We start from the raw sequence: 57,671 nt of genomic DNA, 5'->3' as shown, positions 1-57,671 counted from the left end.
GCTTGATGTCTCGAAAATTCTCCAAGGCAAGCTCAGTCTGAATATTCGTCCAGTCGATTTAGCTTTAACTGTGGAATCGGCGATCGAAACAGTCAATTTGGCTGCTGTTGCCAAATCCATTGACATTCGGACTGTGTTAGATGCTCAGATCGGACTGATTTTGGGGGATTCGGGCCGTTTGCAGCAGGTTGTCTGGAATCTTGTTTCCAATGCGGTCAAATTCACCTCAGCCGGAGGGCGCGTTGAGGTGAATTTGACTCGTGTAGGCAATCACGCTCAAATTAGGGTGGCGGATACAGGGATTGGCATCGCACGGGAGTTTTTACCCTACGTGTTTGACTACTTTCGGCAAGAAGATGGCGCTACAACCCGCAAGTTTGGCGGCTTGGGATTGGGGCTGGCGATCGTGCGGCATCTAGTGGAACTGCACGGCGGTACCGTTGCGGCAGATAGCCAGGGTGAAGGGTTAGGGGCAACCTTTACCGTAAGTCTGCCCCTATCACCGAAGGTAAAGGGACAAGAAAACTCTCTTGCAGGACTTTCGGAACGATCGACTGCGGATGAACCGTTATCCGGGATGCGGATACTGGTGGTAGATGATGAGCCGGATATGCGAGACTTGATTTCCTTTTTGCTAGAAGATGCAGGTGCAGAGGTAGTGACTCTTGCTGTCGCTCGAGAAGTCCTCACAGCGCTGGCTAGGTTCCAGCCAGATGTGCTGTTGAGCGACATTGGAATGCCGGGGATGGATGGCTATATGCTGTTGCGGCAAGTGCGAGCCCTGCCGCCTGAACGGGGTGGGCTGATTCCCGCGATCGCCCTGACTGCCTATGCGGGGGAGTTTAATCAAAAGCAAGCTTTGCAAGCTGGATTTCAGCGACATCTGGCAAAGCCGATCGACCCGGATCAATTAATTAAGACGATCGCTGCACTTCTTAGCCAGAACACTCATGACCCAGCAAGCGATAAAGATTGAGCCGAAGGATCTCCAACCGATCGAACATCACCAAGCTTTTAAGTTGCTGTGGTTAGGAGCGATATTTGTATTATCTTCTGTCCGGTCGATTCCCTCCGCTTCGCTTCCACCGAAATCAGGTAGGGGCGGGTTCAACAATATCTGCCAACAATCTCCAATCTCAAAAACCCGCCCGGCCGGGATATTATGGTCAATCGCTCGGACATGATATTACAGGAGAATCTATCAATAAATCCGGTTTCTAGTCTAACAGTGCGTAAGTCCTGATAATATAATCAATAATTTGGAGTATCAAAAAAAGACGATGGGAATTAACAAGCAGCAGCCTAGAATACATATAAAACCTTCAGTGATTAAAGCCATAGCTCTGTTCTTTCTGTGCTGCTTGTTAACTGCAAGTTGCGGACAGGGATCGCGTCGATCGGTGAATGCGAGCGGCGAAAATGCTAATAACCGCATTACTATTGGCACAACTTTGAAATTGCGGACGATCGACCCTGCGGACGCTTACGAAATTATCTCAGGGCAACTGCTGCAAAATTTGGGCGATACTCTCTACACTTACAAGTCGGGAACTACTGAGTTAATTCCCCACTTAGCGACAGCACTTCCAAAAGTTAGCCAAGACGGATTGACATATACAATCCCCTTGCGTCAAGGCGTTATTTTTCACGACGACACACCGTTTAACGCCGCAGCAATGGAGTTTTCCTTGCAGCGGTTTATCAAAAATGGCGGTCGTCCGGCTTTCTTGTTGAGCGATGCCGTAGAATCTGTGAAAGCGACGGGCGAATACGAATTAACTTTTCAACTCAAAAAGCCTTTTGCTGCTTTTCCTTCCCTGCTGACATTTGCCGGTAGTTGTGCAGTTTCTCCAAAAGCTTACGAGATTGGAGAGGGTAAATTTAAACCCGATACGTTTGTGGGAACGGGACGCTACAAGTTGGCGAAGTACGGCAGCGATTCTCTCAAGTTTGACGTGTTTGACAAGTATTGGGGAGAAAAACCAGTTAATCAAGGAATTGACCTTTTGCTGCTTTCTAGTCCCTCAAATTTGTTCAATAGTTTTCAGACTGGTGCAGTCGATGTTGCTTATTTGTCTATGGATGCAGACCAAGTTCAAAGCTTGGGCGAGGGAGCAAAACAAGGGAAATGGCAAGAAATCGCGGGGGAAAGCAGTACGGTTAGTTACATGACGCTGAATACTAAGTCTAAACCGCTGGACAAGTTAGAAGTGAGACAGGCGATCGCCGCAGCGATGGATCGCCCGCTGATTAACGATCGCGTACTGCGCGGACAAGCACAACCGCTTTACAGTCTGATTCCCACAACCTTCGACGTTCAAAAACCGATTTTTAAAGAACTGTACGGCGATGCCAACACTGTAAAGGCTAAGGAACTTTTAACGAAAGCGGGATTCTCAGCCGCAAATCCTTTTGTCCTGCAAATTTGGTATCCTTCAGCTTCTACAAAACGAGCTTTAGTCGCCAGTACGATCGAGGCGCAAGCTAAACTCAAAATGGACGGGATAATGCAGGTAGAAATTAACAGCGTTGAATCTCCGACTTTGTTTCAAAATATAGAGAAGGGGATTTATCCTGCGGTTTTAGTTGATTGGTATGCCGACTTTTTCGACGCCGACAATTATATTCAGCCGTTTTTGGATTGTGCCACGGGTTCGGCCGCCGGGGGCTGTGAAAAGGGCGCCAGTCAAGGTCAGGGTTCGTTTTATTATAGCGATCGGGTAAATCAACTGATCGACAAGCAACGAAAAGAAGCAAACCCTCAAACCCGCAAAGCCCTGTTTGCCGAAATTCAAGATATACTGGGTCAAGATGTACCTTTCGTCCCTCTTTGGCAGGATAAGGACTACACCTTTGCTCAGAAAAATATTACCGGCGTCCGTTTAGAACCGACGCAATCTTTTCCTTTTTGGTTCCTGAAAAAGCAATAATTCTTTACAATTATTTGCCGGAGTTGAAACGTCAATTATTATTGCATATTTTGTACGCAACAGGGTGATGATTGTCACAGTTTATCAAAGAGACCCATCACCCAACCCTCTCAAAAAATGTGGGATATTATTAAAGACAGATATTGCTGAGGGTAAGTATATGAAATTTGGCATTTTAACAACAACAACAGGCCTGCTGATTGCGCTCGGCTGTGCCTCGGGAGTAAACGCAGAAAACGTATCACAAGTCAAGCAACTATTAGAAACTAAAAAATGTAGCAAATGTGACTTGACAGGAGCGCAACTTGCTGGTATGAATCTGAGCGGAGTAGATTTGAGCGGTGCGAATCTGCGGGGTGCAAATTTGAACGGTGCAAATTTGAACGAAGCCAAATTGAACGAAGCAAATCTGAAACAAGCTAATTTGCAAGGTGCGAGTTTAATTGGGGCTAAATTGCACGGTGCCAATTTGGAGGGTGCTGATTTGAGCCGCGCTAATCTGAGTCTGGCGGGTTTAGTGATTGCCAGTTTGAAAAATACCAACCTCACCAGCGCTAATTTAATCGGCGCTAATTTAGAAAGTGCCGATTTGGGGGGTGCTAACCTGAGAAATGCTCGCCAGTCTGTAGCGAATTTAGCTAATGTCAGCCTCAGAGGTGGCATTCTGTCGGGAATAGACGTACAGGGAGTCAACTTGCGGGATGCAAATTTGACCGATGCTAATTTGAACGGTGCTAATTTGAACGGTTCGGACTTGACCGGTGCTAATTTAAAGAATGCCAATATGGCAAATGTAGATTTGAAAAACGCTTCTTTGCCGTAGGACGATCGCCAATTGTTATATCAAATTCTGGTGCTTAACAAGCTTAATATAATAGAATGTAGGGGCAATTCTGAAATTGCCCCTACAGTTTTATTTAATTGTAAGATTTATCTCGTTTTCGGTCGCTGTGTGGGTCAATCGATTTTAGATTTTAGATTTTAGATTTTAGATTTTAGGCGTTGCTTAATCAGGGTATGAAAAAAATCAATTGAAAATCCCAAAGTTTTGTGAATACTGGTTTCTATGACTTGCATATTTAGCCTTTCATACCCTAAATCAGCAACGCCAGATTTTAGAATTGACCCGACGGATAAATTCGGGGGGGAAAGTTTCATCGGATACAGGTTTTTGATTTCTGGACGGATGAATCCGGGGGCTTGTATCCTCGATGCTTGATTGTCATTGTTCGGTGTGTGAAGCTTTTCGCTGGCACCTGCGATTGCTTCATAATTATGATGTGATGTCGGATCAATCTTCCTCGCGAGCATCTTGGGCGAAGCGGATAATGTCATCATCGCCGAGGTATTCGCCATTTTGGATTTCAATCATCACCAGGGGAATAACGCCTGGATTTTCTACGCGGTGAGCAGTATTCATGGGAACGTAGGTTGACTGTTTCTGCATGAGAATCGTCTCTTTGTCGTCGCAGATAACTTTAGCAGTACCGGAGACGACAACCCAGTGCTCGCTGCGGTGATAGTGCATTTGGGTGCTGATGTGGTGCCCGGGTTTGACTTCAATGCGATTGATCTTGTAACGATCGCCCGCGTCTATAACTGTAACTTTACCCCAAAACCGGGTTTGCGTGCGATCGTCCATTTTTTCGATTGTGTCCACTGTTTCCACCATCCTGTTTATCTCGCCAACGGTGTCTGTAAAAATATCTGTATTTATAAAGTATATCAGAAGGTAAGTGCGATCGCATTAAACATTACTCAATTAGCCGCCATTCGCGAGCATCAATAAATTGGGATAAATGCCCCACATTTGTTGTAGCAATTATCACCTCATGCCCTTCATTTGCCTCCAAAATTGCTTGAGCCGCCAAAATCACATCCCCGTCAAGTGCATTGGGGTCTGCGGTTGGTCTTCCTCTCATTCTCGCGTCAGCCCACAACTGAGCCGCTAGAAGCATTACCTCTGTAGTCAAAGGACGGTATGTAAGGACATTCTTGAATAGGTCAAGTTTTCTGATACCTCTCTCTTTTCCCGCTCGAATCAATTCTCGCCGCACCTCATAGTCAGCAATTTCAGGCAGGATTACCATTTCGCCATTTTGTAGTAAGGAGTCTAGCCAAAGTTGGCATTCCAAATAAGGAGGTTTGGCTTGAGGGTTTGTTACCATTCCTAATGGGCCAGAATCCCAAAAAATTATTCTGCTCATTGAAACAAGGGTCGATTAGACATCGGATCTTCATCGATCACTTGTTCTAGATATTCCGCAGTTTCTTTTTGCTCTTGTTCGTCATCCTCTTCTCGCCACGATCGCAATAATTCAATTGCACCTTGATTTCTTTGTATCCGTTCCTCCAGCGACAGTTTAGTAATGTCTATTTTCTCAGATGTCTGGGGAGGCTCGGACAATACGGGCTTTACTGTCACCGTTTCCAGAAATAAGCGCATCATCTGAAGTAAATTCTGCCAATATTCTCTGGGAGTTTGCTGAATTACGCGGAGGAATTCCGCGATCGGCTGGCTTAACGGGCGATCGCTTTCTTGGTCTTCAACTATAGGAGTTTCAGGCGCGGATTTTACTGTCGCTCGGCTTTCACTGCTTAAAATTTGTTCGGACATAATTACTTGTTTTCTTTCTATCATTTACTCATATTATAAACAAAAGGCGGGCAATTGCCCGCCTTTTACTTACTTGCTCAACACACCATCGGGAATCCCCAAAATATCCTCAATTCGAGGCATATCTTCCAAAGCAATCACTCGCCCTTCATCCTCAAAACCAGCAATTAGATCGAAATTCAAATACCGATACAAATCAGCAGCGAAAGGATCGATTCTCTTCGACACAATGTCATTGTATTCTTGGAGTGTAGGAATGCGACCTAACAGCGAACAAACTGCCGCCAATTCCGCTGAACCGAGATAAACTTGAGCATCTTTGCCCATGCGGTTGTTAAAGTTGCGAGTGGAAGTTGAAAACACGGTTGTCGCATCTTTAACCCGCGCTTGATTGCCCATGCAAAGACTGCAACCTGGCATTTCTGTACGCGCTCCAGCGGCTCCAAAAATGCTGTAATAACCTTCTTCTTTGAGTTGCTGTTCGTCCATGCGAGTTGGCGGACAAATCCACAGGCGGGTTTTCACTTCCCCAGCACCTTCCAACACCTTGGCAGTGGCGCGGTAGTGACCGATATTTGTCATGCAGGAACCGACGAATACTTCGTCTACCCGATCGCCCGCAACCTCACTCAACAACTTAACATTATCCGGGTCGTTGGGAGCAGCCACAATCGGCTCTTTAATCTCGTTCAAATCGATTTCGATGATTTCAACGTACTCCGCATCAGCATCCGCCTCCAGCAACACCGGATTAGCCAGCCATTCCTCCATCTTCGCCACCCGGCGCATCATCGTCCGCGCATCTTGATAGCCCCGCGCCACCATGTTTTTCAGCAGCGCGACATTGGAACGAATGTACTCGGAAACAGTCTCCACGCTCAATTTAATCGTGCATCCGGCGCAAGAACGCTCGGCCGTCGCATCGGTCAATTCAAAAGCCTGCTCGACCTTCAAATTCGGCAAACCTTCAATCTCCATAATCCGCCCAGAAAAGATATTTTTCTTGTTCTGTTTCTCGACGGTTAGCAAACCTTTTTGAATCGCCACATAGGGAATTGCATTCACCACATCCCTGAGCGTTACTCCGGGCTGCAATTCACCTTTAAACCGCACTAATACCGATTCCGGCATATCCAAAGGCATGACGCCCAAAGCAGCAGCAAATGCCACCAATCCCGACCCCGCAGGAAAGGAAATTCCCAACGGAAAACGAGTGTGAGAATCGCCGCCGGTTCCCACTGTATCCGGCAATAACATTCTGTTGAGCCAAGAGTGAATAATGCCGTCTCCCGGACGCAAAGCTATGCCGCCCCGCTGTGACATGAAATCGGGCAATTCATGGTGAGTTTTGACATCAACTGGCTTCGGATAAGCGGCAGTGTGGCAGAAACTTTGAATTACCAAATCGGCGCTAAATCCCAAACAAGCAAGTTCTTTCAATTCGTCCCGAGTCATCGGCCCGGTGGTATCTTGCGATCCGACTGTTGTCATGGCTGGTTCGCAAGATGTACCGGGACGAACGCCGGACAAACCGCAAGCTTTGCCTACCATTTTTTGTGCTAAAGTGAAGCCTTTGCCCGTATCTACTGGGATTGTGGGACGGGTAAAAATAGTGCTGGGTTCTAGTCCTAAAGCTGCGCGAGTTTTGTCGGTTAAAGTGCGTCCAATTAATAGCGGAATTCGGCCGCCTGCGCGAACTTCGTCTAGAATTGTGTCGGGTTTGAGGGTGAAGGTGGAGATGATTTCTCCGGCTTCGTTGGTGATTTCGCCTTTGTAGGGATGGATGGTAATTACCATTCCTGTTGCCATTTTGGAGACATCGCATTCGATCGGCAAAGCGCCGGAATCTTCAGCGGTATTGAAGAAAATCGGGGCGATCGCACTTCCTAAAATATAACCGCCGCTGCGCTTGTTAGGCACAAACGGAATATCGTTGCCAATGTGCCACAGCACGGAATTAATCGCCGATTTCCGCGACGAACCGGTACCGACAACATCGCCGACGTAGGCTACGGGATGGCCTTTTTGCTTCAATTCTGCAACGGTTTGCAAAGCCCCAGGCATCTTACTTTCCAGCATCGCCAAAGCGTGCAGCGGAATGTCCGGCCGCGTGGTAGCGTGCGGCGCGGGCGACAAGTCGTCGGTATTGGTTTCTCCGGGAACTTTGAATACAGTAACGGTAATCGCTTCTGGCAACACAGGACGACCGGTAAACCATTCCGCATCGGCCCAAGAATCTACTACCTGTTTGGCATAGGGATTGGTATCAGACAACGCTAGAACGTCGTGGAAAGCGTCGAATACTAACAGGGTTTTGCTCAGTGCCCGGGCGGCGGTGGCGGGAATGGCGATTTCGGCAGTAGGATTGAGTAAATCGATTAGAGATTGGACGTTGTAGCCGCCCATCATTGTCCCCAGCAGGTAAACAGCCCATTTCGGGGTAATTAGGGGAGTGTGGATTTCGCCTTTGGCAACACCGGTTAAAAAACCTGCTTTGACGTAGGCTGCGCTGTCTACGCCTGGGGGAACGCGATCGCGCAATAATTCTACTAAGGTTTCCTCTTCTCCCGGTGGCGGATTTTTCAGCAGTTCGCAAAGTTCAGACGTTTGCTGAGCATCTAATGGCAGCGGTGGAATTCCCAAGGCCGCTCTTTCAGCAGCCTTTTGGCGGTAAGACTCAAGCATTTGTCGTCTCTCCTCGGATAGCGTTCGGTAATTGTTTGCAGATTAGTTTACCTTTCAGATTAGGGGCTTGCGCCGACATCTGGGACAGTAAGCAGCTCTAATCAAAACTTAACGCAACTTAAGAAACAGTAGATTTCCATACCAAAGATAGATGTGCTCGGACATCCAGACCTGTAAGGCTGGAGCCTCGCAGTTTAGGGTCGCTCTGTGGCATTCTTCTAGTTAAGATTGATCTTGTGCAGGGATTTAAGTGTCGATCGTCCTCTGCATCTGCAATCGCCAGCGATCACCGACCAATTCATACTTCTCCGCTGCGGAGTTACAGGAGTCCGATTCTGTGCAAAATAGATTATCGCAATGGATCAATCACAAATTTGACAATTTTATCCCTCAAGACTGTCATGGCTGTGGCTTCAAGACAGGAATGCAGGAAGCACTGCAACAAACTAAAGAAATATTTCTGACGATCGCCGACGCAATGCCGGTGCCACTGGTCATCAGCAGTTTGGCTGATGGCACCATTCTTTATTATAACGATTTATGCGGTATTGCCTTCGGACTGACAGCATCCGAGTCCCTCGAACGCAAAAAAGCCGAAACACTCTACAGCGATCCGGCAGAGCGCCAGGAATTGCTCGACATACTCGCTGTTGAAGGACACGTCCGCGAAGCCGAAGTCCGCCTCAAAACAACTGACGGCACGCTGTTTTGGGCAACTGTATCAATGCGGTATCTAACATTGCACTCGGAAAAAGTTGTTCTGTCGGTGTTCTGCGACATTAGCGAGCGCAAGAGAGTCGCAGCGCTAGAGCAGGAATTGCTCGGGTCAATCCACTTGCGGGCCCGTCAGCAAGCAGCCGTCGCTTACTTGGGGCATGAGGCGATCTCTGAAACAGATTTGTCGGCACTGATGGACAAAGCAGCAGTTTTAATTGCCCAAACCTTGGATGCCGATTTTTGTCAGTTGTTGGAACTGTTGCCATCAGGTCATGCTTTGGAGTTGCGAGCGGGTGTCGGCTGGGGGCCTGGCCTGGTAGGTAGCGCCACTGTCACCGCTTCGGCCCGCTCTCAAGCAGGTTATACATTGTTAGTTAACGAACCGGTGATCGTCAAAGATTTGCGGGTGGAAACGCGGTTTAGCGAGTTGCCGCTGCTGCACAACCACCTCGCCGTCAGCGGTGTCACCGTCATCATTCCTGGCAATAAGGAACAGGGGAAAAGGAACTGGGGACTAGCAGAATCAACGAACACTGCTCAATCTCCTGTCTGGGGGGTTTTGGGGGTTCACACCAAGGGCGAGCGAGTTTTTAACCAAGATGACGTTTATTTTATGGAGGCGATCGCCAACCTGTTAGCTGCGGCGATCGAGCGGATCGGAGCTTCGGAACGCTTGCAAACGATGGAAAGGGCGATCGAAAGCAGCAGCAACGGCATTGTAATTACCGATGCGACGCTTGCCGACAATCCGATTATTTATGTCAATCCCAGTTTTGAGCGGATCACGGGTTACAGAAGAGATGAATTAATCGGTAAAAATTGCCGATTTTTACAGGGCAGCGGCACGAACTCTGCCAGTGTAAAAAAGCTGCGAACTGCTATTGAAGAAGGGCGAGAAGCTCAAGTTATATTGCGAAATTTTCGGAAAGACCGCTCTCCTTTTTGGAACGAACTTTCTATTGCTCCTGTTTACAACTCGCGCCGACACTTAACTCACTTTATTGGCGTTCAAACCGACATTACCGACCGCCAGCGAGCGGAAGAAGAATTATTTTTAAAGTCTCAAGCTTTAGCAAATTTTAGTGCCAATCTCAAACACCTGCACCGGATTACAACTTATCACTATCAAAATTTTGAAGAACTGGTTGACGATTATCTAAAAGCTGGCTGTTTAATTTTTGGACTTTCTATTGGTCTCATCGCTCAACTTGAAGAGGAATGTCTGATTATTCGCTCCGTAAGAACAGATTTAGAAGATTTTACACGAGGATTAGAATTAAATCTTAGCGATACTTACTGCGGCTCAGTGATTAAATTAAAGAAAACAATCGCTTGTTCTCACATAGGAGGGACTTTAGATAACGGCGAACATCCAGCCTATAAAAAATGGCCGATAAAATCTTACATAGGAACACCGATATTTATTGACAATAAAATCTACGGAACCTTGAGTTTTTCGGCTCCAGAGGAAAGGAAAAAAGAGTTTGAATCTCAGGCAATAGAAATAATAGAATTGATGGCTCAAAGCATAGGTAGATTTCTCGCAGATCACCAAAGGGAAGTAGAACGACAGCAAGCCGAACAAGAGCGCTCTGAGTTGATAGTATCTCTTCAAGAAAGTGAAGAACGCTACCGCCGTTTGGTAGAGCTGTCTCCCGAAGCGATCGCCGTTCACAGTCAAGGGAAAATCGCATATATCAATGCTGCTGGTGCTAAACTTCTCGGCGCTAGCTCGCCGGCCGAGATAATCGGCTTTCCTGTCTTGAATTTTGTGCATCAAAACTATGTGGAAATAGCCAAAGAGCGAATCCGGCAAGTAGAGGAAGAAAATATGCCGATCGAGCTTGCCGAACAAAAACTGATGCGGATCGACGGACAAATAATAGACGTTGAAGTCGCCGGCATCCCCGCTACTTATCAAGGCTCGGTCGCCGCCCAGATTATTATCAGAGATGTCACCGAGCGCAAGCGAGTAGAACGGGAACTGCTGCACGGCGCTTTTCACGACGCGCTGACGGGTTTGCCCAACCGGGTTTTGTTCATCGACAGGCTAGGACAAGCTATCCGCCGATCCAAACAGTCCCCTAATTATAAATTTGGTTTACTTTTCCTAGATTTAGACCGCTTCAAAGTAGTTAACGATTCTTTAGGACACGTTTTAGGAGACAAACTGCTAGTCGCCCTCGCGCACCGACTGCTAAGCTGCGTGCGGGCTTCTGATACCGTGGCCAGGCTGGGGGGAGACGAATTCACCATCCTGCTAGACCACATTCAGAGCCTTAGCGACGCCACCCTAGCAGCTAACAAGATACAAAAAGAACTGACGAAGCCGTTTCATATCGAAGGGCACGAAGTATTTACTACCGCTAGCATTGGGATTGTGTTCAGTCGAGGCGAAGTCCCAGCAGCCGAAAGCGGCAAATCGAATCTGTACACTCACCCGGAAGAATTCCTACGCGATGCTGACATTGCTATGTACCGCGCTAAAGCTTTGGGCAAGGCGCGCCACGAGGTGTTTAATTTGGCGATGCACGACCAAACTATGTCGCTGTTGCAGTTAGAAACTGACTTGCGGTTGGCTATTTGTGGCAAGGAGGAATTAGGGAAGAGCAAAGATGAAGGTTCGCACTTTATGGTGCACTATCAACCGATTATTTCGATCGCCAGCGGTGCGATCGAGGGTTTTGAGGCTTTGGTGCGCTGGCAGCACCCGGTTCGGGGTCTAGTGCCGCCGTCTACTTTTATTCCTGTAGCTGAAGAAACAGGTTTGATCGTGCCTCTGGGAGCCTGGGTGCTGCGGCAAGCTTGCCGCCAATTGCGCTGTTGGCAAGAACTGTTAACGGATGTTAAAGGAAGTTCGGCAACGAGCAGTGTACGGGATTTAACTGATATCAGGCACCAGGAAGCAGGAAGTTCGGCAACCAGCAGTGTAGGGAGTTTAACTGATATCAGGAACCAGGAAGGAGAAACAAGTAAGAAAGAGGAAGTCAGAGACTTTTTAACTGACTCTAATTCCCAATTTTCGACGACAAATTACAAATTACAAATTACGGATGGCTCGTTACCAATTCCCAAGTTTCAATTACCAATTATCGCTCCTTCGGAATTAACAATGAGCGTCAATCTTTCGGCCAAACAGCTCGGTCAACAGAATTTTATCGAACAGATAGATGAAATTTTGGCAGAAACTGGCTGCGAGCCGAGTTGTTTAAAGTTGGAGATAACTGAAAGCGCGATCGTGGAAAATGTCAAGAAAGCCAATATTGTGCTAGCCCAATTAAAAGGTAGAAATATTCGGTTGTCGATCGACGATTTCGGTACTGGCTATTCGTCTTTGAGTTACTTGCACCGCTTTCCGCTGGATACGCTGAAGATCGATCGATCTTTTGTGAGCCGCTTGGGGGCTGTCGAAAACGGTGAAGGCGGGGGTCAGCCTTTGCAGATTGTGCGGGCGATCGTAACTTTGGCTCACAATTTGGGGTTGAATGCGATCGCCGAAGGTGTTGAGACCGCCGAACAGTTAGCACAGCTTCGAGAACTCGGCTGCGAATTAGCTCAGGGATATTGGTTTTCTAAACCTTTAGACAGTTTGGGGATCACTGAAATTCTGATAAATCTCGCTAATCTCAAGTCCGGTGAAATACCAGCAATCCCGTCCCGCTTGGCCTCGGGGGATGCTAGCTAGGGGGATGCGAGCTTTCCCAATTACCAATTAGTCATTACCCATTAGCTTTGAGTGGAATCTCGATCGCAAATTCTGCACCATGTCCCGGCGAAGAAGTGCATTTGAGCGAGCCGTTGTGTCTGTCTGTAACAATTTGATAACTAATTGACAAGCCCATCCCAGTGCCTTTTCCCACAGGTTTAGTGGTAAAAAATGGGTCAAAAAGTCGATTGCAGACAGTCTCTGTCATTCCCGGGCCGTTGTCAGCAATCCGAACCAGCACCCGATCGGGTTTTGGCATTTCAGTGCAGATACGAATCAGGCTGGGATTTTTCCGCAGTTGGTCGGCAGAAAGTCGCGCGTCTCTCTCTTCCAAAGCATCTAAAGCATTGCTCAAGATATTCATAAATACTTGATTTAGCTGTCCGGCATAACATTCTACTAACGGTAATTTGCCGTATTCTTTAATCACCTCAATTTCTGGATGATTTTGTTTGGCTTTGAGCCGGTGCTGCAAAATCATCAGGGTGCTATCTATGCCGTCGTGGATGTTGACTGCTTTCTTTTCCGCTTCGTCCATGCGGGAAAATGTGCGGAGAGAAGCAACAATTTGTTGAATTCTGTCTGCACCGACTTTCATTGAAGAAAGCAGTTTCGGCAAGTCATCCATCAGAAAGTCCAGTTCAATAGCTTCTACTTCCTCTACAATTTCCGGGACAGGATCGGGATAGTAGTTTTGGTAAAGTTCGATCAGGTGCAGCAAGTCTTGAGCATAGTCGTTGGCGTGGCTGAGATTGCCGTAAATAAAATTAACTGGATTGTTAATTTCGTGGGCGACTCCTGCCACGAGTTGACCGAGAGATGACATTTTTTCGTTTTGAATTAACTGCGATTGAGCGCTGGTTAATTGCTGCAAGGTTTGCTCTAATTCGCGAGCTTTATTGCGAGTTTGGGCGTAAAGATCGGCTTGGTTGAGGGCGATCGCCAATTGAACTGTAATCGCTTGCAACAATTCTACTTCGCTGTCACTCCAAGGCCGCACAGAACTGCAAGAGCAACAGCTAACTGCACTCATTACCCCGGAAAGTGCCTGCATTGGGATGATTAATATAGATTGGTAGCCGAGCGATCGAATGGTTTGTTTCCAAAGAGGATCTGCTACTGTTTCGACATCATCGACCCGCAGCATTTCCATGTGCAAGATTTCTTCTCCAAGAGAACCGAAGTTGGAAGCTGGATAGCGACCTGTTAAATCGGGAAGTTCGGGGAGGCGAGATTCTTTGATTGTCTCCCAGTAAGGTGCGTCTCCGTCGCAGCGATACCAGCTAAAGTTGCAGCGATCGATCTGCATGAAAGCGCGAATTTCCTTAACTGCGACTGTAACGATGCTGTCGAAGTCGAGGGAATTGCGAATTTGAGCGGTGAGAATATTGAGCAATTTTTCTCGATCTGCCTGCTGTCTGAGTCTGGCTTCCGATTGCCTCAAAGCAATTTCTCCCCGCTTGCGCTCAGTAATGTCTTCGGTAATTGCTAATAAATATTGGGCATTGCCTTCTCGATCTAGAATTGCGGTTTTCTTCGTATGAAATATGCGAGTATCGCCTTCTCTTGTTTGAATCAGTTCTTCGGGAATGTCTAAAATTTGCCCGCTGGCGAGGGCTTGCCGGTCTTTGGCGGTGAAAAAGTCGGCTTGTTCTCTGGGGAAAAAGTCGCAGTCCTTTTTGCCCATAACTTCTGCTGCACTGAAACCGAGCAACTGTTGGGCGACTGGGTTCCACAGTACAAATCGCAACTCTTGTGCTTCTTTGCAAAATACTCCTACGGGTATGGTTTTGAGCACTGATTCCATAAACTGTTGAGCCTGTTGCAGTTCTGCTTCTGCCTGTTTGCGATCGCTAATATCTCGGACGTTGGCAATGACGCTGAGATTGCCGTTGAGATGAATTCTCGACAGGGCAACTTCTGCATCAAAAGTTGAACCGTCGTTGGGACGCCTCGCTTTCCATTCCACGCGACCTGTTTCGCCGGCTAATACTTTTTCCCAAAGTTCTTCCAGGTTTTGAATGGGATTATCGCAGCTTGAATAGTCGTTTTTAATTGATAATTTTGTTGCTTGTTCGGGGCTGACTCCGTACATTTCTAACATTCGATTATTGACATCGAGAATGTTGCCTTCTAAATCGTGAATGAAGATAGCATCGTAGACATTGTTAAATATGGTTCGCAGGTTTTGTTCGGAAACTTGTAGCGCTGCTTCGGCTTCTTTTCGATCGGCGATTTCTCTTTCTAACTGGGCGACTGCTTCGGAGAGTTCGGCGGTGCGATCGCTCACTCTGTCTTCTAACTCGGCTGCTGCTTGCCGCAGGGCGGCTTCGGCGACTTTGCGATCGGTAATGTCGAGCGCCGTGCCGAACAATTTTAGCACTTTGCCACTAGCATCGGTTTCAGCGCGACCCAAGGCGTTGAGATGCCGCAGCGTGCCGTCGGGACGGCAAAGGCGGAGGTCAAAATCAAAGGGGATGCCCGTTTCGAGTCCCCGCTGTATTTGAGTCCGCCACAATTCCAAATCTTCGGGATGGATCAGAGCGACCTGTTCGGCTAGGTTGGGGGCAAAGGCGGCCGGTTCGAGTCCGAAGATGCGGAAGAGTTCCTCTGACCAAGTGATGGTTCCGGTGGCTGCGTCGAGTTCCCAATTGCCGACGTGGGCGAGTGCCTGGGCTTCTTGTAGCTGCCGCTGGCTGTTGCGGATGGCGGTTTCGGCAACTTTGCGATCGGTAATGTCGAACAATACGCCGCAAAATACGATTTCGCCGTTCTCGCTGCGGGTGGGCATAGAGTCGCCCTGCCACCAGCGAATTTCGCCGTCGGGCTTGACTATTCGCCCTTCGTAGTGCCAGGGAGAGAGATTTTCTACGGCTTCGTTGACGGAGGCGAGGTGGGCTTCCAAGTCTTCGGGGTGGATGCGAGAAATGAATGTATTTAAGTCTCCCATTATTTCTGCTGCTGTGACGCCGGTAATATCGAAGATGCGATCGCTCATGTACTCAACTCTCCACACTCCCTGGTTGCTGCAAAATTGGAACAGAGCTCCGGGGATGGTGGCTGCGATCGTCCGAAACCTGGTTTCGCTGACACTGAGGGCGGCAAAAGTCTCTCGCAGTTCTGCCGTGCGCGCTTCTACTCTGCGCTCTAGTTCGGCGTTTGCGTGTTGCAATGCGGCTTCTGCGCGCTTGCGATCGGTAATGTCGGTGGCTGTACCGGTGGTGCCGAGGAAGTTTCCGGTTTCGTCGTACAGGGCGATCGCGTTGAACATTAAATGTTTCATGCTACCGTCTTTGGCGATTTGGGCGGTTTCGTACTGGAAAATAGATTCTCCGGCAAACAGGCGGGCGAAAACTTCTAAATCTTTTTGGCTTTGTTCTGGTGTCACAAAGTCGGAGAACGGCCGACCGAGCATTTCTTCTGGTTCGTAACCGTAGATGTACTTAACTGCTGGGTTGACGAAGGTGTAGCGCCCGATCGCATCGACCGACCAAATCATGTCTTGGGAGGTTTCTACCAGCCTGCGGTATTTGGTTTCGCTGGCTTTGATGGCTTCTTCTGCTTGTTTGCGTTCCGTCATGTCCCGGCAGACAGCGATTGTCATTGTGATGCGATCGTCTTCGTTGCGGATGGGTGTTTTGACTGTACTGAACAGTCGCACTTCTCGATCGTGCCGCGCGATGGGTTCTTCTGAAATTTCTAGAGTCTGTCCGGTCTCAAATACGAAGGCGTCATCTTTAATGTACTCGAGAGTATGGTCGGGATTGCTCAAAGGTGCGTCTGTGATTCCTTGAAGTTCCTCTTGAGTCATGCCGTAATAATCGCGAAATGCTTTATTCGCCCACACGATTTTTGATTGAGGGCCTTTGACTAATACTAGATCGGCGATCGAATCGAGAATTTGGTGATATTTTTTCTCGCTGTCGCGGAGTTTCTGCTGCACGGCTTGGATTTCTGCTAATTGCCTCTGGGTTTGCAAGTGCAGTTCGGCTTGATAGATGGCAACTGCTAAATGGTCGCCTACTTGTCTGGCAAATTCGATTTCGTCTTCTTGCCAATTGCGGGGACTGCCGCACTGGTGAATGCACAGCAATCCCCACAAATTTTGCCCTTGCAGTAGGGGTACGACTAAGTTTGCTCGGATTTGAAATCGCTTGAGGATTTTGAGGTGGGACGGGTTCAACCGGGTTTTGTAGATGTCGCTGACAGCTTGAACGTATCCTTTGGCATAGTTGGCTGCAAATTGTTGGTCGAAGCAGTAGTCGCGAACTCTGATTCCCAAAGATGGGGTGTATAGGGGAAGTACCTCTTCGGAGACTACTTCGCCCTCGTTCGATTCGGATTCGGGAAGAAAGCGGTAGATGGCGACTCGATCGGCATTTAGGAGTTGCCGAACTTCGGTGGCTGTGATTTTAAATATTGTTTCTAAGTCTAGGGATTCGCGAATTTTGCCAATAACTCCCATCAGCGCTTGCAGCTTTTTGAACCAGGTTTGAGATTGCGTTTCTCTTTCTAGGTGAGCTAGTTTCTCGCGCAGGTTTGTTACTTCTTGATACAGGTATTTATGAAACATAATGCTCTTTCTTTCGTGATTTTGCGGTTTGGTATCGAGGTTGATGGCATCTCAATCGCGATCGACAAGTTGAGCCGGGTAAATCAAAAGGGCAAAGGACAAATTCTCCTCCTTCTGCTAGCACTTAGCAGCTACTCAAGCTGCATTTCCGTATTTTTTCTAGATTGGGAGGTCGATCGAGCCTGTTAACTTCCGTATATTTACTGAAAAAACTGGCGTAATTTGCTACTGCATAAATTGTCAATAATTGAGAATTATGTTAACAAAACTTACACGTAAACTGGGTTTCTTAACGTAATTAAGTCAGGGAAGCTCCGAAAGTGGAAACCAGAAACCGCGTTTCATGACGGGATGGCGGGAGCATTATCACTAATTTTGACATTTTTTTCGCTTGCCTTTGCTTTGGTGCCAACGATCACCTTTTTATTATTACCCCAAACTCTATCGAAGGTTTCCTTGGTTTTGCGCTTGAATATCCTGTTGCAATCCCTCTATTAATTTTTTTTGAAATAGAGGCGAGTTCCTTTTCTATAGTTGTCGCTAATTCTCGATTTCTCTGTCCTAAGTTCCTTTTAATACACCCTTTCGGGCAATCCGATCTTTGAGATATGTTTGGTTGCATTTTAATTGTTTTATGCTATCGGTTTGATTGTGCAAACTTATTAAAATCCACTGAAGCAAAGGTTAGTTTTAGGTTAAAAAGTTGAGGGAGCATCTCAATGAAAGCAGCCAAGCTAGAACTCTCAGTTTTGAGGCAGAACGGCCCGAGGCTGCGAGGCAGGAGGAAAGAGGAAGAAGGAAGGAGCCAGGAGAAGTGTTTTTACAAATAGGAGATGCTCCCAAAGTTGAGGTAGTTGCAGGTTAGGGTTAAATTAGCTCAACTCAAGGGCGATTCCCTACACTTTGCGAACGCACCCGCGTTCGGGGTAGCCTCGCTTGACGAACACTTTTTGCCCGATTTTTACATTTTTTGAGAAGTGTAGAAATTTTTAGATAATACCAAGGTTTACGGTATCACATTTTTGATTAAAGTCAAGGTATTTCAAGCTTGAGAAATAGAAATGGCGATCGCGATGATTAAATTTTGGGCAAAATAACGATCAATTCCGTATCAACTCGCCTTTTGCTTTCTACCTTTAAAGTGCCACCGTGTTGTTCGGCAATAATATCGCGAGTGAGAGATAAGCCAAAACCGACTGCTTCTGCTTTTGTTTAGTAGTAAAACAAGCAGGGAAGATTTTTGATTTAATTTATAGAGGAATTCTCATGCCGTTTTCGGGGAAACCAAGTTCAAATGCTTTTGCCAATTTTTGCATTTTTACCGAGTTTTTGAGAGTAAAATCTTCTGTTGACCGCTCGGTTCCTTTCTGCCAATTTTTATGTTTTTTAAATACACCATAACAAGCATTATTAATGATATTTATCAAAGCGCGATTGAGGTCTGAGAAGGGTACTTTCAAGAGAGCGATCGCACTGTCATACTCGTGTCATACTCAGTATAAATTATAATATTGAAGCGGCGAGCGATCGGCTGCTGCGATGGCGAACTGCTACAAGCTTAAGAAGCACTTTTCAGTATCGCCCTGGCTTCCTCAATATTTTGGGCAACCAATTTGCCCGATTCGATAAAGGCTGCTCTTTCGGTATCGCTGAGTTCGAGTTCCACTACCTGTTCGACTCCCTGATATCCCAAGCGGCAGGGAAGTCCCAAAAATATATCTTGCACGCCGTATTCGCCGTGCAAATAAACTGAGCAAGGCAAGAGTCGCGACTGATTGAGTAAAATTGATTCTACCATCAAGCAGGCAGAAGATGCCGGTGCAAAATAAGCACTGCCAGTCTTCATCAATCCGACTATTTCTGCGCCGCCGTGGCGAGTCCGCTGTACGAGTCGATCGATCGTCCCAGCATCCATAAGTTGACCGATGGGAATACCGTTGACAGTGGAATAGCGGGGCAAAGGAACCATCAAATCGCCGTGAGAACCGATGACTGTTGCATTGACTTCAGCAATTGAAACGCCCAATTCCATTGCAATAAAAGTTTGAAAGCGGGCGGAATCGACAATTCCCCCCATACCCATGACTCGGTGTTTTGGCAAATCCGCAGCTTCCCACGCTAAATAAGTCATGATATCTAGGGGATTTGTGACTGCGATTAAGATTGCTTCTGGAGAATGCTCGATCGCCTGTTTTGAGGCTTCGGTGACAATTCGAGCATTGATTTTAATTAAATCTTCCCGATTGATACCGGGTTTGCGCGGCACTCCGGCGGCAATTACTATGATATTTGAGTTGGCCGTATCTGTATAATCATTTGTACCGACAATTTGGCGATCGTGGCGTTCCACTCCCCTTGCTTCCATCAAATCCAAAGCAACGCCCTGCGGCCAACCCTCCACAATATCTAGCAATACTACATCTGCCAGATTTTTCTCGGCAATTCGCTGGGCTAAGGTGCTGCCAACTTTGCCGGCACCAATAATTGAGACGCGGGTTGATGGAGAATTCATTCGATTTTAGATTTTAGATTTTAGATTTTAGATTTTAGATTTTAGCAATCAGCTTAATTGAGGAAAGGTGCGCGGTGTGCACCCTTCGCTACATTAAGAACAGTGATGTTTAGTTTTGGTGAGTTACTTAAAATCTTCGAGTTGGTCTACCCGCAGCCAAATATTCGGGGTGGGAACTTTGCCAAATTTGACGAAGGCATAGTCGCCGCGAACATCCATCACTTCGCCCTTTGTTTCAAATATATACGAGGAAAAGCGCTGGTCGCTGGCTTTGGCTTCTAGACTGTTTTCCAATTTTTCGCGTACAGCGCGAACTATACTGCCTTTCTTGATTGCCATAACTTGCTTTGTTTAGTTTAAAAAACTATACAAATTTTAATCTAGATTTGCCTGGAAAGGACTTCTTCTTTCTTCTGGCATCTGGCACCATTCTCGCTTAACAGAATTTCCGACCTGTTCCACAATAGTTCAATATTCTTGTGGGCTGGGTACCCCCCGCCCCTGACAGCCTTATTGACAAGGGTACAAGATATCAGTTCTTCCTTCTTCCTTCTTCCTTCTTCCTTCTTCCTTCTTCCTTCTTCCTTCTTCCTTCTTCCTTCTGCTTATTGCTGACACGCGGGGCAAAAATGAGTCGATCGCCCTGCTAATTTTATACGTTCGATGGTTGCGGAGCAAGTGCGGCAGGGTTGACCGGCGCGATTGTACACCCAAGCGACGCCGCCGTAGTTGCCGTTGACACCTTGGACGTTGAGAAAATTGCTAAAAGTGGTGCCGCCGGATGCGATCGCCTTCTGTAAAACTTGAATAATAGCTGTATGAATGCGCCCAATTTGCGCTGCTGTCAAATCCGCACAGAGAGTTGTCGGCAGGACTCCCGACAAAAACAAAGTTTCGTCTGCGTAGATATTGCCCAAACCCGCTACCAGTGACTGGTCTAGCAAAGCTGTTTTAATAGGTCGCGCCCGCCGGTGGAGCTTGCGGGCCAAATATTCTGTTGTAAACTCGTCTGAAAACGGTTCCGGCCCTAAAAGTTTCAGACCGGTGACAGTGCTGGAAACCTCGGTTTCTGCAGGCACGTACCACATTTGCCCGAAGGTGCGCTGGTCTACAAACCGCAGTTCTTGGTTTCCTTCAAAAAACAGCCGCACTCGCGCGTGTTTTTGCAGGGGTTCGGATCTGTTCACCCACAGCAGTTGCCCGGTCATCCGCAGGTGAACGCCCAACCAGCCAGCTTTTGAAGGCAAAAGGGAGGGGTAGAAAGAAGGCGTTCGGGAAGAGATTGGAGTTTGGGCAAGAAATTCTCCCACTCTCCCACTCTCCCCCTCTCCCTCTCTCCCCCTCTCTCTTTCTCCTTCTGGCAATTGAGATAGTTCTGCCAGGAGGTATTTGCCGCGTCTGTACCAGCGTTCGATCGACTTTCCTTTGACTTTTGTCAAAAAATCGGTCGCAGAGATTGAGCGGGCGATTGAGCTGTTTAACAACACGTCCCCGCCCAACATTTCTCGATCGAGGGTTGCTTGATTCAAACCCCGGCAAATAGTTTCAACTTCTGGCAGTTCTGGCACAATTAGCGCTGTTCTGTTCCTTGATTTGGCGCACCTTCGACGCTGCCCGGAGTTTCGGCACCCGGTTTGCTGTCGGTTGAAGTTTTCGGCTGCTGGGGGGCTCCTCCGCTGCCGGTTTTCCGGGTTTTTTCCTCGATCGTGGTTTGCTTGCCGCCTGGAGCTGCGGTTGATTTTGCTTTCGCTTTGGGGGCGGATACTTCCACTAATTCGCTTTGGGCGAAGTTGTTGGTGTTGACGCCGGCATAATTTACTTTGTCAAAGCGAACAATAACTGGGTATTTAATGCCGCTTTGGTCTACCGTAGCAACGGTGCCCACTTCTTGATACCAGTAGGATTCTTTGCGGAGAATCCGGACTGTAGAACCGCGTTGAACCATGAGCTTTGTTTCCTTTGCGATGAATAAACGGATAAAGCCATTTTTTTTACTCTAGTCGATCGCGCGGCGCATTTAAAGTCTGCAAGGGAATTTTTGCTTCATGCGCCGTTTTTTGGTCGGATTTTTGTAAAGAAAAGTAAATACTTTGGTAAAGCGATCTCTCCTGACCAAAAATAAATAAACTCACATTATCCATCAAACAAAAGCAGTTCTATCGGATCTATAAAAAACTTTACAAATAGGATAGCGAGCCGGAGCACGATGTGCATTAAATAGGATAGTCCTGGACGCAAAAACCCGGTCTCTGCACGTAATTTGGTCATATAGGCTCGAAGGTGACAACGAGAAACCGGGTTTTTTGGTCGAGTGGGTTCAAGACTTTAGGATTTACGCACATAGTGCCAATCCCCCGCATGAAGCGTAGCTATCCCGCTACTGGAATCGCCCCGAACAAGAGCGTTTTCTAGGGGGAATCCCCCCGCGTGAAGCGTAGTTATTGCGCTCTTAGAATCGCCCCTCCCGGGCGCGAAGGTAGCGTCATTCCTCATTGAGTCAAGCTTCCACTATCTAGTCTGGCAATGTTTCAAGCCTCCATCTAATATCAGTTTCAAAAAAAAATGCAACTTGGTTGCCCGCGATCCAAACCCTTATACAGTCAGTCTCAATCTCAAATCTCAAATATCAAGTCTAAAATGGTATTAGTCACTCATCTCCAAATCTTTCAGTTTCCCCAGCTTTTTACCTAGTAGGATAGTTTCTCACAAATCATTTAGGATTGCTATATTATGGTTGGGATCGCTGGTCGAGAATTGCATTTTTTTTAATTGGTATTTTTTTTAATTAAAAACCCGGTTTCTTCAAGAAACCGGGTTTTTAATCCACAGTATTTATCTGGGTGTCTGTCAGATTAATGACTCAAAGCGAATTCAGGCAATTTCGGCTCAGATGAACCATCGGGCACCACCTTAACGTGACCGTTTTCATCCACATCAACGATCGCGCTTTGGCCTTCCGTCAGCTTCCCAGACAGCATTTCCTCAGCCAGTACATCTTCCAACAACCGCATGATTGCACGCCGCAAAGGTCGAGCACCGTAGCTGGGATTGTAGCCTTCTTTAACTAACAGTTCCTTGAACCGTTCCGTTACCGACAAAGTAATACCCTGTTCCGTTAAGCGACTGAAAACTTCCCGCAACATGATGTCGCCAATCTGCTTGACTTCTTCCTTATTCAACTGGCGGAAGACAATAATGTCATCCAAGCGGTTTAGAAATTCGGGACGGAAAAACTGTTTCAGTTCCTCGTTGACCAAATTGCGAACGCGGTTGTACTTAACGTCTGCAAAGTTTTCATTAAACTCGAAACCCAGACCGCCGCCGCCTTTTTCAATCACTCGCGAACCGATGTTTGAGGTCATAATCAGCAGTGTATTCTTAAAGTCAACTGTCCGACCTTTAGCATCAGTCAAGCGACCGTCTTCCAAGATTTGCAGCATCATGTTGAAGACATCCGGGTGAGCTTTTTCGATTTCATCGAACAGCACGATGGTATAAGGACGGCGGCGGACTGCTTCTGTTAGTTGGCCGCCTTCATCGTAGCCGACGTAACCCGGAGGCGAACCGATGAGTTTGGAAACAGTGTGGCGTTCCATGAATTCGGACATATCTAACCGAATCATGGCTTCTTCGGAACCGAAGAAATATGTTGCCAGGGCTTTTGTAAGTTCCGTTTTGCCGACGCCTGTGGGCCCGGAAAAGATGAAACTGGCGATCGGGCGATTGGGATTTTTCAAGCCTACCCGCGCGCGGCGGATGGCCCGAGAAACTGCGCTGACAGCTTCTTCTTGACCAATCAAGCGCTGGTGCAGCGTGTCTTCCATGTGCAGCAGCAATTCCGATTCGGATTCTGTCAGCTTGCTGACCGGTACTCCCGTCCAATTAGCCACGATGTTGGCGATGTCTTCTTCGGTGACGATGGGAGAGGTTTTGACTTGGCTTTTGTTGATCGTAGCTTCGGCGATTTCGGCTTCAATTTCTAATTCGCGATCGCGCAATTTTCCAGCTTTGTCGAAGTCTTGCTCGCGCACTGCTGCATCTTTTTCTTTTGTTACTGCCGGCAGTTGCTTTTTGAGTTCTTTAACTTCGGGCGGGGTTTGCGAGTTCATCACGCGGACGCGGGAACCTGCTTCGTCAATTAAGTCGATCGCCTTGTCTGGCAAAAACCGATCGTTAATGTACCTGTCTGACAGTGTGGCCGCTGCTTCTAAAGCTGCGTCGGAAATTGTCAGTCTGTGATGCTGTTCGTAAGCCGATCGCAACCCGTACAATATTTCTATTGTTTCAGCCACGCTCGGTTCCCCGATTTTTATCGGTTGGAAGCGGCGTTCTAACGCAGCGTCGCGCTCGATGTGCTTGCGGTATTCGTCTAAGGTAGTTGCGCCGACACACTGCAATTCGCCTCTGGCAAGGGCTGGTTTGAGCATATTGGAGGCGTCCATGCTGCCTTGAATTGCGCCTGCACCGACTAAGGTGTGAATTTCATCGATGACCAGAATGATGTTGCCGGCAGCGCGAATTTCCGCCATGATTTTCGTCAGCCGTTCTTCAAATTCGCCTCGGAATTTTGTACCAGCAATCAGCGAACCCATATCGAGGCTGATTACTTGTTTGTCTTCTAAAATTTCCGGGACGTTTCTGTTAACAATTCGCTGGGCGAGGCCTTCGGCGAGGGCTGTTTTGCCGACTCCCGGTTCGCCTACTAACACTGGATTGTTCTTTGTGCGGCGGCCGAGCACTTGGATCACGCGCTCGATTTCATTTTCGCGACCCACCACGGGATCGAGTTTGCCTGCTGCGGCTAACTTGGTCAGGTTTGTGCCAAATTCTTCTAAAGTCGGGATTTTGCGATCGCCGCTATCTCCCCTGCCTCCGGGTACCGCCGCGACTTCTCCCACGGCACGAATTACCTGCGTGCGGACTCTCTGGCGATCGATTCCCAAGTTTTGCAGCACCTTCGCCGCTACCCCTTCATCGTCCTGAATCAGCCCCAGCAGGATGTGCTCGGTGCCGATGTAATTGTGGCCTAACTGCCGCGCTTCGTTCAGCGCCGTCTCAAAAATGCGCTTGACGCGGGGCGTAAAAGGAATTTCCGGCGGGAGGAACCCGGAACCTCTACCGATGATATTTTCGATTTCATTGCGTGCCTCTTTTAAGTTGAGGCCCATATCCAGTAATACTTTTGCAGCGATGCCAGTGCCTTCGCCGACGAGTCCCAGAAGAATTTGCTCGGTGCCTACAAAATTGTGACCGAGGCGTCGCGCTTCCTCTTGGGCTAGCATGATTGCTTTAATGGCTTGTTCTGTAAAGCGTTCAAACATATTTTTTCTATCCTACTGTCTTGGCGAGGGCTGTATCGCTGCTGGTGAGGAGCGATTTGGAACACTACACAAATTATAGATGTAAATTTTTGTGTATTTCCTTCTCTAACAATGTATCTTGCTAAAGGGGTAGGGACAGTGGGGAGACCCGAATAGTAGGGGTGTGGTTGCCGTCCGCTGTCGATCGGATATTAATTCAGAATAATAGTAGCAAAATGGCTTGATTGCCTGAATACTATCATTTTATGTATAAATTATATTCTTGTACGAGTAAATAAAGCTTGATTTTTCTTTGCCTAAGTACATGGTTGAATTAAGCATATAACTGTTGCCCTGTCAAGACTTTTGACGGTTGATAGTGGTCGTGCCGTCAGCCAACAGCCCACAGTCAACAGCGAACAGCGACTAGAATCAGATATATTTTCAACTCTCAGCAGAACTCCATGCAATTTCTTTCGCAATACCAAATCCACTCCACTCTCCACGAAGGTATCGAAACAATTATTTATCGAGGAAAAATCCCCACCCAGCAGGAGACAACTGTACTCAAAATCCTGAAAGCTGAATATCCCACCCTCGATGCAATTACCCGGATCAAGCACGAGTATCGCATTCGCCAACATTTAGACCATCCAGGCCTAGTTAAAGTCCTTAGCCTAGAAACCTTTGACAACCGTCTCGGCTTGCTTTTAGAAGACTTTAATGGCGAATCTCTCGATCGCCTCATGTCCAGACAAAAGCTCGAAGTCATCACCTGTTTGAGGTTTGGTATCCAACTCATAAAAACCTTAGAATATCTGCACATTCAAAAAATTATTCATAAAGATATTAAGCCTAGCAATATCATCATCAACAGCCAAACAGGAATTATTAAACTGACAGATTTCGGGATTGCTTCGCGATTGTCCAAAGAAAATCCCCAAATTAATAATCCTAACTCGATTGTCGGCACTTTTGCTTATATGTCTCCCGAACAAACCGGGAGAATGAACCGCACCCTCGACTACCGCACCGACTTTTATTCCCTCGGAATTACCTTGTATGAAATGCTGACAGGTCAATTGCCATTTCCGAGTAACGACCCCTTAGAAATAGTTTACTGTCACATAGCTTCTCAAGCAATTTTGCCGCATAAAATTAATTCAGACGTTCCACCACCCATTTCACAACTTGTGATGAAATTGATGGCAAAAAATGCCGAAGATAGATATCAAAGCGCAGGCGGATTGTTGGCAGATTTAGAAAATTGTTTAAATCAGTTAGAAACTACAGGTCAAATAGTAGATTTTACACCAGGAAACTTAGATATATTGAGTCAGTTGCTGATTCCTCAAAAATTGTACGGTCGGGAAATACAAGTCAGGGAACTATTGGCTGCATTTGAACGTGTAGCTAATCCCTCCAAAGAAATTTCTTCCCATTCCCAAATTGAAATGATCCTAGTTTCTGGTTATGCAGGTATAGGCAAATCGGCAGTAGTCAGCGAAATTCAAAAACCTATCACCAGACAGCGGGGTTATTTTATTTCAGGTAAATTTGACCAATTCAAGCGGAATATACCTTACGCATCTTTAATTCAAGCTTTTCAATCTTTGATCCAACAGTTACTTGCGGAAAATATCAAAAAATTACAAGATTGGCAAGATAAACTTTTAGCCGCACTCGGTGATTCCGGGCAAGTAATTATTGACGTGATTCCCGAAGTAGAATTGGTAATTGGCAAACAGCCTGCCGTTGCGGAACTTGCCCCAACTGAAGCACAAAACCGCTTTAACAGGCTATTCAAAGAATTTATCCACGTATTCGCGCAAAAAGAGCATCCATTAGTCATATTTCTTGATGACTTGCAGTGGTCAGATTCAGCGACATTAAAATTAATGGAATTGCTGGCAACTGACCAAGACAGCAAATATTTACTATTAATTGGAGCCTATCGAGACCGTGAAGTTAGCTCTACACATCCTTTAATGCAAACAGTAGAGTACCTTGAACAAACGGGAACTATTATCAACGAATTAGTGCTGGAACCTCTTTCTTTAGCCCAGGTAACTGAGTTAATTTCTGAGACATTAAACGACTCAGAAAGAATTCACCCCTTAGCAGAGTTAATTTGGAATAAAACTGGTGGTAATCCTTTTTTTGTGACGCAATTGCTCAACACTCTTTATCAAGAACAACTTTTGAAATTCGACTTTACCCTGCTGCTGTCTCCCGGAATAAAAGGGCAGTGGCAGTGGAACATTGAGGAGATTCAAGCTATTGGCATCACAGATAAGAGTGTAGTTGAACTGGTAGCCAGTCGGATTCAACAATTGCCAGAGACTACACAACAAGTTTTGAAATTGGCGGCTTGTGTTGGGGACAATTTCACTCTAGATGTTCTCTCTACTGTCAACGCAAAATCTCCATCAGTCACGGCGACTGAACTCTGGGATGCTTTGCAAGCGGGGTTAATACTTCCTTTGAATGAGAGTTACCTCATTCCTTTATTTTTAGATCGAGAATCAGCAGTTAATTTAACTTTCAATTATTCGCGAGTCGGCTATAAATTTTTGCACGATCGCGTCCAGCAAGCTGCATATTCGCTGATTCCTGATGATGAAAAGAAAGCAACTCATCTTAGCATCGGTAAATTGCTACTTGAAAATACGCCCACCGATAAAGTAGAAGAGAAAATTTTTGAGATGATCAACCAGTTGAATGTAGGAATTGATTGTCTGATCCTGCAATCAGAAAAAGATGAGTTAGCAGGATTAAATTTAATCGCGGGACATAAGGCAAAAGCAGCTAATGCTTACGAACCCGCTGTTAAGTATTTGAATGCGGGAATGTCGTTATTAGCACCTGATAGCTGGGAACGCAACTATAGCATGACGTTGCGGTTGTATGTAGAGACGCTGGAAGCGGAATATTTAAACACCAACTTCCAGCAAGCAGAAAATTTGGCGGAAGTGGTTTTGCGATCTGCTAAAAACCAGCTTGACATAGTGAAAGTCTATCAGCTAAAAATCCTATCTTATCAGGCTCAAAGCCAGATGCTAAAAGCTGTTGAAACAGGTCTAAAAGTGCTGAAAATGCTGGGAGTAAACCTATTAGATAACGAAACCATTGCAGTGCCAAAATTGCCTCAGCTTGAGGAATTAGAAAACCTGCCAGTTATGACAGATCCTTATCAACTGGCAGCTATGGAAATCATGACAGCCCTCTATCCTCCTGCTTATATTGCCAAACCGGAAATTGTGTCCTCCCTCGTCTTGACGATGGTCAATCTTTGTATCGATCGCGGTCATTCAGCATTAGCCGCTTTTCCCTATACTCTTTATGGAATGATCCAGTGCGGGACAGAAGGCGATATCGAAGCTGGCTACTACGCTGGACTAATCGCTTTAAAGCTGCTAGAACAATTTAATGCTAGCCAACACAAAGCTAAGGTTTATGTAATGTTTAATGCTCATATCAGAATCTGGAAAGAGTCTACTAAAAATACACTTGCTTCCTTTCTAGAAGGAATGAAAGTTGGTGTCGAAACTGGCGATTTAGAATGGGCAATTTATAATTCTAAGCACTATATTACTAATTTATTTTTGGTGGGAGAACCGCTAGAATCTGTCGAAGATAAACAAACCGTTTATATGGATTTTTTGCTGAAAAATAAACACGAATTTGCCATAGGTTATGCTCAAATTTGGCAAGGAATTGCTTCAAGCTTAAGAAGCCAAACAGCAGAGCAACTACGGTTAGTTAGCGGCAGGTTGGATGAACCTGCTGCAATGTCGCGCTGGCAGAAAGAAAATAATCGAATGTCGCTGTTTGCAGCTTATGTTGCTAAATTGATGCTGCTTTATTTATTTAAAGATTATGGTGCGGCTGTTGCCATCGGTAAATTAGCGGCAGAATACGCAGATGGGGCGATCGGCTTAATCACTGTTGGGGTACACAATTTCTACTATTCGCTGGCCCTCCTCGCTCACTATCCTGACAGTGACAATCGAGAAGCATACCTAGCTATTGTTAACTCTAATCAGCAAATTCTGAAAAAGTGGGCCTACCATGCACCCATGAATTATCAGCACAAGTACGAGTTAGTGGAAGCTGAGAAAGCTCGAATTTTCTGCGATAAACTTGCAGCCATGGATTATTATGACTTAGCTATTAAAGGAGCTGCTGCTAACGGTTACACCCACGAAGAAGCATTAGCTTATGAATTAGCGGGAGAGTTTTATCAATCTTTGGATAAAGATATCAGTGCTCGCTCTTATGTGAAAAAAGCTTATTATGCTTACATCCGCTGGGGCTCTCTAGCCAAAGTTAAAGACTTAGAATCTCGTTATGATTATTTAGTCGATCGCCATCAAGAAGCAATATACAACAATGTTGTCACGACTACCAAAACTACTATCAACAATAGTTTGGTGCTGGATTTACCAACTGTTGTCAAAGCATCTCAAGCTGTTTCGAGTGAAATTATCCTCAGCCGTTTGCTAGAGAAACTCGTACAGCTTGTAAAGGAAAACGCAGGCGCTCAAAAAGTATTATTTCTTGCCAAGACAGGTAATCAATTATTTATAGAAGCTGCGCTGACAGGTCAGTTTAATGATGTAACCGTGTTACAATCTCTCCCGATTGCCGAATCCGATATCCTCCCGATTTCCTTAATTAACTATGTAGAAAGAACCCAAAAATACTTGGTTTTAGATGATGCTACCCGATCCGAGCAATTCCAATTTGACCCTTATATTGCGGCCAATCAACCCCTATCTATCCTGGTATTGCCAATTATCCATCAAGGAAACCTTACGGCAATTTTTTATTTAGAAAATAATTTAACAAAAGGTGCTTTTACTAGCGACAGGCTTGAAATTTTGGGAATCTTGTCTGCACAAGCAGCTATTTCTCTAGAAAATGCCCGTTTTTATACTATTCTGGAAACGCGAGTAGCGCAAAGAACTGAGAAATTGCAAACTGCACTGGAAGAACTTCGCCACACTCAATTGCAGCTAATTCAAAGTGAAAAAATGTCCAGTTTAGGGCAAGTGGTCGGCGGAATTGCTCACGAAATTAATAACCCGATTAACTTTATTTATGGAAATTTATATTACACCAATGAATACGCTGAAAACTTACTACATCTACTACGTCTATACCAAAAAAATTACCCAAATCCAGTGCAAGAAATAGTAAATGAAACAGAGCAAATAGATTTAGATTTTTTGATGAATGATTTCACTAAAATGATAGATTCAATGAGATTGGGCGCTGCGAGAGTTCGCGATATTGTGCTGTCCCTGCGAAACTTTTCTCGGCTAGATGAATCAGATAGAAAATGGGTTAATATCCACGAAGGTATCGACAGCACCTTGATGATTTTGGATCGCAAATTAATTGATATTCAAGTAATCAAGCAGTACGACAATTTGCCTTTATTGAACTGCTATCCGGGAGAAATTAATCAGGTATTTATGAATGTACTGACCAATGCGATTGATGCTTTTTGTCGGAAAAGAGGGAGTGAAGTTGACTCCACACATACTCCGACAATTCATATTTGCACTGAAATCGCGGAAGGCAATCAAGTAGCGATTCGCATTGTTGATAATGGTGTGGGTATGACTTCGGAGGTGCTGGGTAAAATATTCGATCCATTTTTTACTACTAAACCGATAGGTAAGGGGACGGGTTTGGGATTGTCTATCAGTTATCAAATTGTGGTAGAACAACATGGAGGAAAGCTAATTTGCAAGTCGGAACCTGGAGAGGGCAGCGAGTTTACTATACTGCTGCCGTATTGATTAATTAAAGCCATCGTGCAAGCAACTGTTCAATTACTTTCACAAAGCCGATCGCAATTTGAATCAACGGCCAACCCACAAAACAAATTAACACCGCCCAGCGAGTTTTAATATCCAAACCTTGGCGAACCGCCACAATTACAGCTAGCAAACTCCACAGGGCTAATATGCGCTCTATTCCTTCTCCCAACAAGGGAATCAGCGTTAAAAAATTCAGCGCTTGGGGCGCGTAGGCAAAGCCGATCGGAACCAGCAACTCCCCATAAGTTACGTGTCCAGGCTTCAGCCACTCCCCGATTTTAAAGATAGTGAAAGTCCAAAAATAATAACCCCCCGCGACTGCCAAACCATCTATCAAAAGTCCTAGAAATAATACTGATGGCTCAGTTCGGTTGATTAACAAGATGACAGCACTGCCCAACACGCGGGACAGCGCAGCTAAAATTACAATTGTTAAAGCTATTCGCTTAGTTCTGCCAGTGTAGGGAGTTTTTTCGTAAAAATTGCCGTTCAAAGAAAGTGCGTTCCAAAGCGTTGCCCCCAAACCTGCAATTGAATCTTCTCCCTTCACGTTGAACTCCTGCTCCTCAAGATAGTTGACAACTTTTACAAAATAAGCTCTAATACAGCAGAATCACGGAAATATTTCTACGTAATTAGCTAATTTATGGGCATTCTACCAGATTTTATTAAATGCTAAGATTGATTTTACGGATACTTGCATGGCTGCGCGGGGGAAGTTTAAATTTGCTGATCGTCGCAGGTGTAATCCTGATAATTTGGGGCATTCTTTCGCCGGTGGGAACTGTTATATGGTGGCTGAATCAAAGTGCCGAAACTTTTGGTATCAAGAAAAATCCGCCGGAGATATTGCCTTCAAACAAGGGCAATTTAGAAGCCCGCCAGTCTTCGCAGGTCAATTGTTATATCATCTTTTTACCCGGAGTTGGCGATTTTTCGGGGGACGAATTAACCCCTGGCGAAGAGTTCTTTCTCAAGCGTTTAGTTAAAAGTCACCCGCAGTGCGTAGCAGTGGGCGATGTTTTTCCTTACTCAGCGTCTAACAAAAGTTTAGGAGGAGAGCGGTGGCTAGCTCCTTTTTGGCGGTTTGCAGAACAGGCAAAAAAAGGGCCGATCGCGGGGGATATATTCATCAAAATTCGCAATCTCTGGAGGTTTGCAATTTCTCTAGATTATCGCTACGGCTTTGCATACAATCAGGGAATTGCTAATGCAATTATAGAGCGGATGAATGCTCAATCTCCCATTTTAGTTAATTCTCAAAAACCTTTGAAAGTTATTTTAATTGGCACTAGCGGCGGCGCACAAGTTGCTTTGGGTGCTACTCGCTATCTTAAAGAATGGCTGAAGGCAGAAATTACGGTTGTTTCGGTTGGGGGCGTGTTTTCGGGAGAAAATGGTTTTGCAGAGGCCGATCGCATTTTCCACTTTCGCGGCACTCGCGATTCAATTGAGGATATTGGCGGCATAGTTTTTCCGACTCGCTGGTACTGGTACGCGACTTCTCCTTTCAATCAAGCCCGTTTGCAAGGCCGCTATGCAGAAGCTTCCAGCGGCCCTCACAAGCACGACGGCGATGAGGGATATTTTGGGGAAAATCGGGCGGCGCAGGGTCAAAAGTATGTAGATATAACGCTGGAAAAAATTAATCAATTGCCTGTTTGGTCTGAGGGCGCTTCTGATTGATGAGTTCTTGCATATTCGAGGCCTGTACAATTATAATTAAGTTAGGAGGAAAATTTTTAGTTTTAATTTCTTCATAAAGAGAGGAGTGGCGTTCATCATTAAAAACTAACTTTATTATAGTCAATAATAATAAAACTTTTCTGGGCCGTTGCTCTGAGCAACGCCAGGAATATATAGCAATCCTTGCAGGAGTCGTAAATTTTTGACCCCACCCCAACCCTCCCCTTATCAAGGGGAGGGAGTAAGAAATTCACAAATGATTTAGGATGGCTATACAAGTTAAATACACAACCGCTTAGTCATTAGTCATTAGTTATTAATTGTGTCATTGTTCGTTGTGCGTCGCTTGAAGCTTGGCATTGTTGGCTTCCAGTCTCTACCTCCAATTCGCAATTCCCGATGCCCGATGTCCAATTCCCCATTCCCGATGCCCAATTCCCCATTCCCTATTATCAATGTCTCGACCAACATTATATATTGCCATCACAAATCACGGATTCGGCCACGCTGTCCGAGTCTCCTCCGTAGCTGCAAAAATTCAAGAATTAAATCCAGATATTTTACTAATTATCACAACAACAGCACCTCGGTGGCTGCTAGAATCTTATATTGGCGGCGACTTTATCCACCGTCCCCGGGCTTTTGATGTGGGTGTGGTGCAAGCTGACAGTTTGAATATGGATAAAGACGCGACGCTGGAAAAATTGCGGGAAATTCGGAAAAAGCAAAATTCGCTAATTGCCAGCGAAGTTAATTTTATCAAGCAAAATCGCGTGGGTTTGGTGCTGGCAGATATTCCTCCTTTGGCAACGCGCATGGCGGCAGCGGCTGGGGTTCCTTGCTGGATGATGAGCAATTTTGGGTGGGATTTTATCTATCGCGATTGGGGCGGGGAATTTGCAGAAATGGCAGATTGGATTGGTGAGTGTTTCGGAATGTGCGATCGGCTTTTTCGTCTTCCTTTGCACGAACCGATGCCAGCTTTCCCGAATGTTCAAGATGTGGGATTGACTGGCGGCAATCCTCGCTACAGTAACGATAAAGTTCGGGAAGTATTCGGTATCGAAACACCGCTGGAAAGAACTGTATTGTTGACTTTTGGCGGACTGGGTTTAGAGGAAATTCCTTATCAAAATTTACAGCAATTTAGCGACTGGCAATTTATTACTTTTGATGCGGGAGCTCCCGATTTGTCGAATTTGATTAAAGTCAAAAATCAGGAGTTTGCACAATTTTTCCCGATTTTACCGCGTCCAGTTGATATTATGCCTGTCTGCGGGCGCTTAGTTTCTAAACCGGGATACAGCACTTTTGCAGAAGCTTTGCGCTTGGAAATACCTGTTGTTTCTATCATGAGAGAAGGTTTTGCAGAAGCGGCGGTGTTGCTGGAAGGGATTCAAAATTATGCGGAACATCAAATTGTGACGGCTGCGGAGTTTTTTGAGGGGGATTGGGAGTTTTTGCGACAACCGCTGCATCGGCCCTGTTTGCCGGATAAATTGGAGAAAAATGGTACGGAGGCGATCGCCCAAGCTGTTGTAGACTATTTTTCATAAGTGCGATTTGAAATCGATCCTGCACAAACAAAGTCGGCGCAACGCCAGACTGAAGAGTCTTGCATCAGTCTCATCCAAAATCTAAAATCTAAAATCTAAAATCTAAAATCGAATGTCTCACTATCAACAGATCCTCAAAATTAAAACTACAGGGAAGTCTCTGTGCAACATCACTCCTAAGATAGAAGATGCGGTGGCGAATTCAGGTATTCAAACGGGACTTTGCAGCTTATTTTTGCGCCACACTTCTGCTAGTTTGGTGATTCAAGAAAATGCTGACCCGGATGTACTTAAGGATTTGGCTAACTTTTTAGCTAAACTGGTACCGGAGGACGATCGCTACATTCACGATGCGGAAGGCCCAGACGATATGCCGGCGCACATTCGCACTGCGCTGACTCACACTTCCGAACAAATCCCGATCGATCGCGGCAGGTTGCTGTTAGGAACTTGGCAGGGAATTTACCTGTGGGAACACCGCCAGCGGGGTCACATTCGCGAATTAGTTGTTCACGTCAGCGGCACTTGATGGGAATTTGTACCTCGCTGATTTTAGTTGCTTCCGGCGTCATCGGGGAATTGTAAAAAAAGCGGCGCGGCGGCCCGACTATTTCGTATTCAGGATGTTCTTGAAGCCAATCTTTGAGTTTCTGGAGGTTATTTTCGTAGCTTTCCCAAGTGTAGGCCCCCCGCACGCCGATGCTGACAACCGTCATGGGCGAAGTATCCGTAACTTCTACAGCGGAGTTAACGCTGCTGGGGGCGATATTTGGTGCGGGATAGAGGAACGAAACTTCTGCTTGGGGAACCGCATCGATTTGCCCGGAAGTTTCGGTGTAGCGGGCTTCTACTGGCGTTGTCATCGCAATTTGGTTGTTGCTGATGTGTTGAAATAAGGGATTGAAGGCGATGCCAGTTGCTTGTCGCAAATCGCCCGCGTGGGTGTAGGTGACAGCGCGGTAGTGAGGATATTGCTTAACTTCTATGACCCCAATCTGTGCGGGTTCAGGGAATCCAGTAGGTAATACCATTTGAGATTTAAAAGTTTAGATTTTACATTGAAGAATGGGGAAGACTGACTCCGCAAGGGTTTGGAACTTGCTTGCAGTTGCATTATTTTTGGCAACTGGTATAAATAGGCTGAGATTGTTTGCAGACAATCGTTCAGGTGGCACAATTAGTTTAGCAGTTATTTAAGGCGCTGCTAACTATCGATCGCCTAGAATTAGTTGAGAGATTATTAATTAACCTCGTAATAATACGGACAGCACTGAGTAAGCACAGAAACATTAATCTAGTTATGCTTGAAAAATTAGCGTTTTTCAGGTGTTTGCTATTTGTGTCGGAAAATATTCCGCTGTTGTGCCGATCGAGCTGTGCGTTCTCAGTTATTGCCACGCTTATCGCGTTCAGTAACGCCTATCAATTATACCGCTTGCAGGGAATGACGTATGAAAAAGATTCTAGTGATTGAGGACGAGCAAGTAATTCGGGAGAATATTCTCAAACTCCTCAAAGCTGAAGGTTTTGACGTGACGGGTGCAGAAAATGGAGCAAAAGGTTTAGATGCGGCGGTGTCAAATGTTCCCGACGTGATTCTTTGCGACGTGACGATGCCAGAACTTGACGGGTACGGGGTGCTGGTGGCCTTGCGATCGAATCCTGTTACTGCTACACTCCCTTTTGTTTTTCTGACCGGTAAAGCCGATCGCTCTGAAATGCGGCAAGGTATGGAATTGGGAGCAGATGATTATCTGACTAAACCTTTTACTAAAGCTGAACTTGTGGGAGCGATATCGAGCCGCTTGAAAAAACAAGAAGCTGTCGCCGAACAGTACAATAATTGGCGATGGCAAAACGGCGTCTTAACCCCAGATACCGCCCACAAATTACAGCAGATAAAAACAAATTTGTGCAACGCCTTGGAACGTGAAGAATTCCAAGTTTACTATCAGCCGCAAGTCAATGTCCAGACAGGTAAAATTATGAGTGCAGAAGCTTTAGTGCGCTGGCTGCATCCAGAAAAAGGGCTGATTTCGCCTGCAGAATTTATTCCCGATGCCGAAGAAACTGGCTTCATCATACAATTAGGCGAGTGGGTTTTGCAGACAGCTTGCAGGCAAATGCAAGTTTGGCACAATGCTGGTTTTTCGCTGCGGGTAGCGGTGAATCTGTCGGCGCGCCAATTTCACCAACCGGATCTCAGCAGCAGAGTTGCCCAAATTTTAGCAGAAACTGGTTTGGAACCGAGCAGTTTGGAATTAGAGCTGACAGAAAGTTTGATGGTAGAAGATGCCGAAAGTGCGATCGCTGCTTTGCAACAATTGAAAAATTTGGGAGTTTGTATATCTATTGACGATTTCGGAACTGGGTATTCTTCTTTAAGCTATCTGGCGCAATACCCCTTCGATACTTTAAAAATCGACCGCTGTTTTATCAGCAATATCACCGATGGTTGCACAAATGCAGCGATCGTGAAAGCTATTATTGAAATGGCGCACAGTCTCTGTCTTGAGGTAATTGCCGAAGGAGTTGAAACCGAAGCAGAAAAAGATTTTCTCTGGCGCTACGAGTGCGATACAATGCAAGGATATTTGTTCAGTCCTCCTTTGGTGGCAGCGGATTTTGAACGGTTGCTGGTGGAAGGCAAATAGAATAGCAGTTAAGTCAATATTTGTCCGATAATTAAGTGCGATCGGGGTGGAATATGGTTGGAGAATCCAGCAGTAACGTTGACTCACTCAAATCAAGCAATAAAAAATATAAGGATGTTTATATAGCTGTTCAATTATCTATAGTGATAATTTTTTTAGCTATTATGTCCAAATTTTTTGTCATTATCAACGCTGGAGAACGGGGCGTGATGATGCAGTTTGGTAAAGTGCAAGAACAGGTACTCGGAGAAGGAATTCACGTAATAGTTCCCCTAGTTGATACTGTAAAAAAATTGAGCGTCAGGGTGCAAAAACAGGAAAATTCTGCTGAAGCTTCCTCAAAAGATTTGCAAGATGTTTTCACAGATGTAGCGCTGAACTGGCACATTATCCCAGAAGAAGCAAATGCTATTTTTCAACAAATAGGTGACGAAAAAGAAGTTGTAGATTGCATTATCGCTCCGGCAGTTGAAGAAGTATTAAAAGCAGTCATGGCCAAATACACGGCTGAAGAAATTATTACTAAACGGGGAGAAGTTAAAGCCGAAGTAGATAATTTTTTGACTTTGAGGCTGGTTACATATCACATTGCAGTTGACGATATTTCTTTAGTGCACGTTCACTTTTCTGAGCGGTTTAGCGATGCGGTGGAGGCGAAACAAATTGCCGAACAGGAAGCAAAAAAAGGGGAGTTTTTAGCACTGAAGGCAGCAAAAGAGGCAGAGGCTAAAGTGAATTTAGCCAAAGGGGAAGCCGAAGTGCAAAGATTGCTGCGAAACAATTTGACTCCGGAACTGTTGCAAAGGCAAGCTATAGAAAAATGGGATGGGAAATTGCCGCTGATTGTTGGTGATGGGGGTAAAAATTTATTGGATTTGAGGAAATTGGTCGATAGATAACAGCCCTGGACGCATCAGCCCAAAGAAACCGGGTTTTTTATCTAATCTGTTACCTAAGACGAAGGATTTTCGGAAAAAAATCCGGTTTCTGACCGAAAGCATCCAGGATACAAGCCCCCGGATTCATCCGTCCAGAAATAAAAAACCTGTATCCGATGAAACTTGCCCCCCGAATTTATCCGTGGGGTGAACGCTTCAATCTAAAATCTAAAATCTAAAATCTAAAATCGATTGACCATCGGTGCACAAGGGGAGTATCTCATATTTGTAAAAACACTTCTTCTGGCTCCTTCCTTCTTCCTCTTTCCTTCTTCCTCTTTCCTCCTGCCCCGCAGCAAGAGAGCCTTAAAACTCCAATTTCTAGCTTAACTGCTTTCATTGAGATGCTCCCGTGCACAAGTCCCAAAAATACACGGCGTTTAGCTTTTTATGTCGGTCAAAAATCCGGTTTCTTGAGTATTGGTGCGTAAGTCCTAAATTACCAATCTCCAGGAAATTGAATTAATATCTGTTCAAAAGCTTTAGTAATTCCAGTTTGAAAACGCTGTCGGTGCTTCAGTTTCAAAACTGGTTTAATTATTTCAAGACTTACATTTGAACTTGCTTGGCTATCTATAATTTTAATCGCTCGCAGTGTAGATAGCTGCAATTCTTTTTTTACCATCAATTCAGGAATAGCCGCTGCACCTGTGCCGCTTTCCACCACTGCTTTTACCATTTCACTGCTGTTCAAAACTAAAGTTACATTCAATTCATAGGGATTAATGCCCCAACTTTGCAAAGCTTGTTCCAACATTTGCTGAACTCCAGAACCAGCTTCTCGCATCACCCAATCCGTTTGCGCAATTTCCGTTAAACTCACCTCTGCACGTTCAAACCAAGGGTGAGATTTGCCAACAACAATCAGCAAGCGTTCGCTGCCTATAACTTCTTCCTCCAGAGTGTTCTTAAGCGAAGCTTTGATGTCTCCGGTCACTAAACCCAAATCAAATGTTCCCGTAGCCGTCCCCGCACAAATTTCTTCGGCATTTGCCAGAGTACAATTCACGCAAATACCAGGATATTTCTGTTTGAATTTGCTAATTTTATCAGGCAGCCAATAATTGCCAATGGTCAGACTGCAACCCAATTTTAAATCGCCTCGCTGCAAGTCGTTCAACTCCCGCAAACCTCTCTCAGTCAAAGCAACTTGGTCGAGAATTTTCTGCGTTTCAACTTGCAGCAACTTCCCGGCTTCAGTGATTTCGATGTGGCGGCCGATGCGGTGAAATAGTTTTACTCCATATTGCGCCTCTAAGCTTTGGATTGCCGCACTGACAGCGGGTTGAGTGATGTAAAGTTCCTCCGCCGCGCGGCTGAAGTGCAGGTGTTCTGCTACAGCCAAAAAAACTCGCAGTTGGTCAAGCGTCATTCCGGCCATCCTGAGTACCCTTTTACTAAATACAGTTCTTTTTTGAAATAAAAATCTTTTGCGGCTTAACTTTGACCTGAACTTTTCGACTCTATTGTACAGGTTGGAATTACCAAAAAAGCACGGTTGCCAGCCGCTATTTAAAATTTCCTTTTAACGTCAAGGGTTTGAGCTTGTGGCGACAGATAGGTCTCGTCTTTCAACAGTTCTTTTGCCACGGCACTGCATCACTTGTATTTATTAATTCGATAAAAAACAACATTTGATTCTACCCCTCAAGAGCCTTAAGGTGATACTTAAGCTTCTAACGCAGGGCCCAATGCTGAAGCAGCACCGACAAGTTTAAGCCGATCGCCAAAAGTCGATCGACAAAAAAAGAGAAGATAAATGACCAAGAAAACGCAAAAAAATCACAGTACCCACGGCTTAAAGCCGGACTGCCTCTCCTTCGGGGAGGTTTTAGCTCAATCCTTTGCCGTCATTGCACCTACAACTATACCAGCATCTAATATAGGTTTAATCGTCGCTCTTTCGGGTAACGGGGCTTGGCTGAGTTTTGCGATCGGCTTGATCGGCCTAGTATTTGTCAGCATCAATATCAACCAATTTGCGAGTCGATCGGCTTCTGCTGGTTCTCTTTATTCTTACATTGTTAAAGGACTTGGCCCGACGGCCGGCGTAATTTGCGGCTGGAGTTTGGTACTGGCTTATCTATTTACTGCGATGTCCGTTTTGTGTGGTTTTGCCAACTTTACGGGTAGTTTCATCGGTCATTTAGGCATCCATCCGTCACCGATTACGCTATTGGCGATCGGGGCTGGCATTGCTTGGTATGCAGGTTACAAAGATATCCAGCTTTCAGCTATGGCGATGCTGTGGCTGGAAGGGGCATCAGTGGCGGCGATCGCGCTTTTAGGAATCATCATCTGGGCGCACAAAGGTTTTGCCTTAGATATATCCCAATTAACTTTGGAAGGCGTAACTCCGGGGAACATAGCGACGGGACTTGTCTTAGTCATGTTTGGTTTCTCAGGTTTTGAAAGTGCTACATCTCTGGGTGACGAAGCGAAAAAACCCTTGAAAAATATCCCCAGGGCTGTCATGGGCAGTGCTGTTATGGCAGGCTTATTCTTCATTCTGATGACCTATATTGAGGTTTTGGGTTTTAGCGGTACGGGAGTTTCTATTACTAATAGTGAAGAACCTCTGAGTTTTCTGGCGCAGCAAGTGGGCATGGGCTGGCTGGGAGAATTAGTGGCTTTCGGCGCTTTGTTTAGCTTTTTTGCTTGCGTCCTCGGCAGCATCAATCCAGCGGCGAGAGTGTTTTTTATGATGGCGCGGCACGGTTTGTTTCACTCTTCATTAGGTGTAGCGCATTCATCTAATAGAACTCCCCACGTTGCAGTAACGATGTGTACATTTCTGACATTTTTGGTGCCTGCTGTGATGTCTGTGTTTGGCATCAAACTGTTCGATTGTATGGGTTATTTGGGGGCAATTTGCAGCTACGGATTTTTAACAGTGTACGTCTTAATTTCGATCGCAGCCCCGGTTTACCTGCACAAAATTGGTAAATTGCGTGTGCGGGATGTAGGGTTCTCGGCTGTGGCGATCGCATTTATGATGATTCCGGTTGCGGGCAGTGTGGGCATTCCAGGCAGCACGATGTTCCCACCTCCAGAAGCTCCTTACGATGCGTTTCCTTACTTGTTCTTGATGTATTTGGTTGCTAGTTGCGGATGGTTTGTCTGGCAGCGGCGGCGTTCTCCTGAACTGGCGGGCTCGATGCAGCAGGGTATTGACGCAATTCATGCCAAGTTCGAGGAAGAAAATGCAATTTACGGCGGTGTTCGATTGAAAGCAGTATCGATCGACAATCAAGGCTTTGATTAGTTGCAAGGCGGTGTTTATAGATGTTAATTTAGCCGCCAAGACCGCCAGGGAATTAATTCCCTGGCTAATAGCAAAAGTCCTCTGAAGAGGACTAATAATTTCTTCATTCCTCTTGAGAGGAATTGAGCTTTGAGGCGGGGGTTTTAACCCCTGCCAGACCGCAGGATCAACCGCACAGACCGCTGAAATTAAGGAGACACAGAAATGAATGAATTACTAACAGCAATTTCTACAGGAATGACGGCTTTTACAGCTACGAATCTTGACGATATTCTGATTCTGCTGCTGTTTTTCTCGCAGGTGAATGCAGTATTTCGGCGCAGGCATATCGTCTTCGGTCAGTATCTGGGCTTTAGTACACTGGTTTTCGTTAGCCTTCCCGGCTTTTTTGGCCGCTTAATCTTTCCGCCTGATTGGATCGGAATGCTGGGTTTGCTGCCAATTGCGATCGGGCTAAGCCGCTTGCTGAATCCAGACACTGACGATTCGGAAGCTGAGGCAGAATTAGAGCAGTCTGAGAACTCTTTTTTTAGCAGTTTTCTGTCTCCTCAAACTTACAGCGTAGCAGCGGTGACGGTGGCAAATGGGGGCGACAATATCGGGATATATGTGCCGCTTTTTGCTAGCAATACTTTAGAAAGTTTGGCGGTGGTTCTCACTGTATTCTTCGGGATGGTGGGCGTTTGGTGCTACGCTGCTTATCGGTTAATTCAGATGCGGGCGATCGCAGATACTTTGACTCGCTACGGCAATCAGCTTGTGCCTTTTGTTTTAATCGGATTGGGAATGGCGATTCTGGTGAAAAGCGGCACTCTGGCCAGTCCAACTTTAAGTATAATATCTTTAGTGGGTTGCGCTTTCTGTTTGATAACTATGAGCAGAAGTAACGCCAGGGAAACTGAAGTCTAGAAAAGTTTAAGGGACAGCACATGAATTGGATTGCAGCAGCGATTATTGCCGGGATGACATCTTTTGCCGCAACCAATATCGACGATATGGTGATTTCGATGCTGTTCTTCGCCCAGGTGAATGATACTTTCCGCCCCCGGCATATCTTTGTCGGTAAGTACCTCGGATTTGCAGCGCTGATCGCTGCTAGTTTGCCCGGTTTTTTTGGCGGTTTAATTGTGCCGAAAGCTTGGATTGGCTTGCTGGGTTTGCTTCCGATCGCGATCGGCATCAGTCACTTAGTCAACAGAGAAAATGAGGAAAATGACGTACAAGCGGTATCGGGCGAATTTAACCGTAAACCTAACTCATCTGCTGTGTCAAAACTCGCCAATCTTTTCAACCCCCAAACTTTGAATGTGGCTGCGGTAACAGTGGCCAACGGGGGTGACAATATCGGCATTTATTTGCCGCTTTTTGCTAGCAGCGATTTGCCGAGATTGGTGGTGATTTTGGCGGTTTTCTCGGTGATGGTAGGTGTTTGGTCTTATGCCGCTTACCGGTTAACTCGCCAAAGGGCGATCGCCCGTATTTTGACTCGCTATACCAAGGCTGCTGTCCCTTTTGTCTTGATTGGTTTGGGAATATTCATCCTGATTGAAAGCGGTAGTTATCGGCTGCTCCCGCCATTACAATCTAACTAATGATTAGCCAATGTTCCGCTACTTTCAACCCTCTATAGGTAGATAATTTGCCAGAAGTCATACGTCCTAACTCATCACTTTTTTCTTAACAATTGTTTGCTGAAAATTTCCGCTAAATTGCTTGAAATTTATCAACAAATATGGTAAGTTAATAATCAAGTGAGTGATCGAGCTAAAAGCAGCTTCAAACTAATTTAGCCTCAAGCATTCACGAAAGTTGAAACCATCTTTTGAGCTAGCCCATTGCCAGACTTAGGCAACAATATACCTCTTGTATCAATAAATCCTGTAGTGGTGAATCAAACCGAGCTAAAAACTTGAGGGTGAATCCTTAAAATATCGCCCGAACACTTCGCCACTACCCCACGCAGCTCGACTTTGACAGTAGGTATAATGCTAAAAAAAAGAGTTTTCGATTCTGCAAAACTTGGTTTCTCAGGCAAACCAGTTAAAGAGATATCGTTTTTGCCTAAGTCCTAAAATTGCCAGCAAACAGAAAGTTGCAAAAAACCTGACAATCGAGAAAAGGAGAAAAATTGTGAAAATCTTCAAATTTGTTTTAGTGCTCTTGGTAATGACCGCCAATTTAGTATTCGTTCCCCCATCCTGGGCCGATGCTCCAAAAACGCCGAAATATGCAAGCAATCCCGACTACATAGAGGTGACTGAAGCTCTGAACACTCTCAAGGCAGCGAAAGATGCACCCAATCTCGCCGAGACTTATACCCCTGAGCAACTTCAGCAAAAAATCTCTCAATTGGAGTTTCAAAAATACACTTTAGAAACTGGAAAACCTTGGGGTCAGTGCCGCAACGAGACAGGAAAAACCCTGGCTGTCTACGGCCAGAAACGCAAAAAAGCACCTTCTTCTTACGAGAATGCTCTTTATTTTCTAGCTGACGGTCAAACAACTGAACATAAATGGGATTGCGATGGAATTTATCTACCCAGCGATATCAAAGCAACCGATTTAAGAACTACCGATCGACCTTCAGAAGAATTGACGGGCGGTCTAGCTGTTAAGATAGTTGACGGAACTCAACTTGTAGCCAGAGCTAATCCCGATACGGGGGCTGTAGAATTCAACGTTCCTACTGCTAAAGTTTTCAAGCCTGGGGATGCGAATTGGTTTGTTCCTGATGTGACTCAGGCTTACATAGATGCACAAGTTCCCAACGCACCTACTGAGGAAAATGATTAGTTTTGGTGAAGTTGTAATGCGATCGGCTGTATAAAGCCCGTTGCAACGCAAAATCCCGCCGGGTTCGCTCCCGGCGGATAATCGTCCCAGCGAAAGTATATCGGTTTACCTTCATATTTGGAGTTAATATTAAAAGGTTGCATCTATGCTATTAAATTGGAAATCCACGAAATTAAATACAGAAAAGATTAAGCGACCAAATCCGTCGCGGGTGCGGGATCACTTGGCAAACGAGCGCACTTATTTAGCATGGATGCGGACAGCAATATCGCTGATGGGTTTTGGCGTAGTTATCGTGCGCCTTCGCGCCTTCCATCCCCCTCTGCTGCCAACTCCAGGCAATGGTTGGAAGTTGGGTTTGCTTTTTTCAACAGTGGGTTTGCTGACAGTGCTCTTATCAACTAAGCACTACTTCGGCGTCCGCCACGATATCGATTACGATACTTATGAACCTACCGATCGCTGGGTAATTCTTTTCAGCCTCGCGATCGCCATCCTAGGGGCTGGGGTAATTTATTATATGTTCACCATTCCTTCTAGCTTAGAAGGTTTGATGGCACCTGAATAATGAGGCTGGTTTTATATTAATCTGAAAGAGTTCGATCGCGTGCAATTATCGTTCAAACTGAGATCTTTCACCATTCTCAATTAGCCGTAGGGGCGGGTTCGCCAACAGCCTTAAAGCTTGCAAATAGGTTCTATAAACCCGCCCGACCCCACGAAAAATCCTCTTATTTATATTGCTGCAAGATGTCAGTTCAAACCGATGCAAGTAGATGATGAGAAACCAAAGCAGCAAAATCTGTCGCGGGCGATCGATCGATCGGCAAATGAGCGCACCTTCTTAGCATGGATGCGGGCCGCGATCGCCCTCATGGCTTTTGGCGTCGTCATCATCCGACTTCGCGTCGTGCAAATGCCCGTACATTACCGTCAGGCGATGGGGTGGAAGTTGGGTTTAATCTTCTCTCTAATAGGTTGGGTGACAGTCTTAATCTCAACTAAGCACTACTTCACCGTTCGCCACCAAATTGACCGCGATACCTACAATCCCCCAGACGCCATGGTTTTATTTTTCAGTTTTGCTGTGGGCTTATTGGGAATTGGAGTAATTTATTCGATTTTGGCAATCGCCCTGAGCCCAAGTAGTTCTGTCATACCCGATTGATTGTCAACAGGAGTTAATTATGAACAGCGATACAGTTGCCACGATCGCTTCCATTCTCATCTTAGGTGCTGCTATCTGGGCAGCATTCGTAGTGATCGAGACTGTCGCGAAAATAGTCCCTAAATTGCTAGGCGTGACAGTCGCGATCGGGCTTTTGCTCGTTTACCTGCAATATTACTGGGGCATCGATACTGCATATCTTTGGCAAACTGTCAAGCATTTGCCTGAAGCTTTCAATTTCTCGATCTCAGCCTAAACAGACACCAGCCAGCATTCTCAACAACCTCTCCCTCATCGATATTTTTGTACCCGAAAGAAAGTAGATTGAGCCGATCGACAACAAAATACGGTAAGTCGATTGACTTACTAGACATAATTCAGCTTTGCTGCTAAACTACGGTAAGTCGATCGAGTTATGAGCTATTTTCGTGGAAAACGCTAAAAAAGTCAGTCAAGAGTACCAGCTTGCAGGACAACTGACCCAACAGTTGCCACAAGCTAAGGGTTTTAAGGAAGTCTGGTTTAAAAAAATCAGAGGCGGGTTACTTCTGGGAATTGGATATTTGCTATCACCGCTGTGTTGGTGGAACGACATATTTTTCAATCTGCCAATTGCCTACGCCTTTGGGTATATCTGTAGTGGGCTTTCCCCAGATTTACTGTTTCCTGGCACAATTGTCGGCTACTGGCTTTCCAATATTGCTGGAATTCTGTTGATGCAATTCGGGGCAGTAGATGTTTTTGCAGACAAACCCAAGGAAAAAAACCTCAAAAAAGAGTTATTGACGGGTTTAGTTTCCTCAACCGCCTTCACAATTGTCGTTGTGGCATTGATTCATTTTAATGTTCTCGATACTCCAGATTTCTTTGCAGGCAAAGAGTCGGTTAACCTCAGCTCTGTTTTACCTATGACGATAGTCAGTTCAAGGTAGAAGGCAGAAGATAAACCCATCAATGAATCTAGGCTTTTTAATCAGTTACACAGGTAAATATAAAAAAATCAGGGAGCTTTTACACTACATTTTTTGTAGCTTTGTTTAATTGCATTTACTGAGTTTAACCGAGATTGTTGTAGCTAAAGACGTGTAAAATTTTAAGCGTTGAAGAGCAAAAATTCTGGTAATAAATATTGAAATGCGAGTAAGATTTTGCCTGTGTTGCTGTGTGGCAGGAGCCGCCAAAGTTATCTATTTGTTGGTTGGCAGCGCTTAAATACACAGTTTTTGGGCATAACCGTGAACTACTTATTACTATCGTTTCTCAGTTTTTTCGTAGGCATTATCGTTGGTTTGACCGGAGTTGGCGGAGCCTCGCTCATCACCCCAATGTTAATTTTTGTTTTCCAAATTCCGGCATCAATTGCTATTAGTTCGGATGTCGTAGCTGCTACACTGATGAAAGTTGTTGGCGGCTTCAAACACTGGCAGCAAAAAACCCTAGACTTGCAAGTAGTTAAGTGGCTGGCTTTGGGCAGCGTGCCCGGTTCGCTGACTGGGGTGTGGATTTTACACTGCATCAAATCCAGCGGAAATCAGAATTTAGACAGCATATTGCTGCGCGTTCTCGGAGTAGCGATCGCCCTAATTGTCGCTTTATCGCTGAGCCAATTAGTGGTCAAAACATTTTTCCCTAAATTTAAATTGCCTGCGACCCCAGAATGGGACTTAAATACTAATTATGGCCGTATTTGTACTGTTAGTGCGGCAGCAATTTTAGGCTGCATAGTGGGAATCACTAGCGTGTCTTCCGGTTCGATGTTTGCACTGTTGCTGATTGCTGTTTTCCGCCTGGATACTTCTAAATTGGTGGGGACAGATATTTCCCAGGCAGCCATTTTGTTGATGTTTACATCTCTGGGACACCTCAGCCTCGGAACAGTAGACTGGAGTTTAGTATTGCCAATTTGGTTTGGTTCGGTGCCGGGAGTTTTAGTAGGGGCTAAATTATGCCAAATTATGCCTCAACGCCCGCTAAAATTTGTGATTTACGGAATGTTGGCGATGGCTAGTTGGAAGTTGTATCAAGTCTGAAAATTCAATCGATTTTGGATTTTAGATTTTATATCAAATCCGGTAGCATCGGAGTTAATGTTACCCACAATCAGGACACGGCACTGCCGTGTCCCTACAATTAATCCGGGTAGGGACAGGGCCCTGCGCCTTGTCCTCCTTGGGGTAGGGACACGGCACTGCCGTGTCCTCTTAATTGCTAATTAATGCTTCGAGTTCGCTGACTGTCGGCAATTCTAAGTCTTTGAACAAGACTGTACTGAGGTAGCGTTCGCCATAAGAAGGCTGCACAAAAACTATCAATTTTCCTGCATTTTCGGGACGCTTGCCGACTTGAATAGCCGCAAACAAAGCCGCGCCTGCTGAGATTCCTGACAACAATCCTTCTTCTCTGGCTAGTCGGCGACTGTAGGCGATCGCATCTTCGTCGCTAACTGCGATTGTTTCATCAATTAACTCTGGTTTCAACACTTCCGGGATGAATCCTGCACCAATCCCTTGAATTTTGTGAGCACCAGATTTGCCTCCAGAAAGCACGGGGCTCCTGGCGGGTTCAACTGCGATCGCCCTAAAACTCGGTTTCCGCTGTTTAATTACCTCAGCAACTCCAGTAATCGTACCGCCGGTGCCAACTCCAGCCACTAAAAAATCTACTTTACCCTCTGTATCTTCCCAAATTTCCTCGGCCGTGGTTGCCCGGTGAATTTTCGGATTAGCGGGGTTGCGAAACTGTTGCAGCATGAAAGCATCGGGGGTTTCTTCTACAATTTCTTCCGCACGGGCGATCGCGCTTAGCATCCCTTCATGTCCCGGAGTTAATTCCAACCGAGCTCCGTAAGCTTTCAGCATCGATCGGCGCTCTAAACTCATCGTATCCGGCATCGTTAAAATCAGACTGTAGCCTTTCGCCGCCGCAATCATTGCCAAAGCAATTCCAGTATTGCCTGAAGTCGGTTCAACTAAAATAGTTTTCCCCGGTTGAATTAACCCCGCATCTTCTGCAGCCTGAATCATGCTCGCCGCAATCCGATCTTTCACCGAAGCAGCGGGATTCATCCCTTCCAATTTTGCCACAATTTGAGCAACTACTCCTTCGGCTTGGGGGATTTTATTGAGCTGAACTAAAGGAGTTCTGCCAATTATTTCTGTAACATCCTTAGCAATTTTCATGGCTTAATTTCTCTCCAGTTAAATGTAGTACATGGGATGTGCTTGTTTCAGAACATCCCGCTGTTCGCACAAATCTTGTAATGTGTATTTTCCCAAAACTTCCCAAGATGCCTGTCGAGCTTCCTGCCAGATTTCTAGCACCGCAGTTTTTTCTATTGTTACAGATTCCGAAACTTTTTGAGTCTGGCTGCTGCCGTCGCCTTCGAGTGTCGAAAACACCTCTAGCAAAGTAATTTGCCAAGGCTCTTTTGCCAGTAAATAACCGCCTTTAGCGCCCCGCAGACTCTGGACGATACTTGCACGCCGCAGCACTGCAAGAATTTGGTCTAGATAGCGTTCTGGTATCTCACCAGAAGCAGTAAGTTCGTTCACTGTTAGGGGCGAATCCTTCGGGTGGTGGCTCGCCAGTTCCAAGAGCGCTAACAGGGCATATTCTACTCTAGAAGATAGTTCCACATTCCCCACTCGCGATCGAGTTTAAATTGTACACTATATCATAGTACACAATTCCGGTAGGTGTACAGATGTTAATATATTTTTATTATAAAAACGGTTGGAGAAATCATGTGAGCAACGTAAATGTAGGCAATTTAAGCTGTCGTCACTGTCGGTATTACGAGCAGCACGGGCACAGGGGCGGAAACTGCCTGATGCTCGGCGTGGCGGTACAGGGTGGGTGGAAAGCTTGCCCGTTTTTAGTTCCGCCCTTTGCACCGTCTTGGGAATACCCAGAAGCGGGTAGAGTCCGAAAGTCTCAAATGTTGCAGGGAGCGAGTATTTTAGAGGCAATACCGCCCCCTTAAAGTAACTGCTAAGTAGGTAGGCGGATATATGCTGTGTCATCGTTAAGTTTATTAATACTCACCTACTTGGCGGCAGTCAACAGGTGCGACATACCGCATCTGTTGGCTGTGAGAAGAAAGAAATCAGGAAAAAGAGAAAAGCAAGTGCGATCGTCACCCTTGGTTTTGAACTTATTGACCAGTGGAGGAGAAAATTTAATAAATGCAAATTCTCACAAAACTGGGTTTAAAACCCCGTCCTTTTAGGACGGCTTTCTCTTAATTTAGGGATACGCCCGTACTTGTGTTTGTATATTATTGTGAATAATTCGGCAATATTAAGCCAGCCCAGCTAGCATAAAGATATCGTGATGAGGTCGAAGTCATGCTAGTTTTTGAGTTCAAAGCATTCGGTAAAAAACAGCAATTTGACGCTGTAGACGAAGCAATTAAAACGGTGCAGTTCATCTGCAACAAAGCATTGCGCTTTTGGATGGAAAACACAAAAGTCGATAAATACGGCTTAAACAAGTACAGCGCTGTTCTAGCTAAAGAATTCCCGTTTTGCGATGACTTAAACAGCATGGCTCGCCAATCTAGCTCAGAAAGAGCGTGGTCGGCGATCTCCCGATTCTATGACAACTGTAAAAAGAAAGTCCCAGGAAAAAAAGGATTTCCGCAATTCCAGAAAGACAACCGCTCGGTCGAATACAAGACTACTGGCTGGCGTCTGGCAGATGACCGGAAATCTATTACTTTTACCGATAAGAAAGGAATCGGGAAACTCAAATTAAAAGGAACGCGCGACTTGCATTTCTACCAACGCAGTCAAATCAAGCGAGTGCGCTCGGGTTAGCGAGCAGACGGATATTACATCCAGTTCTGCATTCAAGTTGACCGCTCTGAGAAGATTGAAATTACTGGCAACGCCATTGGATTAGACGTGGGACTAAAAGAGTTCTACACAGATTCCAATGGTGTTGCAGTCGAAAATCCGCGATTTCTCCGCAAGTCCGAGCGCAGGTTAAAAAAAGCCCAAAGACGAGTTGCCAAACGAGTCAAGGGTTCGCAAAATAGAAAAAAGGCTAGAGTGATTTTAGGAAAGCGCCACCTCAAAATAAGTAGGCAACGTAAAGATTTTGCCGTGAAATTGGCTCTCCGGCGTGATCCAGTCTAGCGACTGTGTAGCCGTGCGTTGATTTGAGGATTAAAAATATGGTGAAGAATCACTGTCTAGCGAAATCGATTAACGACGCATCTTGGTATATGTTCCGAGTGTGGTTGGAATATTTCGGCAAAGTATTCGGAAGAATTACGATTGCCGTGCCAGCCAATGGAACAAGTCAAGAATGCTCTAACTGCGGAACAATTGTTAAGAAAACTCTATCAACGCGAACCCATGCTTGTCGGTGTGGATGCGTATTAGATCGTGATTGGAATGCCGCTAAAAATATTCTAAGTCGGGGATTGAGTACGGTGGGGCACACCGGAACTTGGATTTTAGATCCGAACGCTTGTGGAGAATTGACCGCTACCGATGTTGAAGTAATTCTGCATCGGCAAGTCGATTCTGCGAATCAAGAATCCCCTCGCCTTTAGGCAGGCGAGTGTCAAATTTCGTAGTGCCACACCTCCGAAGGTTGTAGAATAATCCGGTGGAATGGCAGACGATCGATCAAGCCTTGCTGCTCAAAATGACCGAGGGTGCGAGTGACAGTTACGCGACTTGTACCGATAATTTCTGCAATATCCTGATGCGTTAAAATCATATCGATCAGATGTCCTCGCTCTACCTCAGAACCGAACCTCTTAGCCAGCCAAGTTAATAGTTGATAGAGCATAAAATCAACTCTTTTGTAACCTCGCATTACCATAAAATCTTCAGCCTGCTGAATGTGAGTGAGCAAAATATCTCTATTTAGCCAGCGCTCGCCCAATAGTAAAATTGCCTCGACTTTAGTGAGGCATTCAATTTGAAAAGGATCGCATTTTGATATCGGTTTGCCGATCGTATCACCTGGCCCCCACAATCCCAAGGTGATAATTGTGCCATCTTCAAGCCACGTTACAGTTCGCACTACTCCAGTTTCAATTCGCCACAAAGCATTGCTTCTGTTGGGCAAGTGCGAGCGGCGAGAAAATATATGTCGGCTCGTTTCATCAAAAGTTTTAGTGGAAAGAGAAGCAATAGTCATAGCCAGTTACTGAATAAATTAAAGTTAGTTTGTACCAGGGCTGCAGGATAGTCTTGTGGGCAAAACTCTATATAAATTAAAGCTTTACTAGATGCCTGCACCGTCTAAAAAGTCTGTAATGAATAAATTAGAATACATGAATAATTCATGTTTTTCTGCCTCTTTTTGATCTGATTCAGTTGCTTTTAGGGGAGATAGTTGAGATTTTAAAATATTAACCTGGTCTTCTAACTCCTTAATGCGATCGAACAAAGCTCGAATTGCTTGAGCTTCCAAATCCGGTATGCCTTGAGAATTTTGAGCATCTTCCACCTGCTTTTTTTGAGGGATGATCCGGCCGGGAATTCCCACAACTGTGCAATCGCTAGGGACATCCCGCAGCACTACCGAACCTGCACCAATCCGAACATTATTGCCAATTTGAATATTGCCTAAAACCTTAGCACCTGCTCCCACGACTACATTTTCTCCCAGCGTCGGATGCCGTTTTCCTATTTCTTTACCCGTGCCGCCAAGGGTCGCTCCTTGATAAATTACAGCATAATCTCCCACGATCGCAGTTTCGCCAATTACCACCCCCATGCCGTGGTCGATAAACACGCCCCTACCAATTTTTGCTCCTGGGTGAATCTCAATACCTGTTAAAAAGCGACTCAGTTGGGAAATCAAGCGCGGCACAAACGGCAGACCAGCGGAATAAAGCCAGTGTGCTATCCGGTGCAAAAAAAGTGCTTGCAGTCCGGGATAGCAAAATAATACTTCCAGCCAGTTGCGCGCCGCGGGGTCGCGTTCGTAAATAATTTGCAAGTCAGTGAACATATTTAGTCTCACCGTGTTTTGGTTATACAGTATCGGCCGTGCCGACGGTTTAAGCTGCCTAAAGCAGTCTTGATTGTGGCATTATTACATATAATACTGTAATCCGACCTAATTACAGTAGTTAATGGCAAAAAATTTTTCCTTCCCCAGCCCTTTCTAAGCTGCCTCCGATATTTTCCGCGAAACAAACGGTAGTGCTTGTCTGACTTCTTGCTGCCGCGGAATCTCGATCGAGAATTCCGTCCCCAATCCCGGTGTCGAATCGCAGCGCAGCGTACCTTTGTGCTTTTCTACGACAATTTTATAGCTGATTGACAGTCCCAAGCCTGTCCCTTTTCCTACTGGTTTAGTCGTAAAGAACGGGTCAAACAGCCGTTTTTTGACATTTTCTGCCATACCGGGGCCGTTGTCAGATATCCGCACAATTATTTTGTCAGGGAGTGAATATTCTGTGGTTATGGCGATCGCGATCGGATTGGATTTCGCTGCTTTGGGCCCGCGATCGAGGTTGTAACTCTCAAGGGCGTCGATCGCATTAGCCAGAATATTCATAAACACCTGATTTAATTGTCCGGCATAGCACTCTACTAAAGGTAAATTGCCGTAGTTTTTAACAATCTCGATCGGCGGGCGATCGCCTGTAGCTTTCAGGCGGCTTTGCAGAATTAGCAGAGTGCTGTCAATGCCTTCATGGATGTTGACAGGTTTCATTTCGCTTTCGTCTAAACGAGAGAAATTCCGCAAAGATTTGACAATTTGAACAATGCGATCGGCTCCTATTTTCATCGAAGACAGCAGTTGCGGCAAATCTTTGCTGAGAAAGTCAAAGTCAATATTTTCTAAATGATCTGCAATTTCCGACGTAGGGTATAAATAGTGTTTTTGGTAGAGTTTTACCAACTCCAACAAATCGCTACTATATGCGCTGGCGTGGTGGATATTGCCGTAAATAAAATTAATAGGATTGTTAACTTCGTGGGCGACACCAGCAACTAATAAACCCAAACTAGACATTTTTTCCTGCTGGATAAGTTGAGATTGAGTTTGTTGCAATTCTTGCAAAGCTTGCTCTAGCTGTTGAGATTTTGCCGTGCGTTCTGCTGCAATTTTTTCAATTTTTTCGGTATAAGTTAACAAACTCATTAGATAAAGTGTCGCCACCAAAGTTAAGATTGTCCCAAAAATTAAAACAGTCAAAGAACGCCAAAATCTTAGAGGATTAATGTACTCTGGCGTTAGCCTCAGTTGCAGCAACCACCTGCGATTTTCAATATTGAGAATGCGGGTGCAACTGCTGCCGTCCGGGCAGTAAGCTCTTTCCCCTATTTGGAGTTTATTTTTAATATTTTTGTCAGTAATTATCCTTTTAGTCTTCGCTTCGTAAAAAGCGAGAAATCTTTCTGCTTCAGGAGCCATAGCATCTTGAAGATACACGTTTATAAAGTTGAGTTTAGTTTCCTGTAAAGCAGATTTAACAATAGCATCAACCAGCAAAACTCCGAGAGTAAAACCTTTCAATTTTTCGGGTTCCCTAGCAGAAAAATTTTCCGGAAAGGCTGCGGTATCACCAGCAGAAATTTGACTAAAAATTGGCATAAAGACCAAGACGCTTGGTTGAGTTTGTGAAGACCTGTTTTGGCGGTCAGTCGCGATAATTTCTTGTCTTTTTGCGGCTTTTTCTAACGCTAGGCGATTGGCAGTCAAATTTAAACCTAAATCTACTTCATCAGTCAGGAATTGCGGCGACTCAGAAACACGGGGCAGCCAAGCGATCGCCTTCAGGCTCGGATGGCGGTACAGGGCAGTACCAACAAATGTATTAATTTCTGGTTTTTTAACCCCGTCAAATACGCTGTAAAATGCTCCTGCTGCCCGAATTATTTCTAAATTGCCGCTAACATCTCTCTGAATCTCTGTAGCTATTTTGTCCAGTCGCTCTTGCAGTTCGGCTTGCATGGATTTGTATTCCCAATTGTAGGCGACTGAACAGGCGATCGCAGACAGTCCCAATCCTGCACAAAGTGTTAATCCTGCCTGGATGTGGCGGCGATAAGCAAGTAAAGTGCTAGTTGCTAAATTGAACAATTTGTTAGCATTCATATTCTTCGCTGACCTTTTTTTATGGTTCCCTCAAAATTTCAGGAGGAAGCTTTTTCCCGTTCCCAGCCTCTGCCTGGGAATGAATTTCAGGAGGCTCTGCCTCCGATTTAGAGCCACGAGACAGCATTACCAGGCTCGTGCCTGGTAACGATGTAGCAGCAGTGTTTTGTTGTAGAAGCTTCCCGATAGTATTTTGAGAAAGATACAGCCGTTGATTTAAATTGAATAAGCAGGGAAAGTCATCGCGTGTTTGGGCTTGACGTAAACCTGCTGATCTCGCGTTAACTGTAGAGAATCGAAGCGCTCGCGACTCACGTAAGCTGTTACTACCTGCTCGGATTCTAACACTAACTCGGTTTGTATTTCCCGCCCTAAATGAATGATGCGGCTGACTGTTGCTAATGCAAAACCCGACTCCGGCTTAGTTTTAATTTCCACGTCGTGGGGGCGCAAAAACACTACGTCCGAGTGAGCGGCTCCATTATGGCGAGGCGTTGGGGCGTGGCTGGCGAACAAACCCGCAGCATTCGAGAGCACATTGACCGGCCCAATAAAACTCATCACAAAAGCTGATGCCGGTTTGTCGTAAATTTCAGCAGGAGTGCCAACTTGTTCGACTCTACCTTTGTTCATTACCACAATTTCATCGGCTACTTCCATAGCTTCTTCTTGGTCGTGAGTCACAAAAACTGTGGTGATGTTAACTTCTTTGTGAAGGTTGTGCAGCCACGATCGCAATTCTTTGCGGACTTTAGCATCTAATGCTCCAAAAGGTTCGTCTAGCAGCAGCACTTTTGGTTGAACTGCTAGAGCTCTGGCCAAAGCCACCCGCTGCCGCTGGCCGCCGGAAAGTTGCGAAGGATAGCGATCGCCCAAACCTGTCAACTGCACTAAATCCAAAAGTTCATCAACTCGCCTGCTAATAGAGTTTTTAGGAACTTTGCGAATTTCCATCGCAAAAGCAATATTTTTCCGAATACTCATGTGTTTGAACAAAGCGTAGTGCTGAAACACAAAACCAATATGCCGTTCCTGCACCGACTGCTGGGTAGCATCCTCCCCGATCAGGTAAATCTGACCGCTATCCGGCGGTTCGAGTCCCGCAATCATCCTCAGCAGAGTCGATTTCCCGGAACCGGAAGGCCCCAATAGCGCGACTAAAGAGCCACTTTTAATTTCCAAATTCACGTTGTCAATTGCGTGAAACGAGCCGAAGTGTTTCGATACATTATGAATTGTAATGCTCATGAGTCTATTTACCTATTTTCGGACTGAGTGAAACAAGTTAACTCCGCTTATCTGACCGGGTTACAGTAGTATATCCTGAAAATAATATTTATTCTGCAACCCGTGTAACTTTTTGTATTGGATCTCGATGGCCTCCTGATGGGGACTGGGCTTGAAAGTTGACCCTGGCGGGTCCGAAGAGTTAACCCGTCAGCGTTTCCAGATGTGGGATTATCGGTGACGTGCGATCGTCCCAGAGTAAGCAATGCTGAAATTATGTAGAAACCCGGTTTGATGGACGAAAATACTGCATCAAAACCTTTAAAACCTTTAATCCCCGTAAAAAACCCGCTTTCTTTGCTGTCGCTGTATATTTTACGGCTGCCGACAATTCCCCGACTCCCGGCGATATTGAAGATTTCAGGTAGGAATTGCTCAATCTGAGGTGCGATCGCCCACAATTTATATGACAATAGTTAGTTCATAAGCATACAGGCTTCAGCTTTGACAAACTACCAGAATAGTAAATTCTAACCAGAACACCAGTATGGGAAAACCAACAGGCTTTATCGAATTCTTGCGCGAATTGCCCTCCGAACTCTCACCAGTCGAGAGAGTCCACAACTGGGACGAATTTCACCTGCCGATGGAGGAGGACAAACTCCGCACCCAAGGCGCGCGCTGCATGGATTGTGGCATTCCGTTTTGCCACACGGGTACAATTATCAGCGGCATGGCAAGCGGCTGCCCGATTAACAACCTCATCCCCGAATGGAACGACCTAGTATATCGCGGACTCTGGAAAGAAGCCCTAGACAGACTCCACAAAACCAACAACTTCCCGGAATTCACCGGCCGCGTCTGTCCCGCACCCTGCGAAGGCGCTTGCGTGCTCGGCATCAACAATCCGCCAGTCACGATTAAAAACATCGAAGCCTCAATAATCGACAAAGGCTGGGATGAAGGCTGGATTACCGCCGAACCGCCAGCCAAACGCACCGGCAAAAAAATCGCCATTATCGGTTCCGGGCCCGCCGGTTTGTCCGCTGCCGCGCAACTCAACAAAGCCGGTCATTGGGTAACAGTATACGAAAGAGCCGATCGACCGGGCGGCCTGCTAATGTATGGCATCCCCAACATGAAGCTAGACAAAGAACAAGTCGTAATGCGCCGTCTCAAAGTCCTCGAAGACGAAGGCGTGACATTCGTCTGCAACACCGAAGTCGGCAAAGACTTGCCAGCGGAACAACTGCTAAAAGAATACGACTCCGTTGTGCTCTGTACCGGCGCTACTAAACCCCGCGACTTGGGCATCCCCGGCCGGGAATTAAAAGGCATCCACTTCGCAATGGACTTTTTGACTGCGAACACCAAAGCAGTTCTCGACAAGAGCACGGACGAGAACTTCATCTCCGCCGAAGGCAAAGATATCGTGATCATCGGCGGCGGCGACACCGGCACCGACTGCGTGGGCACCTCCATTCGCCACGGCTGCAAAAGCCTGGTACAGCTTGAAATCCTGCCGAAACCGCCCTCGGAACGGGCGGCCAACAATCCCTGGCCCGAATGGCCGAAAGTCTACCGCCTCGACTACGGCCAAGAAGAAGCCGCAGCCAAATTCGGCGACGACCCCCGCGGCTATCTCACCACAGCGACACAGTTCGAGGGCGACGAAAACGGCAATGTCAAAGCCGTGCACACCGTTGAGGTGGAGTGGGCGAAAAACGAGAAAGGGCAGTTCATTCCGAAACACATTCCGGGCACCGAAAAAGTGTTGCCGGCACAGCTTGTTTTGCTAGCGATGGGCTTCCTGGGCCCGGAACAGCCGTTGCTGGATGACTTGGGATTGGAACGCGACGCGCGCAGCAATGTGAAAGCCGAGCACGAAAAATATACAACTAGCATTCCGGGAGTTTTCGCGGCTGGTGACTGTCGCCGGGGACAGAGTTTGGTGGTTTGGGCGATTAATGAAGGGCGGGGCGTGGCCCGGGAGTGCGACCTTTATCTGATGGGGAGCACTGATTTGCCTTAGTCGCCCAAGCGGAGGCGGGTTTATTAGATTGTTGGTTTCTAACATAAATGGTTGGTAAAACCCGCCCCTACGATCCGCTGTAGGGGCGGGTTTTACCAACAATATTTGATGAATACAAACAATCTATAAAAACCCGCCCCCACCCTACCAATAACCCAGATTAACCTGATGTTCGATCGCATAAAAAAAATGTAGATTCGGATTTACCGTTGGGCGGGGCGGGTTTATTATATTGTTTTTTTTAGGCATAGAGGGTTGGTGAAACCCGCCCCTACAAATCTCTGGATTTGGGAGAATTTTCGTGAATAAATTCCGATAATTTATTAGGCCTGTAGGGGCGGGTTTTACCAACAATATTTGATGAATACAAACAATCTATAAAAACCCGCCCCCACCCTACCAATAA

Annotated in this window: 43 protein-coding genes and 1 pseudogene (1 of these 44 cut by a window edge); 24 read left to right on the top strand and 20 right to left on the bottom strand. The window is 45.8% G+C overall.

What is annotated here, in order from left to right:
• The 3 genes from QUA99_RS10030 to QUA99_RS10020 form a co-directional block, all read left to right on the top strand.
• On the top strand, window positions 1-976 hold the end of the coding sequence (locus QUA99_RS10030; protein WP_333236022.1) for a PAS domain S-box protein. It extends 3,860 nt beyond the left edge of the window; 976 of the gene's 4,836 nt are visible here — the last part of the coding sequence; its start codon lies beyond the left edge, outside the window; the stop codon is at window positions 974-976.
• Between the two features lie 304 nt (window positions 977-1,280).
• A complete protein-coding gene (locus tag QUA99_RS10025) occupies window positions 1,281-2,930 on the top strand; it encodes an ABC transporter substrate-binding protein (RefSeq protein WP_333236021.1) in 1,650 nt (549 codons plus the stop codon).
• A gap of 160 nt (window positions 2,931-3,090) precedes the next feature.
• Window positions 3,091-3,753, top strand: coding sequence for a pentapeptide repeat-containing protein (locus tag QUA99_RS10020; protein ID WP_333236020.1), 663 nt, complete (start codon window positions 3,091-3,093; stop codon window positions 3,751-3,753).
• 468 nt (window positions 3,754-4,221) lie between these two features.
• Here the strand turns inward: QUA99_RS10020 and QUA99_RS10015 are convergent, their stop codons facing one another.
• The 4 genes from QUA99_RS10015 to acnB all read right to left on the bottom strand — a co-directional run bounded on the left by QUA99_RS10015 (window position 4,222) and on the right by acnB (window position 8,232).
• Complete coding sequence (locus QUA99_RS10015) at window positions 4,222-4,602, bottom strand: cupin domain-containing protein (RefSeq protein ID WP_445242896.1); 381 nt, start codon at window positions 4,600-4,602, stop codon at window positions 4,222-4,224.
• A gap of 82 nt (window positions 4,603-4,684) precedes the next feature.
• Entirely contained in the window at window positions 4,685-5,098 is a 414-nt protein-coding gene (locus QUA99_RS10010) for a nucleic acid-binding protein (protein ID WP_333236019.1), read from the bottom strand.
• Between the two features lie 35 nt (window positions 5,099-5,133).
• Window positions 5,134-5,547, bottom strand: coding sequence for a hypothetical protein (locus QUA99_RS10005; RefSeq protein WP_333343245.1), 414 nt, complete (start codon window positions 5,545-5,547; stop codon window positions 5,134-5,136).
• A gap of 69 nt (window positions 5,548-5,616) precedes the next feature.
• Window positions 5,617-8,232 carry a bifunctional aconitate hydratase 2/2-methylisocitrate dehydratase gene (acnB, locus tag QUA99_RS10000; RefSeq protein WP_333236017.1) on the bottom strand — a complete coding sequence of 872 codons (2,616 nt, stop codon included), beginning with the start codon at window positions 8,230-8,232 and terminating at the stop codon, window positions 5,617-5,619.
• Window positions 8,233-8,656: 424 nt separating this feature from the next.
• Here acnB and QUA99_RS09995 point away from each other — a divergent pair, with 424 nt between their 5' ends.
• Window positions 8,657-12,634, top strand: coding sequence for an EAL domain-containing protein (locus QUA99_RS09995; protein WP_333236016.1), 3,978 nt, complete (start codon window positions 8,657-8,659; stop codon window positions 12,632-12,634).
• 34 nt (window positions 12,635-12,668) lie between these two features.
• Here QUA99_RS09995 and QUA99_RS09990 read toward each other — a convergent pair whose 3' ends face one another.
• On the bottom strand, window positions 12,669-17,228 hold the full coding sequence (locus QUA99_RS09990) for a PAS domain S-box protein (protein ID WP_333236015.1): 4,560 nt from the start codon (window positions 17,226-17,228) through the stop codon (window positions 12,669-12,671).
• Between QUA99_RS09990 and QUA99_RS09985 the strand changes: the two genes are divergently transcribed.
• Complete coding sequence (locus tag QUA99_RS09985; RefSeq protein ID WP_333236013.1) at window positions 17,220-17,417, top strand: hypothetical protein; 198 nt, start codon at window positions 17,220-17,222, stop codon at window positions 17,415-17,417. The genes QUA99_RS09990 and QUA99_RS09985 overlap by 9 nt on opposite strands.
• Before the next feature lie 514 nt (window positions 17,418-17,931).
• Window positions 17,932-18,093 carry a hypothetical protein gene (locus QUA99_RS09980; protein ID WP_333236012.1) on the top strand — a complete coding sequence of 54 codons (162 nt, stop codon included), beginning with the start codon at window positions 17,932-17,934 and terminating at the stop codon, window positions 18,091-18,093.
• 385 nt (window positions 18,094-18,478) lie between these two features.
• On the opposite strand, the gene QUA99_RS09975 is transcribed toward QUA99_RS09980, so the two are convergent.
• From QUA99_RS09975 to QUA99_RS09950, 6 genes are all read right to left on the bottom strand, one after another.
• Window positions 18,479-18,688, bottom strand: coding sequence for a hypothetical protein (locus QUA99_RS09975; protein ID WP_333236011.1), 210 nt, complete (start codon window positions 18,686-18,688; stop codon window positions 18,479-18,481).
• Between the two features lie 98 nt (window positions 18,689-18,786).
• Window positions 18,787-19,740 carry a malate dehydrogenase gene (gene mdh, locus QUA99_RS09970; protein WP_333236010.1) on the bottom strand — a complete coding sequence of 318 codons (954 nt, stop codon included), beginning with the start codon at window positions 19,738-19,740 and terminating at the stop codon, window positions 18,787-18,789.
• 123 nt (window positions 19,741-19,863) lie between these two features.
• Entirely contained in the window at window positions 19,864-20,079 is a 216-nt protein-coding gene (locus QUA99_RS09965; protein ID WP_015178120.1) for an NAD(P)H-quinone oxidoreductase subunit O, read from the bottom strand.
• A gap of 266 nt (window positions 20,080-20,345) precedes the next feature.
• On the bottom strand, window positions 20,346-21,308 hold the full coding sequence (locus QUA99_RS09960; RefSeq protein WP_333236009.1) for a DNA-formamidopyrimidine glycosylase: 963 nt from the start codon (window positions 21,306-21,308) through the stop codon (window positions 20,346-20,348).
• A gap of 2 nt (window positions 21,309-21,310) precedes the next feature.
• Window positions 21,311-21,685: a photosystem I reaction center subunit IV gene (locus QUA99_RS09955; protein ID WP_333236008.1), complete on the bottom strand. Its 375-nt coding sequence runs from the start codon at window positions 21,683-21,685 to the stop codon at window positions 21,311-21,313.
• Window positions 21,686-22,592: 907 nt separating this feature from the next.
• On the bottom strand, window positions 22,593-25,061 hold the full coding sequence (locus QUA99_RS09950; protein ID WP_333236007.1) for an ATP-dependent Clp protease ATP-binding subunit: 2,469 nt from the start codon (window positions 25,059-25,061) through the stop codon (window positions 22,593-22,595).
• 443 nt (window positions 25,062-25,504) lie between these two features.
• Here QUA99_RS09950 and QUA99_RS09945 point away from each other — a divergent pair, with 443 nt between their 5' ends.
• Window positions 25,505-30,850, top strand: a complete 5,346-nt coding sequence (locus QUA99_RS09945; protein WP_333236006.1) for an AAA family ATPase — start codon at window positions 25,505-25,507, stop codon at window positions 30,848-30,850.
• A 4-nt stretch (window positions 30,851-30,854) separates the two neighbouring features.
• Here QUA99_RS09945 and QUA99_RS09940 read toward each other — a convergent pair whose 3' ends face one another.
• On the bottom strand, window positions 30,855-31,421 hold the full coding sequence (locus tag QUA99_RS09940; protein ID WP_333236005.1) for a hypothetical protein: 567 nt from the start codon (window positions 31,419-31,421) through the stop codon (window positions 30,855-30,857).
• A gap of 122 nt (window positions 31,422-31,543) precedes the next feature.
• Between QUA99_RS09940 and QUA99_RS09935 the strand changes: the two genes are divergently transcribed.
• The 3 genes from QUA99_RS09935 (at window position 31,544) to QUA99_RS09925 (ending at window position 34,642) form a co-directional block, all read left to right on the top strand.
• Window positions 31,544-32,557 (top strand): hypothetical protein, encoded by a 1,014-nt coding sequence (locus QUA99_RS09935; RefSeq protein WP_333236004.1) that lies wholly within the window; start codon window positions 31,544-31,546, stop codon window positions 32,555-32,557.
• Between the two features lie 455 nt (window positions 32,558-33,012).
• Window positions 33,013-34,113 (top strand): glycosyl transferase, encoded by a 1,101-nt coding sequence (locus QUA99_RS09930; protein ID WP_333236003.1) that lies wholly within the window; start codon window positions 33,013-33,015, stop codon window positions 34,111-34,113.
• A gap of 112 nt (window positions 34,114-34,225) precedes the next feature.
• On the top strand, window positions 34,226-34,642 hold the full coding sequence (locus tag QUA99_RS09925) for a secondary thiamine-phosphate synthase enzyme YjbQ (RefSeq protein ID WP_333236002.1): 417 nt from the start codon (window positions 34,226-34,228) through the stop codon (window positions 34,640-34,642).
• On the opposite strand, the gene QUA99_RS09920 is transcribed toward QUA99_RS09925, so the two are convergent.
• A complete protein-coding gene (locus QUA99_RS09920; protein ID WP_333037769.1) occupies window positions 34,629-35,144 on the bottom strand; it encodes a heme-binding protein in 516 nt (171 codons plus the stop codon). The two genes, QUA99_RS09925 and QUA99_RS09920, sit on opposite strands and share 14 nt — an antisense overlap.
• Before the next feature lie 420 nt (window positions 35,145-35,564).
• Between QUA99_RS09920 and QUA99_RS09915 the strand changes: the two genes are divergently transcribed.
• Both QUA99_RS09915 and QUA99_RS09910 read left to right on the top strand, forming a co-directional pair.
• Window positions 35,565-36,767 (top strand): EAL domain-containing response regulator, encoded by a 1,203-nt coding sequence (locus QUA99_RS09915; protein WP_333236001.1) that lies wholly within the window; start codon window positions 35,565-35,567, stop codon window positions 36,765-36,767.
• A gap of 164 nt (window positions 36,768-36,931) precedes the next feature.
• The gene (locus QUA99_RS09910; protein WP_333236000.1) at window positions 36,932-37,666 is read left to right on the top strand and encodes a prohibitin family protein; all 735 of its coding nucleotides are present in this window, start codon (window positions 36,932-36,934) and stop codon (window positions 37,664-37,666) included.
• A 478-nt stretch (window positions 37,667-38,144) separates the two neighbouring features.
• On the opposite strand, the gene QUA99_RS09905 is transcribed toward QUA99_RS09910, so the two are convergent.
• Entirely contained in the window at window positions 38,145-39,077 is a 933-nt protein-coding gene (locus QUA99_RS09905; RefSeq protein ID WP_333235999.1) for a LysR family transcriptional regulator, read from the bottom strand.
• Between the two features lie 387 nt (window positions 39,078-39,464).
• On the opposite strand from QUA99_RS09905, the gene QUA99_RS09900 reads away from it, so the two are divergent.
• From QUA99_RS09900 to QUA99_RS09860, 9 genes are all read left to right on the top strand, one after another.
• Entirely contained in the window at window positions 39,465-40,970 is a 1,506-nt protein-coding gene (locus QUA99_RS09900) for an APC family permease (RefSeq protein WP_333235998.1), read from the top strand.
• A gap of 204 nt (window positions 40,971-41,174) precedes the next feature.
• Complete coding sequence (locus QUA99_RS09895) at window positions 41,175-41,879, top strand: cadmium resistance transporter (protein WP_333235997.1); 705 nt, start codon at window positions 41,175-41,177, stop codon at window positions 41,877-41,879.
• Window positions 41,880-41,899: 20 nt separating this feature from the next.
• Window positions 41,900-42,562: a cadmium resistance transporter gene (locus QUA99_RS09890; protein WP_333235996.1), complete on the top strand. Its 663-nt coding sequence runs from the start codon at window positions 41,900-41,902 to the stop codon at window positions 42,560-42,562.
• A 538-nt stretch (window positions 42,563-43,100) separates the two neighbouring features.
• Entirely contained in the window at window positions 43,101-43,763 is a 663-nt protein-coding gene (locus QUA99_RS09885; RefSeq protein WP_333235995.1) for a hypothetical protein, read from the top strand.
• Between the two features lie 145 nt (window positions 43,764-43,908).
• Window positions 43,909-44,331 carry a DUF202 domain-containing protein gene (locus QUA99_RS09880; protein ID WP_333235994.1) on the top strand — a complete coding sequence of 141 codons (423 nt, stop codon included), beginning with the start codon at window positions 43,909-43,911 and terminating at the stop codon, window positions 44,329-44,331.
• Between the two features lie 198 nt (window positions 44,332-44,529).
• Window positions 44,530-44,931 carry a DUF202 domain-containing protein gene (locus QUA99_RS09875; RefSeq protein ID WP_333235993.1) on the top strand — a complete coding sequence of 134 codons (402 nt, stop codon included), beginning with the start codon at window positions 44,530-44,532 and terminating at the stop codon, window positions 44,929-44,931.
• Window positions 44,932-44,950: 19 nt separating this feature from the next.
• Window positions 44,951-45,187, top strand: coding sequence for a hypothetical protein (locus QUA99_RS09870; RefSeq protein ID WP_333235992.1), 237 nt, complete (start codon window positions 44,951-44,953; stop codon window positions 45,185-45,187).
• 172 nt (window positions 45,188-45,359) lie between these two features.
• Window positions 45,360-45,863 carry a hypothetical protein gene (locus QUA99_RS09865; RefSeq protein ID WP_333235991.1) on the top strand — a complete coding sequence of 168 codons (504 nt, stop codon included), beginning with the start codon at window positions 45,360-45,362 and terminating at the stop codon, window positions 45,861-45,863.
• Between the two features lie 303 nt (window positions 45,864-46,166).
• Window positions 46,167-46,961 carry a sulfite exporter TauE/SafE family protein gene (locus QUA99_RS09860; protein WP_333235990.1) on the top strand — a complete coding sequence of 265 codons (795 nt, stop codon included), beginning with the start codon at window positions 46,167-46,169 and terminating at the stop codon, window positions 46,959-46,961.
• 171 nt (window positions 46,962-47,132) lie between these two features.
• On the opposite strand, the gene cysK is transcribed toward QUA99_RS09860, so the two are convergent.
• Together cysK and QUA99_RS09850 are read right to left on the bottom strand one after the other, a co-directional pair.
• A complete protein-coding gene (cysK, locus tag QUA99_RS09855) occupies window positions 47,133-48,110 on the bottom strand; it encodes a cysteine synthase A (protein WP_333235989.1) in 978 nt (325 codons plus the stop codon).
• 18 nt (window positions 48,111-48,128) lie between these two features.
• Window positions 48,129-48,566 (bottom strand): Rrf2 family transcriptional regulator, encoded by a 438-nt coding sequence (locus QUA99_RS09850; protein ID WP_333235988.1) that lies wholly within the window; start codon window positions 48,564-48,566, stop codon window positions 48,129-48,131.
• A 110-nt stretch (window positions 48,567-48,676) separates the two neighbouring features.
• On the opposite strand from QUA99_RS09850, the gene QUA99_RS09845 reads away from it, so the two are divergent.
• The gene (locus tag QUA99_RS09845) at window positions 48,677-48,913 is read left to right on the top strand and encodes a hypothetical protein (RefSeq protein WP_333235986.1); all 237 of its coding nucleotides are present in this window, start codon (window positions 48,677-48,679) and stop codon (window positions 48,911-48,913) included.
• A 364-nt stretch (window positions 48,914-49,277) separates the two neighbouring features.
• A pseudogene (locus QUA99_RS09840) lies at window positions 49,278-50,491 on the top strand (RNA-guided endonuclease InsQ/TnpB family protein).
• 11 nt (window positions 50,492-50,502) lie between these two features.
• Here the strand turns inward: QUA99_RS09840 and QUA99_RS09835 are convergent.
• The 4 genes from QUA99_RS09835 to QUA99_RS09820 all read right to left on the bottom strand — a co-directional run bounded on the left by QUA99_RS09835 (window position 50,503) and on the right by QUA99_RS09820 (window position 55,254).
• A complete protein-coding gene (locus QUA99_RS09835) occupies window positions 50,503-51,087 on the bottom strand; it encodes a Crp/Fnr family transcriptional regulator (RefSeq protein ID WP_333235985.1) in 585 nt (194 codons plus the stop codon).
• 87 nt (window positions 51,088-51,174) lie between these two features.
• Entirely contained in the window at window positions 51,175-51,906 is a 732-nt protein-coding gene (cysE, locus tag QUA99_RS09830; RefSeq protein ID WP_333235984.1) for a serine O-acetyltransferase, read from the bottom strand.
• A gap of 156 nt (window positions 51,907-52,062) precedes the next feature.
• Window positions 52,063-54,006: an ATP-binding protein gene (locus QUA99_RS09825; RefSeq protein WP_333235983.1), complete on the bottom strand. Its 1,944-nt coding sequence runs from the start codon at window positions 54,004-54,006 to the stop codon at window positions 52,063-52,065.
• Between the two features lie 216 nt (window positions 54,007-54,222).
• Window positions 54,223-55,254 (bottom strand): sulfate/molybdate ABC transporter ATP-binding protein, encoded by a 1,032-nt coding sequence (locus tag QUA99_RS09820; RefSeq protein ID WP_333235982.1) that lies wholly within the window; start codon window positions 55,252-55,254, stop codon window positions 54,223-54,225.
• A 526-nt stretch (window positions 55,255-55,780) separates the two neighbouring features.
• On the opposite strand from QUA99_RS09820, the gene gltD reads away from it, so the two are divergent.
• A complete protein-coding gene (gltD, locus tag QUA99_RS09815) occupies window positions 55,781-57,265 on the top strand; it encodes a glutamate synthase small subunit (protein ID WP_333235981.1) in 1,485 nt (494 codons plus the stop codon).
• The last annotated feature ends 406 nt before the right edge of the window (window positions 57,266-57,671 follow it).

This window comes from Microcoleus sp. F10-B2, assembly GCF_036704965.1.
In the GTDB taxonomy this organism is placed as follows: Bacteria; Cyanobacteriota; Cyanobacteriia; order Cyanobacteriales; family Microcoleaceae; genus Microcoleus.
This window is presented reverse-complemented; position numbering and strand designations above follow the sequence as displayed.

Excerpts from the sequence above, each read along its gene's own strand:
- QUA99_RS09920 (WP_333037769.1), bottom strand. The coding sequence starts at position 35,144 with ATGGTATTACCTACTGGATTCCCTGAACCCGCACAGATTGGGGTCATA.
- QUA99_RS09890 (WP_333235996.1), top strand. The coding sequence starts at position 41,900 with ATGAATTGGATTGCAGCAGCGATTATTGCCGGGATGACATCTTTTGCC.
- cysE (WP_333235984.1), bottom strand. The coding sequence starts at position 51,906 with ATGTTCACTGACTTGCAAATTATTTACGAACGCGACCCCGCGGCGCGC.
- QUA99_RS09935 (WP_333236004.1), top strand. The coding sequence starts at position 31,544 with ATGCTAAGATTGATTTTACGGATACTTGCATGGCTGCGCGGGGGAAGT.
- QUA99_RS09825 (WP_333235983.1), bottom strand. The coding sequence starts at position 54,006 with ATGAATGCTAACAAATTGTTCAATTTAGCAACTAGCACTTTACTTGCT.
- QUA99_RS09965 (WP_015178120.1), bottom strand. The coding sequence starts at position 20,079 with ATGGCAATCAAGAAAGGCAGTATAGTTCGCGCTGTACGCGAAAAATTG.
- QUA99_RS09880 (WP_333235994.1), top strand. The coding sequence starts at position 43,909 with ATGCTATTAAATTGGAAATCCACGAAATTAAATACAGAAAAGATTAAG.
- acnB (WP_333236017.1), bottom strand. The coding sequence starts at position 8,232 with ATGCTTGAGTCTTACCGCCAAAAGGCTGCTGAAAGAGCGGCCTTGGGA.
- QUA99_RS10005 (WP_333343245.1), bottom strand. The coding sequence starts at position 5,547 with ATGTCCGAACAAATTTTAAGCAGTGAAAGCCGAGCGACAGTAAAATCC.
- QUA99_RS09905 (WP_333235999.1), bottom strand. The coding sequence starts at position 39,077 with ATGACGCTTGACCAACTGCGAGTTTTTTTGGCTGTAGCAGAACACCTG.
- QUA99_RS10010 (WP_333236019.1), bottom strand. The coding sequence starts at position 5,098 with ATGGTAACAAACCCTCAAGCCAAACCTCCTTATTTGGAATGCCAACTT.
- QUA99_RS09945 (WP_333236006.1), top strand. The coding sequence starts at position 25,505 with ATGCAATTTCTTTCGCAATACCAAATCCACTCCACTCTCCACGAAGGT.
- QUA99_RS09985 (WP_333236013.1), top strand. The coding sequence starts at position 17,220 with ATGAAACATAATGCTCTTTCTTTCGTGATTTTGCGGTTTGGTATCGAG.
- QUA99_RS09930 (WP_333236003.1), top strand. The coding sequence starts at position 33,013 with ATGTCTCGACCAACATTATATATTGCCATCACAAATCACGGATTCGGC.
- QUA99_RS09955 (WP_333236008.1), bottom strand. The coding sequence starts at position 21,685 with ATGGTTCAACGCGGTTCTACAGTCCGGATTCTCCGCAAAGAATCCTAC.
- QUA99_RS09990 (WP_333236015.1), bottom strand. The coding sequence starts at position 17,228 with ATGTTTCATAAATACCTGTATCAAGAAGTAACAAACCTGCGCGAGAAA.
- QUA99_RS09900 (WP_333235998.1), top strand. The coding sequence starts at position 39,465 with ATGACCAAGAAAACGCAAAAAAATCACAGTACCCACGGCTTAAAGCCG.
- QUA99_RS09925 (WP_333236002.1), top strand. The coding sequence starts at position 34,226 with ATGTCTCACTATCAACAGATCCTCAAAATTAAAACTACAGGGAAGTCT.
- QUA99_RS10020 (WP_333236020.1), top strand. The coding sequence starts at position 3,091 with ATGAAATTTGGCATTTTAACAACAACAACAGGCCTGCTGATTGCGCTC.
- QUA99_RS09995 (WP_333236016.1), top strand. The coding sequence starts at position 8,657 with ATGCAGGAAGCACTGCAACAAACTAAAGAAATATTTCTGACGATCGCC.
- QUA99_RS09895 (WP_333235997.1), top strand. The coding sequence starts at position 41,175 with ATGAATGAATTACTAACAGCAATTTCTACAGGAATGACGGCTTTTACA.
- QUA99_RS10025 (WP_333236021.1), top strand. The coding sequence starts at position 1,281 with ATGGGAATTAACAAGCAGCAGCCTAGAATACATATAAAACCTTCAGTG.
- QUA99_RS09950 (WP_333236007.1), bottom strand. The coding sequence starts at position 25,061 with ATGTTTGAACGCTTTACAGAACAAGCCATTAAAGCAATCATGCTAGCC.
- gltD (WP_333235981.1), top strand. The coding sequence starts at position 55,781 with ATGGGAAAACCAACAGGCTTTATCGAATTCTTGCGCGAATTGCCCTCC.
- QUA99_RS09875 (WP_333235993.1), top strand. The coding sequence starts at position 44,530 with ATGCAAGTAGATGATGAGAAACCAAAGCAGCAAAATCTGTCGCGGGCG.
- QUA99_RS09820 (WP_333235982.1), bottom strand. The coding sequence starts at position 55,254 with ATGAGCATTACAATTCATAATGTATCGAAACACTTCGGCTCGTTTCAC.
- mdh (WP_333236010.1), bottom strand. The coding sequence starts at position 19,740 with ATGAATTCTCCATCAACCCGCGTCTCAATTATTGGTGCCGGCAAAGTT.
- QUA99_RS09835 (WP_333235985.1), bottom strand. The coding sequence starts at position 51,087 with ATGACTATTGCTTCTCTTTCCACTAAAACTTTTGATGAAACGAGCCGA.
- QUA99_RS10015 (WP_445242896.1), bottom strand. The coding sequence starts at position 4,602 with ATGGTGGAAACAGTGGACACAATCGAAAAAATGGACGATCGCACGCAA.
- QUA99_RS09910 (WP_333236000.1), top strand. The coding sequence starts at position 36,932 with ATGTCCAAATTTTTTGTCATTATCAACGCTGGAGAACGGGGCGTGATG.
- QUA99_RS09915 (WP_333236001.1), top strand. The coding sequence starts at position 35,565 with ATGAAAAAGATTCTAGTGATTGAGGACGAGCAAGTAATTCGGGAGAAT.
- QUA99_RS09870 (WP_333235992.1), top strand. The coding sequence starts at position 44,951 with ATGAACAGCGATACAGTTGCCACGATCGCTTCCATTCTCATCTTAGGT.
- cysK (WP_333235989.1), bottom strand. The coding sequence starts at position 48,110 with ATGAAAATTGCTAAGGATGTTACAGAAATAATTGGCAGAACTCCTTTA.